This window comes from Streptomyces sp. NPDC043854 (genome assembly GCF_056436005.1).
In genome coordinates this window covers 1-45,583 of sequence record NZ_JBWKDK010000047.1, presented here as the reverse complement: position 1 = coordinate 45,583, position 45,583 = coordinate 1, and the positions used below count along the sequence as shown (strand labels likewise).

The following is a 45,583-nucleotide window of genomic DNA, read 5'->3' as shown; positions in this document are numbered from 1 at the left end:
CTCCAGCGGCATGAAGTACGGCCAGCTGGCGCGGTGCGTTCAGCCGTAGGGCATGGCACCAGCCCTCCCATAGCAGTTACGGGACAGCCCTTAGGTCAGGGGGCAGCTGAGCGGGAGGACACGCTCGCTCACCTGCCCGGTGAGGTGGGTGCCGGTGAGGGCGGCGTCGGTGAGCCAGTCCACTGCGGCCAGCTGGTCGACCAGGTGCTGTAGTTCGCCGGAAGCGACCGGGACCCAGGCGGCGAGGGCGTTCAGGCCGATGCCCTGGCCGCCGGGGCCGAGAGATCCCGAGGTGTCGGTCTGGGTAGCCAACGTCAGGGCGAGCAACCGGGTGCCGGCGGTGGCCTTGGCCTTGCGGATCTTCTTGTCCGAGATGACCTTCTGGGCCCACCCGGAAAGCTTGGGCCGCATCTTCTTGCCGAAACTGAACGGGCCCGTCCCGCCCTCGCCTGGTGCCAGGGAGGGAACGGTGACCGGGGTGGCGTTCTCCGGCCGCGAGGCGAGCAACTCGCCGGCGGTGCCGGGAAGCTCCAGCCAGCCGCAGCCGGTCAGCTTCTCGACCAGGTCCTCCGGATCGGTCAGACCCAGCGCGGTGAGGTCCTGGCCGACGAGGTTACCGGTGCCCGTATGCGCGGTGCGCAAGGTCAGCATTAGCACCAGCAGCCGTGCCTCCGGCCCGGGCAGCGGGCTGTGGTCGGCCACGTGCGCGAGGACCGTGCGCGCGTGCTCCCACTGCGCCGGGACGGTCAGCAGCCGGGCCCAGGCCCGTCGCCGCCGGTGATGCCGCTGGTGCGCTGCTGGTGCTGGAGGCGGGTGGCGGCAGCGGCCTGTTCGGCGCGCCGGGCCTCCCACCGCACAGCCGCTTCGCAGGTGACATCAGCTCAGGTGGTGAAGGCGCGGGCCTTGCGTTCCTGGAGGTCGGCGAGCAGCGCCAGGTCGGGCTGGTCGCGCTGCTGGTAGACGCGGAAGAGGTCCCCGAGTTCGGTGAGTTCGTCCCGCAGGGCGACGGGCCGCAGGTCATGCGGGATAACTCGCTGGGCGATCTTCACCTGCGGCGGGCGGCGTCGCGCAGGCGTGGAGCGTGGAGCCGGGACCGGGTCGACGGCGGCCTGGTGGTCGGAGAACTGCGGAGCGCCTGCGCTGTGGCTGCGGGGGTCGGGTGGTCCGCGGCCGCAGGAGGCTCGGAGGTGGCTGCGGTCTTCGCTCCGGGGGTGGCGGCCGCGCACCGGGAGCAGCACTCCATCGCTTGCCACCAGCGGCCTTCCCGGTTGGTGATCACGGCCAGGACCACCGGGCCGCCGCACCGCCAGGGTTCGGCACGCACACGTCCGCTGGCGGGCAGATGGGTGTGGCAGCCCTCAACCCGGCACGCGCAGTACACCCCGGCTCTCGGGGCGGGCGCTGCGCGCAGGTGGGCTTTGAGGTGGGTGACCGCGGCCGCACGCCCGGCGGCCGCCGTGGGCAGGCGCTGCTCGGCACAGGCAGGGCGGCTACACGAGATGCGTACTGCCGCACTGCCGCGGCCGGCGGAGTCCAACCGCACCGTCCAACGACGCCCCGGCACCCGTTCGTCCAGCTCGCTCACCACAGCCTGCGTCATCCCGGCCTTCCTCCATTCCATGTCTTTTGCTGTGCGCCGCCGATTCCGCCGTGCCGGGCGGCGTGCGGGCGGCGAGGCCACCGTATGCGGCGCACGGGTGAAGGCAGGTGAACTCGCCCACACAGCAGGGGACGGGAGCTATCAGTCCGCGGGACTGGTGATGAGGTACTGCTGCTCGGCGTTACGTACGCGCTGCTGTTCCTGGGTGCGGCGCCGGTGCTGGACGAGGCCGTGTAGCAAGCCGCCGACGACGAAGGCGGCGATGGTCAGGACCGAGAGCCAGGCGATCGTGCCCGCCTCGGCCCAGGTGCCGTCGGCAGCAGGTTCGGAGTGCGCCTCGATGTACCTGGTGGTGACGACCACTTCGGCAACAGTGAAGGGGATCCCTGCTGCGCTCCACAAGCCCACCAGGGCCCACGGGCTCCACAGCTTTCGTTCGACGGGCAGCCCGAGCCCGCTCCGTACCGCCCGCGTCTGGGCAGCACTCCGGCGTGCCGCCTCCCATCCGGCCACCATGGAGCCGGCGGAGCCCAGAACCAGCAGCCCGGCGAGAGCCTCGAGGAAGAACTGCCCCTCGGACGGCACCAGCCGAGCCGTTGCCATCACCGGGAAGGCCGTCACAATCAAGGCCCCCGCCAGCGCCTTCCACTTCGACGACCACACCTGATCGGGGCCACTGCGCCACTTCTTGACGCACCGCATCACCGCCAGGGCCGCGCCCGCCCAGAACACCGTGCACAACACCACTGCCCCCATGGGGGTAGCTCCCTTCACTCGGATCTTGACGTCGGCCTCAGCGGGCGAACGCTTCGGTCAGGCTGATGCGGTAGCCGTCCTCCTCCATCAGCACGACGGTGAGGCCGAACGGATCGGGGTGGTCCAGCTCGATGGGGGTGAAGGAGAAGTTGACCGCGGCCTGGATCGGCGGCACCAGCTCGCCGCCGGGCTGCGGCGCGGAGGCCGGCGCCAGTCGGGGGCGACCGACGCCCAGCCCTCGGGGCTGCGGGACAGGAGCTGCTCGCTGTAGGGGAACTGATGCAGGACATGCCCGTCCCGGGTGGCGAGCACCATGTTCAGGCAGGGGGCCGGGCCGGCGATCGGCAGCTCGCAGGCGGTGGCGACGTCGTGGGTCTCCAGGCGAGGACCACCTCGTCCGCGCCAGCCGCCGCGGCGATGTTCGCGAGTTCCGCGATCCCGGTGAGCGCGTCCTCGCCGAGCTTGAGCGGGCGCACCCAGATCAGCCCGATCAGCTCGCCGCGCACCAGCGGCATCATGACCGGGCGCGGCACAGTCCCCTCGCCCAGCGATGCGGTGTACGCCTCCTTCACCACGCCGACCAAGCCGTTCCACATCCGCGCGCCCACGCAAAGCCCCCTCGCTGATGCCGTTGTCGATCACCACCGACCCTGCCACGCAGGTCGGAGCCGTGTCAGCGAGATGACCAGCCAGCCGCGGTGCGCCGCGCGTGCTATTCGGCCAGGTCCGATGGCTTTGTGCCATTCGCCAGCAACCTGCCTCCAACATCACCAAGCCGCCGCTACACAAGAGGATTGGCGGTGACATCCAGCCGTCCGTGGGGGAAGGGCAGTCGGTGGGGAGGCCGGGGGGTGGTGACCATCAACGTGGCGGTGCTGCTCGTAGTCGTCGTCATCTGGCGGCTGCGACGGCGTACGCAGGCCCGCAGCCGCTTCGACGAGAAGCTGACCGTCGTCATCGTCCTGGCTCTGGGCGTCCTGATCGCCCCCACCCCGGTAGGCGAGGGGATCTCGAACATCCTGGGGCAGCTCGCGAGCGGCGTCACCCAGGCCAGCCGATGAGCACACGCACGGGCCGGACGGCGCCCGCCGGCTCACGCAGCGGACCACCGATCCGGGAGGCGGGGGAGTGATGGCGGCACGTCGACGGCGCCTGAGGAAGAAGACCCGCAAGAAACTACAGGTCTGGGGTGCGGTGGTGGCGGCCGCCGCAGTGGCGTGGGTCGCCGCGAACTGGTCGACGGTGTGGCCCGTCCTGGTGGCCGTACTCGTCGCGGCCGTACTCGGTGGAGTCGGCTGGGTGCTCCTGCGGGCGCATCGCCGCGCGGTCGGCCAGGACCGCGCGTGGCGGGCCCAGGACGAGGCTCGGGCGCGTGAGTTGTCCATGGCCCAGGTCGACGGCTTGTCGTGGCAGGAGTTCGAGAAGTACATCGCGGAGCTGTGCCGGCGTGACGGCTGCACAAAGGTCGTCGTCAGCGGCAAGAGCGGCGACCTGGGCGCGGACGTCGTCGGCTACCTTGCCGACGGCCGCAAGCTGGTCATCCAGTGCAAGAAGTACGCGCCGCACCGGAGCGTGCCCTCGCAGGACATGCAGAAGTTCGTCGGCACCGCCCGTCTCGAGCACGGCGCGGACGTCGCCTTGTTCGTTACCACCTGCCACGCGTTCACGAGGGACGCGATGGGCCTGGCACTGCGCCAGGACATCGTGGCCCTGCACCGCGACCTGCTGGGCTCCTGGGTCAAAGGCGCTCACCTGGAGACGCTGATCCCGCTGAACGGCAGCGGCGGCGGCACCAAGCGGCGCCCCTCCGCCTGACCGCCCCAAGCGCACGCATGCCTGGTCTGCGGGGTCAGCCCACACCCTTGGGCGGGGTGCCGGTGTGCGGCGGGAAAGGCGCTGCAGGGCCGGGATTGTCGACGAGCACATACCCGTGCGCGGCCATGATCTCCTTCTGGAAGGCCAGGAGCAGTTCGGCTCCCTCGCGGGCCCGGGAGGTGTCGTTGCCCGCTCCGGAAGTGAAGAAGTTCTGGGTGACAGACGCGGACCGCGACCGTCTTGCCGAACTTCAGGAGGGCGTCCTCACGCTGCCTCCGGCCCAGGGAGACGACACCCCCTCGAAGTCGAGCCCGAACCGGCCCACGTGCCGCCCCACAACAACCCTGGCTGATCCCGTCCCGGCCGGGGGCCTCGAAGCGACTGCGCCGATCCCGCAGCAGCGGGCTTTCCCGCAGGCGCCGTCTGTGAAGCCCTTCGCACAAGAGGCGCCGCTGCTCCACCGCACCGCGGCGCCGGTCACGCCCGTGGTGTCCTCAGCCTCTACCGAAGCCAGCACCGGGGAGCCGGAGCCCGAAAAGGTGACAGCCCAGAGCGTCGACTTCCCTCCTGAAATCGAACAGGCTTACGATCGCGGCGTGACCACGACCCCCGCATTCCCCGACGACCTCCTCCAACTCCAGGAGCGCCTCCACCGCGCCCACGCCGAGCACCGCGCACCTGGCAGGGCTGCCCTGGAGCGTGGAGCCCATAGCGGGCTGGACGCGCGGCGAGCGCTACTCCCATCGCGGTGACGTGCCCGACAGCCCTGACTGGAGCGACGAGCAGAAGCAGAAGGTCGACGAGATGCGGGCGGAGATCCTGGAGCTGTCGATCGCCGTTGTGGGCCACTCGCACTGGGCGACGGTTCCCCGTGAGGAAGTAGTGGCCGCCCGCATGCAGCTGAAGAGGCAGGCCGCCCCGTCAGACGGTGCAGGAGCGGAGGCGGCATAGCACCGCGTACTCCTTCCCAACGCACGCTGGGGCGGACATGTGGACGGCAGACGCCCGCTATGCACGGGCTCAGCCGTGGGGCGTGCCCCGAGCTGACGTCCCGATCGAGTAGATGGACCCGACCGGACACGGCCTGAGTGCGGCCTCGGGCGTCGGCAGCGAGTCTGGAGCCATGGCCGAGTCCAGAGTGACCATCCACCCTCCCGACGACCGGGGGCGCCGCCTGGTGACCTACCGGCGCGAGGAACTCGGCCGCGCGACCAGCGAGCTGGACGTCCGGGAGTTCCTCTACCGGGCGGGCATGGCCGATGCCGAGGACGTCGATCTCACCGACGAGGCCCTCTTCGACTGGCAGGGCACCGGACCCGAGTCCTGGGCCTGAGCCGTGAAGGCCCTGTGGAACGGAGCGATCTCGTTCGAGCTGGTCAGCGTCCCGGTGTCCGTCGTGCCCGCGACCGAGCGCCACGCCGTGCACTTCCGGCAGATCCACCAGCACGAGGGCGGACTCATCGGCCGCGTCCGCAACCTCAAGGTCTGCGAACTCGACGGCGAACCCGTCGGCCTCGACGAGATCGGCCGCGGCTACGAGACCGCCACCGGAACGATCCCCGTCAGCGACGCAGAACTCGACGCCCTGCCTCTGCCCACGGCCAAGGCGATCGAGATCGTGAGCTTCGTCCCCGCGGCCTCCATCAACCCCGCCGCCTTCGGGGCCGGCGCCTACTACTTGGCGGCCCCGGACCCCGTCGCCGCCCGGCCGTACGTCCTCCTGCGCGAGGCCCTCGGCCGCACCAGCCGCGTGGCCGTAGCCAAATTCGCCTTCCACCAGCGCTGGAGTGGCAGCTCGGCCAGACCCGCGAGGCCTTGGCCCGCCTGGAACAACAGGAGGCCGCCGCCACGGCCCGCAGGCCGCAGCCATGGGTGCCCGACTGGAAGCTCGAGGTGCACCGCACCGGCTACGGCCCCCGCCCGTTCCGGGTCCACGCCGGCCACTGCCCCGACGGCCACGGCAAGGAGATCACCCGGCCCGAGGCCCTCCGCCTCTTGTCCGACGGCATCGAGGCGTGTCCCTTCTGCGGGCCGGACCGCGAGCTCCGGATCGACGGCGCCGCGTAGCCAGCTCAGCGAGCGTCGTCGGTGGTCGACGGGGTCCGACTCAGCGGCAGCGCGGCCCACCGATGTCGGCGGGCGCGTCATTCCACTCCTCAAGAGCCGTACGCAGCCTGGGGCGACGTCGGGATCGGTGCCCCTATGGCCAGCTCCCTCGCCGAAAGCAGCCCCGAGCGAGGGGGCCGATGACCAGGGCTTGACCGGGTCTTCCACTTACCCGCGCGGCCCTGCGCGGGTCATAGGCGACCCCCAGGCTGGGCGGTGACCTTCGACTGTTCCGCGCTGGGCATCCTGCCGATCTGCAGGAACGTGGCAGCACGAACCCATCGATTCCTACGTACTGCGTTCTTGCACAGCAGGGTGCCACGCAAGGCGTCGGATTTGGTCGTTGCAGGGCTACTTCAAGGCGATTGGATCCGACATTCGGTGTGTGGTCGAAGACGTCCGCATGCTGGAGTCGGCAGGTTCTGCCCCAGTCGTTGAGTCAAACGGACGTGCAGTGTGACCCGAATGAGGGGCCGTAGTGATTGAGAGCGTGTTCAGTACTGATGACTTACCCAGGGCGGACCGCTGGGCAAGCTGGTATGAGACAGGCACGAAATCTCATCTTCCGACATTGATCCGCACCGATCACCAGGACAACTTCCGAGGCACCATCCGCCTGCTCGACCTCGGATTTCTTCAGATATCAACACTTACCTACAGCCCTTTACAGGTGGCTCGGACACCCAAACTGATACGGCAGTCCGATCCCGAAGTGTTGTATTGCGTGTTTCACCGGCGGGGACAGATAGGAGTCAGTCAAGGTGGCCGAGAAGCGGTACTGGCTACGCAAGGCTTGGTCCTCTACGACACCTCACGTCCCTTCACCGCTTGGGCGGCTACCGAAGACGGCACCGTGGCCGGCTGCACAATTTTGCAAGTCCAAAGAAAACTGTTCCCGCTCCAGTCTGAGACTCTCAAACCTCTCATCGCAAAGCGGCTGTCGGTCAGCGAGGGAATCGGCTCCCTGCTAGCCCACAACGTCACGCACCTGACTAGCAACGCTGGCCGCTACACGACAGCCGATACTGTCCGACTGTCAGCCATCACTGTGGATCTGCTCGCTGCTCTATGCGGCCACGAACTCGAATCCACTCACACATTGCCGCCGGAGACATACCGGCGGACGCTGCAGGCACAGATACAAGATTTCATTCAACAGCGGCTCGGTGACCCCATGCTCTCACCCGAAACCATCGCCGCGGCCCACCAAATTTCCATCCGCTACCTCTATAAGCTCTTCCAAGAACAGGGTCTGGCTGTGGCCAGTTGGATCCGCCAGTGCCGACTTGAACGATGCCGACGCGACCTCTCTGCCCCCCACCTTGCTAGCCAGCCGATACACGCTATCGCGGCCCGGTGGGGATTCGTCAACGCGGCCAACTTTAGCCGCGCCTTTTCCTCCGCCTACGGCGTATCACCCAAGGAGTACCGAAACCTGACTCAGACCCGTGTAGTGCAAGAACGGACAAGAACTGTGCAGAGAACGACAAGGACGCCTTGACGGTTTATGGGCACACTTGCAGGACAGCAGTGGACCCGGTGACACACCGATACGACGTACGGCGCGGGGCACGTCGCCCGCAGCTTGATCGTGTACTCGAAGGTGTCGGGTCCGCCGAACTCTGGGTGGGGCGTGTATACGGCCCGGCCCCTTTCTGCCCGCAGCTCGAGTGTTCCGTACTGAGGCTCCTGGAGGATTGTGACTCGATGTCAGCTGAGGTCAGGCCCTTGTCGTCGTCGAGGTCGTCCCTATAGGGACATTCCGCTACCGCCGCAGGGCATTGGCCACATGGCCCCAGCCAAAGATCCTGAGTCGAGATAGTTTCGAGACGTCATCCGTTTCCCACGAAAGGCATGATCATGCACTTACGTCGCGCCTTGGCCGCTGCCGCCCTCATTGCCGGCGCAGCCTTCACCGGCCTGACCAGTACGGCCTCCGCAGCACCTGCTTTCACCTCTCAGGGGTCAGCAGTTCAATGCGAGTGGAGGCTCGATGGCCAAGGAACCGGCGGCGGCTTCATGCACTACAAGGCGGGCACCACCTTCCGCAGCGGTCCCTACCAACAGTGCGATGGATACCGGGACCCAAACCAGGGTTGGGGCCGCGCATCCTGCCGCTACTACAACAGCTACGGGAACCTCTGGTACTACGTCTCCGACTGGAGGGCCTGGGTATACAGCGGGAACGTGAGCTTCCCCTATGGGGACGCTCCCACCGACTGGTGCTGAGTCCGTCGCTGCGTGATCCATCAATGGCCGGTACGTGCCCCCATCAAGACCAGGAGACGAATCGAGCTCAAGCGCCTATTGGGCGCATCACGTCCGTCGTCGCAGCGCCGGCGACTCCGATATGACCGTGTCTGACCTGCGATATCCAGACAGGCCTCGCACAACGTCGGATGCGGCGCGCGCTGGGGAAATCCGTGGCACCACCGCCTCTGGCGGCCCATCAAGCCTTCATCGTGCTGGGTCGAAGGTTCGTCAGAACACGTTTTCAACGTAGGGGGAGAGTCAATGAAGATGAGGTACAGGCTCGGAACGCTGGCGGCCACGGCAGGAATTGCTATGGCCCTGTCCGCAGCGCCGGCACACGCCTATCCGACGACCACGCACTACCACGGCAAGGACGCGGGCACGCTTGCGCGTCCGACTTTCAGCAACCCCGACCTTGTGCAGCTCCACATCACCGACAACGAGGCTGACGGCAACGGAGCCTACATCGAGTACTGGGTGTACTACCCCGATCGGGGGACGTACGAGGACTTCAAGCTCTGGGACCCGGACGGGTCGGGGTATCGGAGCGGGTCGCTCCACTATCAGGAGTACCTCACCAATGGTGTTTACGAGCCCCGGTACATCTCGCACTACTTCGTGTGCGAGAACCGGGTCGGTTGCAACGGTCCGTACTACGCGGAAGAGTGGAGCTGAGCCCGTCTGACCGCGCTCCGGGGTCAGTGACGGGCCTGGTAGGGCCAGCAGCGGGCGCGGCGCGACGGCGATGCGGCGGATCTAGGATCGTAAGGACCGGCACGAGAACGCTGAAGCAATACGGCCAAAGAATCCAACTCCTCCGCAGGGACTCCTGACGGACGAGCCACCCCCGCCATGAGGGACTCTCGCGCAGCGCTCGCATAGCTCAAGAACGCTGAGCGCCTGTTCGATTCGTGATCTGGGCATTTGCGCAGCTCAGGGGTCGAACAGGGGCGGTTGCGGTCGTGAGGATGGACGGCTTGATCTACTCGGCCAGGTCGCAACGCGGGTGCAACACCCCACTGCAAACAGTCCGGCGTTGTAGCCTCACCTGCGAAAAGAGGTTTACACACGGCTGCGCGCAGGCGTGTTGCCACGCTTGAAGCCGCTGGTGCGCCAGGTCACCGGTGCTCGCTGGTGCGGGTCTGCCGTCCCTCTACGAGCTGCCGCCACCGGGTCCGAACGGTGTCCGGGCCGTCCAGCCAGGTCGTGGGGGGAGGGGGCGATGTCGGCGTAGTAGGTGTAGTCGCCGCGTTCGGCGAACTCGTGCATCCGGCCGATGACGGTGCGGACCTTGTCGTGATCGCCGAGGACGGCGTGGTGCAGGGCGAGGGTGAGCTCGAGGATGGCCTCGGTCGAGGTGATACCCGCTGCGCGGATCTCGGCGCGCAGCGCGCGGGCACCGTCGAGATCGGCGAGGGTGCCGGCGTCGCGGGCCAGGGCGGCGACCTTGAGGGTGAGGGTGGTGGCGCGCTGGTCGAGTCCGGCCAGGAGCTGCTCGGCGAGGGCGATCTCGTCGTCCGCCCGGTCGGGGTCGGTGAAGGCGTACGCCAGGGAAAGGTGGGCCTGGGCGATGGCCTGTTCCCCGGAGTTGCCGTGCTGCTCGGCCTCCGTGCGGGCGGCGGCGAATGCGGTGGCGGCCTGGTTCATGTCGCCGTGGGCGAAGTGGATGTCGCCGAGTACCCGGCTTCCGCGGCCGGGCCAGCCGAGGGCGCGGGCGGTGGACAGTGCGGTGGGGAAGTCGCCGGTGGCGCGGGCGAGGTGGGCGAGTCCGCGGGTGGCGGCGGGGGCGAGTCGGCCGCCGCCGTCGGCGACCTGGCGCATGCCGTCGCGGGAGACGTCGCTCTGGCCGAGGTCGCGGCGGGCTTTGGCCCGGTAGTAGAGGGCCATCTCGGTGAGCTCGGCGGGCAGCAGGCCGGCGTCGATGACGCGGGTGAGTCGGGAGGCGGTGACGGACCTGTGCTCGTGCTGGCGGCGGGCCAGGGCGGATAGGAGCTCGGCCAGGGCGTCGGCGGCGGTGGCGAGTTCGTCCTCGCGGCTGTCCCGGACGGGCAGGGGGAGGGGTTCCCACACCATGTCGTCGGTGTAGGCCCAGGCGGCGTCGGTGAGCCAGCTCAGTTCGAGCTGGTGGTCGCGGGCCAGGGCGAGGCCCTGGCGCAGGCAGCCGACGAGCAGGCGCCGGTCGGGCCCGCTGCTGGTCTGCCACTGCGCGCCGAGCGCGGCCAGCGCGCGGGCGGCGGCCTGCTGCCAGTCGGTGTCGGTCCAGCGGTCGTCGGTGGCGTCGTCGGCGGTGCGCAGGGTGGAGCGGATGAGGGCGTGCAGGTGGTAGGGCCACAGAGCGAAGGGGTCGTGCCGGACGAAGGGCCGCTCGATCAGGCGGGCGGCTGCGGAGAGGTGGGACAGGCCGGCCGTGGCGGTGGCCAGAGGCAGGTCGAAGGCGTCCAGCAGGCTGACGGCGCGCAGGAGGTGGCGCTCGTCCGGGGTGAGGTCGGCCAGGGTGCGGGTGAGCAGGGCCGGGAAGTCGGTGCCGAAGTCTGCGGGCGCGGGGGTGCGGCCGGCTCGGCGGAGTTCGAGGAAGCGCAGGACGGCGAGGTCGAGGTAGAGGGGCAGGCCGTGGGAGCGTTCGGCGATCACCGTGCGCAGGCCGGCGTCGATCAGAGGCTGGCCGTCGCGGGTCAGGCGCCGGGCCAGGTAGTCGGAGCAGTCCTCGGGGGAGAAGTCGCCGATGAGGACCTGGCGGCCGGTCCCGTCGGGGTGCCGGCGGTGCGGGGGCCGGGGACGGCCTGTCCGACGAGCCCGGGCCAGGCGGTGGGGCCGGTCCAGTCGAGCTGGCCCTCCAGGGCTGCATCGGCCCACTGCAGGCGGCCGCGGCCGGTGACGATGAAGAACACGTTCGGCATCAGCCACACCAGGCGCTGCAGGAGCCGTTCGAGGTCGCGGTGGGTGCGGGTGCCGGTGTCCTCGAAGGTGTCCAGCAGGATGACCGGCAGCACGGCCTGCTCGGCGGGCAGCTGGGCGAGCTCCCAGGCCAGCAGGTGCGGGTAGTAGGAGAGCGCGTCGATGTCGGGCTCGACCTCAAGGAGGTCGGCGAGACGGGCGCAGCCGGCCAGGGCCCGGACCGTCTGGCGGCGTTCGCGCAGCGCGGTGGTCAGGGCGCCGGTGAGGGCGCCGATCGCGCTCCCGACGGTGCCGGGGCAGGAGCAGGGCTTGGGCGACGTCGCTGAGTGCGGACTGCATTTGCTGGGGGAGGCCCTTGCCGAACTTGGCGGCGAGCCCGCCGCGGCGCAGGTACTCCTCCAGCGATTCCCCGGGGTGCTGGTGCTCCCAGTAGCGGCGCAGAGCGAGATCAAAGGCGGGCAGGGGCCGGTTCAGGTGGGCTGCGAGGGCGAGGCGGATGGTGAGGACGACGCGTTCGAAGTCCACGCCGGCGGAGCGGGCGAGGTCGATCCGGATCGGCAGGAGCGTCGGCCGGGCGGGCCAGACGGGCTCACCCCAGCGGGCCGGACGGCCCTCGGCGCCGGTGAGCGCGGCCTCCAGGGTCCGCGATAGTGTCGTCTTTCCGATCCCACCGACCCCGTGCATGACCAGGATGTTGTTCCGAGGGGTTTCCAGATCCTCCACGCTGAAGCCGGGGGCGGTGATGCGGGCCAGGTGCTCGCCGAGGGCGGCCTGGACGATCTGCCACTGCCCCTGCCGGTTCGTGAACGCCTCGCCGGCCTCCACTTGCCGGTCGTTGGTGCTGAACAGCGCCCGCAGATCCCGCCCCGCCATGGCTCCCCCTGATGATCGTCTCCTGTCCTCCCAACCTATTCCCGTTCCCGGGGCGGTGAAGGTGCGTCAGGGAGAATTGGCTGGTCAGATACGTCAGCACGACCAAGGTGGTACCGCCGTGACCGGCCCCCTCACCCCCGAAGACCCCATGCCCCAGCCGCTCCACCAGCCTGGTGGAGACGCAGAGCAGGCCGAGCGCACGGTGAAGGAGGTGATCCGCTGGTACAACGCCCGCCTCACCAAGGCCCGCGACAGCGGCCTGGACGCCGAGACGGTCCAGGGACTGCGGGACGCGCGGGACCAGGCCGCGGACGACCTGGACCGGCTCGAGGACGCCGACGACGACGAGACGGTGCAGATCGGCCTCGCCTACGCCGCCCGGCTCAAGGAGCTCACCGGCAGCTGAGCCAGTCGGCTGCGGGCAACGGCAGGCGGTCCGGGCTGCTCTGGTGCTCCACCGGCCGGGCCTGCCACCCGGCGGGTATCAGCGGCTGCGCCTGGGCCGTGACGCCGGCGATCTCCTCCCGCAGGCGGGGCAGCACTTGGTGCAGCGCCCGCTGGACGGAGTGGAAGCGGGCGGCCTCCTGCGGGGTGTAGGGGCGGCGCCGGGCCGCAGCCAAGGCCCAGGCGGACCACCGGTCCCGGCCCAGTGCCCGGTGGTCGCCGTCGATCACCCGGACCGCCCTGACGGCGGGGTCGGCGGCCGCGGCCGCCACGATGTCGGCCGTCACCTGGCAGGCCCTGGCGTGCGCGACCGGGTCGGGGAAGGCGGTGACCACATCGAGCTCCAGGGCGCGGGCGTGGTTGACGAGGGTGCGCTGTCGGCTGTCTGCGGCACGTCCGGCCAGGGCCACGACCTCGATCCGGTAGTCGGCGCGGGCGAACCGGCCCGCGCTGAGCGTGAAGTCGGCGGCACTGGTGAAGTCGGCTTCGATGAGCAGGTCGCCGCGCCGTTCGCGTACGTACGCCTCGGCCTCAGCCTGCCAGTCCTCAGCATCCGGCCGCACCAGCTCGTCGGCGAGGCGGGGGGTGTCGTTGACCAGCTGGAAGTGGTCCGGGTGGTGGCCGCGCAGCAGATCGGGATCCAGCAGCACGGTGCACGGCCGCATCGCCCGGCGCAGTATCCGCCGCGCCTCCAGCTGGCGTGCGCCCGGCTCGCCGACCAGGTAGACGACCAGCGGGTCCGGGCGGAAGGTGGCCTTGCGTAGGAAGGTCGGGGCGATCAGCTCGTCGAAGGTCCAGCGGTGTTGGTCCGGGCTGAGCCGGTGGTAACCGGTGCCCGGCGGGCCGGGGAGCGGGTGCGCGATGCGGCGGACCGGCTCGGCCGCCGCCGCGGCCCGCTCGGCATTGCGGGAGACGGCCAGGCGGCGGTCCGCGGGCAGGCGCTCGTCGTGGACCAGGACCTCGGCGCGCACCAGGCTGCGGCGGAAGACGCGGGTACGTGGCCCGCTCCAGGGCTGCAACCGTTCCGCGCGCACCGTCGCGGCTGCGGCCGTCGCCCTGCCCCAGATCCCGTCGTCGGTGAGTTCATTGTCGTACAGCGGATCCAGCCCGCGGCGGACCACGGTGACCCGGTCCATCAGGTGCTCTGCCTCGATCACCTCGAGCGAGTCCAGGAGCCCGTCGGCGCAGCGGTCTTGGTTTTCCCAGGCGACGTACCGGCCTTCCGGGCCGAAGAACCGCTCCAGGACGCCGAGCTGGCTGTCGGCCTCGGTCACCGCCAGGACGACCAGCTCGATCCGGTAGCCCGCAGCCCGGTACAGGGCCGACACTGCCCGGGCCTCGGCGGGATCCGCCAGCGCGAGCTCCACCACCACGTCCAGCCCGGCGGCGCGCGCGTACGCCTCGATCTCCGACTGCCACCAGCGGGTCACCGGCCGCACCTCGGCCCCGGCCGTCCGTACGTCCCGCTCCAGCAGCGTCTCGTACTCCCGGTGGGCCCGTTTGTAGAGGTCGCTACCGATCCGGACCGCCCCTCCCCGGCGGCTGAGCACGTTGTGGATGACGTCGGCGGTCCTGGACTTGCCGCTGCCGGGCTGGCCGGCGACGACCACGACGACCGGCCGGTCCTGCGGGACGGCCCCGTCGGTCCACGTCGGCAGCAGGACGTCGGTCAGGACTCGGTGGATCTCCGTCTCGGACAGTCCCGTCGGCACCACGTGCTGCTCCGCCACCTCGCCCCTCCCCAGTCACCAGGTTCAAACTGAGGTTAAATCCATGAGTAAGCAAATCCAAAATCTATAGGTAAAGATTGGTAAGATGGGTGGCGGAGGTGACGTATGCCCACCGAAGAAGAACTGTTCAAGGCCGTCGACGCACTGCTCGCAGGCGAGCCTGAGATGCCGCCGCCGGCGGAACGGGCCCGCCTGCGCGAGGCTGCCGGGATCACCCAGGCCCGGCTCGCGCAGGCCCTGCAGACCACGACCCAGTCCATCAAGAACTGGGAGGCGGGCCGCAGCGAGCCACGGCCGCCCCGCCGCCAGGCGTACCAGCGCCTGCTGGACGGCTGGGCCGCCCAATACCCCGCCGCCCCGGCAGGGACAGTCCCGGCGACGTTCAGCGCTACGCCCGCGCTGCCCCCCGAGCAGGCCGACGAGGTGCCCGTTCGGCCGGAGGCCCTGGGCGTCCCGCCGTTCCCATGATCGTCCATATGCAGGAGGGCGACCCGCAGTGTCAGTTGCGCTCAAGCCGCCCCAGCCCTTCGCCCAACCGTCTACCCCTCGCCCCGCCCGTCCTGCGGGCGGAGGAGCAGTTCGAGGAGCACGGCGGCGTGTTCAGACGTCTCCAACCTGATCAAGAACGAGCCGACGGCCGGAGAAGGGGAGTAGCAGGCCATGGACTTGCTCGGGGACAGTCTGGACCGCGCTCTGGAGAAGGCGTTCACCCGCCCCGCGAGGTTTCCTGCGGTTCGCGCGACAGGGCATGGCGCCATAGGGGTGTTGCCGGGCAGTCCGGCACCAGCACCTGAAAGGAACCTGCACGTGAACAACCAGCCCACGCCCACCGGAGGCGGTAGCCAGCCCGTGCCCGTGCTGCTCCTGGTGGCGGCCGTCGCCATTGCGGCTGCGCAGAACGAGGTATGGGCAAGTGCCCTGGGAACTGCGGTCACCCTGTACTCCGTCCTCGCCACCAGCAGCCAGGACCGGAGGAACTGAACATGGCCCGCACGAAGCCGTCCCCCCGTCCACCTTGCCCTGGTCCAAATCATCGAAGGGGTCGGGGGGCACGGCCACCACGACGCAGTTGGAACGCTGGCAACAGCACGGTTGGCTCCCCAGGACGTCCGCCTGGTACGAGCCCGGCTCCATCGCGCTCCGGCGCGACATCGTCCACCGGGCCCTGTGGCTGGCTAGCACTGCGCGGGCTGGCCGCAGTATCGGGTGGCTCGGATGGGTCTTCTGGGCCATCGACGACACCCCGGACACCGCCAAGAGGCTACGGACGGCCCTGATCGAGACCCTCAAACGACCGTTGGTCCGGGCAGGAATCGACCAGATCCCCACCGGGAACTCCAACAAGGCGTTCCAGGCCCGACAGGACGCCGCCGCCAAGATGCTGGCAAACCGCCGCTCCCCCGGCGTGACCTTGACGAAACCCTGCGTGCCCACGCCGCCGAGGTCGGGCTGGAACCGGCCCGGTCGTCGGCACCTTCCCTCCCGCACATCTTCCACCGGGCCCTGCTGGACCCCGGTGCCCGGCTGCTGCTCGGCGGCGCCGCCGACGTTGGTGCCGAAGATCTGCTGGAAGCGCTGGAGCGGGCTATGCCAGACCACCCCGAGGCGATCGAGCACCTTCGCGAAGCACTCCGCCAGGCCGAACTCGCGGGAACCGACCTGTTGGCGCAGTCTCCCCTGGCCCAGGGCGTTACCGGCATGGTGCGCACCATCGAGACAGCCGACGACCGGGCCCTGTGCCACGCCGTGCGCACCTGCACGAAGGCGAGCGGCGTCCTTGCGGTGCTCATGCGACGCGCGCCGGATCAGCCGGAGATCCTTGCCCAGCTGACGGGAGACGTGATGTGGGAGCAGTGGGCCCGCGTCGGCGGCATCCTTCCGGACAGTCCCGCGGCCGCCGCGGCGGCCGCGGTCGCCATCAACACCTTCCAGTACCTGGCAATGCCTGACTGGGCCGCGGACTTGGACCGCTACCTGTCCTTCATGAACGCCCTACTCGAAGCCTCGCAGTCCATGGAGGAAGCGGTGGAGTGAAACACCGGGCCCCCGGCACCTGTCCTCGGCGTCGTGATCAAGCCGCTGACCAGCGTCTATCGCCCCTCGTATCGCGGGTGGACCAAGGTCCGCCGCCGGGACACCACCGAAGCCGTCATCGGCGCCATCACCGGCACCCTGACCCGCACACAGCTCCTCGTCCTCGGCCGCCACGACCACGACGGCCAGCTGCGCGCGGTCGGCCGGACGGTTCCGCTGCGCCCGGACGCGTCACGACAGGTAGGTGAGCACCTCGCCGCCGCCGGCTCCCGGCACCCCTGGACGGGGGTGCGGTTCGCCGCGGCGTGGGGAGCCGCGACGTCCTGGACGCGGTGCTCGTCCGCCCCGAGCTGGTGGCGGAGGTCAGCGCGGACCGAGCCGTGGGACCGCGGCGGGGTATTCCGGCACCCGCTCAGATTCCAGCGGCTGCGCCTGGACGAGACCGTCGCGGACGTGCCACGGTTCGGTCAGGGGCCGGCCGCGGTTACCGGCTGAGCGCGGGGCCGCCCCAGCGGGGTGTGAGCAGAGCCACATTTGAAGGGCTTGCGGGGCTAAGGGGCCGGTGGTGTAGCGCGAGGCCCGGATTTGGGTCGCATGCCGATTGACTTGCGGTTTTGTGCGGGGTTGCGGGGCTAACCTCCGGCTGTCGCAGAGTTCGGTCACCGCCCGGGGCGTGCCCCGCTTTCTGGCGGTTCGTCCGCGACTCCTCTTAGGGGCTTTGCTATGTCCGAACCCGTTGCGAACCCGTCCGGCCCGGGGGCCTGTCCGTGGCGTTTGGCCAGCGCGGTTACTCGCTGCTGCCGCTCTGGTCAGCCCGGTGCCCGTGACGCTGCTCGCGTACGTCTCGCCGGAGTGGGGCGACGCGGTGCAGACCGGGTTCACCCCGGGCCGCTCTCGGCCCGGCGCACTTCGAGGGGCCGTCACGACCGCGGCGGCCCCTCTCCATGTCCCCCGCAGGGGTGAATCCGCCCTCAGTACGCGCACGCGGCTTGTGCGGTGCGCCTCCAACTTGCCTCGAAATCAGGGCTATTGACCACAAATGGGACCTTTCGGCATGTTTCCGGCGCGGCCTGACGGTCGGGCCGTCGATGTGCGATCGGAGTGTGTTTCATGGTGCGTTCGATGCGTGAGGTCTACGACGAGGGGCAGGCCGCGGGTCGGCTGCGGGTGCCGTTGGCGGCCTGGCGGTGGGCGGTCGGCTCGGGCGTGGCTCCGCCGGCCGACGCCGGTCCGAGGCAGTGGTCGCGGGCGGTGGTGGAGGCCGTCGACCCGGAGCAGGTGCGCGCGGCTCTGCGGGGGCCGGTGGGTGCGGGGTGGGCGGCGGACCGGTTGACGGAGGCCCTGGGGATGCCGTTGCGGTGCCGGCCGCGGGTGACCACGGCGGCGGTCGGCCACCTCGCCCGCGCCGGGCTGCTGGTCCGCCTCGGCGGGGACGCGGAGTGCCCCGACGTCCACCCGGACCAGGTGGCCGCTCTCGCGCGCCGCCGGGACCTGCCAGCCCTGCTCGACCGGCACGTCCCCCTCGGCCCGGACCAGGCCGCCCGCCGGCTCGGTGTCCGCCGTGTCGACTTTACCGACCGTGCTGTAGGCGTTCGCTTCGCTCGTTGGGGTCGCTGTTGGCGTCGTCCCGTGTCCCTTTACTGATCGGTTCGATTGCCTGCTCGTCGTACGGGACGAGGAGGCGGCAGCCTGCGAAGCGGGATGGTCCTGGGGGACCTGCGGGTACAGCAGATGAGGCGGGCCGGTGGGGGTTGGTCGTACACGATCGTGCGGCCCGACGGCTCCGTGGACGAGGAGGCGGACAGCTTCCTGCGGTCGTTCGGCAGCGCCGGCCGCGTCCCCGCTCCGGCCTGGCCACGAGGCGACACTCGCACGCCTGTCGAGGACATGGAGGTGATCGGGGCCCAGGACACGGACCATGGTGCCCAGGATGTCAGCCAATTCCTGGGCGGCGCCAACCGTGTCCCCAGCCCTGACACGCGTGTAAGCGAGCTTGAAGCGGGCGGCGAAGGTCAGCTCGTGGTCGGGGCCCAGAATCCGACTGCTGTCCGCCAGGAGCTCAGCGTACGCGGTGGCGGCGGCCTCATCACCCGCTCGACTGAGTCAGTCGGCGACCTCCTTGCGAGCGCCGATGATGGAGCGGTGGTCGGGGCCGTGAATCCGTAGACGGTCGGCCAGGAGCTGGGCGCACGGTAACATCGAGCCGAGTCACGCCCAGTTCACGCCCAGCTTCGCGAGGGCGGCGAGCTGGTCGGCGGTGAGTTTGTCACGGCGGGTCTTGGTGTTGGAGACCCACACGCCCAGTTTCACGCCCACCGGCTCCGCCTCGCCGACCCTGAGCACCTTCCAGGCTGGCTCAGGAAGCGCCATCAGCAGCCTCAGCAGCGTCGTCCGACTGACCACACTGTGCAGGACAACGGCCAGCCGGGCTCCCGCCCGACCGGCGAGCGCGACGGCCACGGCCTCCAGGGGCCGGCGCGTTGCGGAGGGCGGGGTGCGGTACGTGCGCCCGGCCGGGTCCGGTTCGGTTCGTGGGTTCCGTCGCCGTACAGGCGGGCCCAGTGGAGGTGTTCGCGGTCCAGCAGGTAGACCGTGAGCCCGGCCGTCTCGGCGGGCGGCCGGGAGCCGGTGGCGTGGGCGTCGACGGCGACCAGCGCGGCCATGTGCACGGCGAGGACGAGCCCGAAGTCGGGGTGGTCCAGCGGGCTGGGCGGGGCGATGCGCGCCGCCATCGCCGGGCGGAGCCGTAGCGGGCGGCGAAGCCGTCCTGGGCGGTGTCGAACATCGCCGTACGGGGCGTATGGGGGTCCGCTGGCGGCGGTGCCGCCCGGCCGGACTCGGGCTCCGCGGGCGGAAGCGGTTCGAGGAGGGCGGCCGAGGTGCCCGCCTGATGGTTGGCCAGGGCGACGCGGACTGCCGGCCATGGGTCCGCGGTACGGGCGAGGAAGAGGATCCGGGTGGGTAAGTCGCCGTGGTGGAATAGCGCGTTGCTGAGAAGCCAGGTCAGGTGGGTCAGGGGCCAGCGGTCGGCGTAGTCGACGAGGAGCAGGATCCCGTGGGCGCCGTCGGGGCGCAGGTCCTGGCTGCCGGGCGGGGGCAGCACGGTTCCGGGGCCGTGGGTGGCGGCATCGACCTTCCACCCGGCGGCGGTCGACAGACCCGCGAAGTGGTCGGCCGGCCGGGTCTTGCCCTGGCCGCCTGGCCCGTGGAGCCAGGGGGCGGCCAGGCGGGGCCCCCGTTGCGCCACCGGGCGGCGAGTTCGTCCGCGCGGCCGGTGAAGTCGACGACGGCATGGCGGGCGTTGAGCATGCGGCTGGGCAGTTCGCGCAGCCAGTCCGGGTCCGGCGGGGACGACGGCCGCCAGTTTCCGGCAACGGGATCAGGCCGGGCTTGCGGCGCCTGGCGTTCCGGCTCCCTACCTGTCCGGCAGGCACAGCCGGCGGCGCAGCACGCCAGCGAAGGGTGCCAGGCCTGCGGACCCCAGCGCGAGGCCGCCGCCGACGAAGACGACAGGATTGACCCAACCCGGCACCTGCTCGGTGGCGTCCGGGTCCCCCGAGTACTCCTCGCACACCACCGACACCGGGAGCACCGACCGGGTGACGAGCTGGCTCTCGGGTACCGATGGGTTCCGGAACATCCGGCTCACCCGGCCATTGCAGAGCGACCAGGGGTCTGTGGGGTCGAAGCCGATCATGTGCCCGTACAGAAACGCGAGCCCCGCGCATAACAGCGTGCTGATGGCGACCTGGACGAACACCCAGGGCTGCAGAAGGGGTGCGGCCGAGCGCAGCCGCACGGCGGCCGCGGTGAGCACAGCGAGCGTCACCAGGCAGCCGACCCCCACCGGTCGGCGGCCGCCGCCACCGCAACTGCCGGGTCGCAGCGCCTGACTCCGGTTCCTACGATGAGAGGGACCGCTCGGGGACGTGCGTCAGAGGTGATCCCCGATGGCCCCGTACCGGACGACAACGGCCCTCGCCGCCGCTTCCCTGCTGCTGACCGCCCTGTGCGCGGGCCAGGCCCCCGCGGCCGCCCCTCCGGCCCGGATCGACATCGACACCGCGACCACCGAGAAGCTCGACGCCGCGATCACCGCGGCCATGCGCGAGGCGGGCATCCCCGGTGCGGGGGTCGGGCTGTGGATCGACGGCGGCGGATCCTACGAGCGAGCCTTCGGCACCTCCGACAAGGCCGCCGGCACGCCCATGAAGACCGACCTCTTCACGCGGATCGGCAGCGTCACCAAGACCTTCACCATCACCGGCGTCCTCCGGCTGGCCGACGAGGGCAAGATACGGCTCGACGCGCCCGTCTCTCGGTACCTCGACGGCGTGCCCGGCGGCGACAGGATCACGGTCCGCCAGCTGGCCGGGATGCGCAGCGGCCTGTACGACTACACCCAGGACAAGGACTGGCTGGCCGCCTACCAGGCCGACCCGGACCGCTCCTGGACCCCGCGGCAGCTGCTCGAAGTCGCCTTCAAGCACCCCGCCCAGTTCCCGCCGGGCTCCCGCTGGGCGTACTGCAACACCAACACCGTGTTGCTCGGCATGCTCGTCGAGAAGGTCTCCGGACAGCCCCTGCACACCTACCTGGCCGAACACGTCCTCGCACCGGCAGGCCTGGACGAGACCTCCCTGCCCACGGACTCCGCGATGCCGAGCCCGTACGCACACGGCTACACGAACTTCACGCCGGACGGCACGACCGCCGACGCCTCCACCTGGAACCCGTCCTGGGCCTGGGCGGCCGGCGCGATGATCTCCAACATGGACGACCTGCGCGCCTGGGTCCCGGCCCTGACCAGCGGCCGACTGCCCGACGGCGGCCGGCTGCTGGAGCCCGGCACCCAGGCCCAGCGGCTGCGCATGCTCCCCACCGGCTATCCCGACGTGAGCTACGGGCTGGGCATCGCCGACATCGACGGCTGGATCGGCCACAACGGCGAACTGCCCGGCTACGAGACCATCGCCGTCCGGCTGCCGCAGGCCCGGGCCACCCTGGTGATCGTGGTCAATTCCGACATCGACGGGAAGGCCGGCAACCTGAGTTCCCTCCTCGGCAACACCGTCACGAAGATCGTGACCCCGGAGCACGTGTGGTCGATCCCGCCGGAGGCCCAGCCCAACGCCGTCCCGGAACCTACGCCCACCGCAGGTGGTTAGCTAGACGGGACACCGTGCGGCGACGAGAGCTAACCGTCCGAGACCACACCCAGCGGATTACCGCCACCGCTGGTTCGTGCGCCCGCACCCTGACCAACCGGCACTACCCCTCCACCAGGGGAACAGGAGGATCACGTGCTGCGCCGGTAAGCCTCAGTCCGGGGGTGGTCGGACGGTTCAGGCGCTGTGGCGCGGGGTGCGCTTCGCAGCCGCCTTTTTGGCGGCGGGCTTCTTCCCGACCTGCGCGGTGCCGGCCGTCTTCTTGGGCGCGGTCTTCTTCTTGCTGGGGAGGTCGTGCACGGTGGCGGGCTCGCCGCGGGTGGCTTTCGCGTTCTGGACGGACTTCTCCAGCATGGTGGCCATGAGGTCGACGACCTCGGCCGCGGCTGGCGGTGCCTCCTTTGCCGGTGCCAAACCGGTCCCGGCGGCCTTCGCGGCGATGACTTCCTCCAGTGCGTCCCGGTACTCGTCGCGGCTCTGTGAGGTCGCTGCCGGAGAGGGGCTCGCGAGCCTGACGGCCGCGTCGACCTCATCGTCGGTGACCGCTGTGTCGGGGACGGGGACTGCATCGGCCGGGCGGATCTCGTCGGGTCACCGGAGCGCGTAGAGCATGATCACGTCGTCTTTGACGCGCAGGAGGCCGAGGCGGTCGCGGTCGCGCATCGCGAACTTGGCGACGGCCACCTTCGAGGACCTCTCCAGGACCTGACGCAGCAGCTCGTACGGTTTCGCGGCCATGGTCTCGGTCGCGGCCAGGTAGTAGGAGGTGCCGATCTGGAGCGGGTCGATGCTCGCGGTCGGCATGAAGGAGACGATCTCGATGGCCTTGGCCTTGGCCTTGGCCTTGGCCTTGGCCTTGGCCTTGGCCTTGGCCTTGGCCTTGGCCTTGGCCTTGGCCGTGGGGAGGGGGAGGTTGTCGAGGTCTGCGTCGGTGACGGGGATGAGGGTGCCTGTGGCGGTCTCGTAGCCGCGGACGATCTGGTCCTGGCGCAGCTGCTGCTCGTCGCGCTCGCACACCTTCCGCACGCGCACGCGGCCGCCGTCGGCGGTGTGGATCTGCCGGAAGCTGATGTCGTGCGCCTCCGTCGCCGGGACCACCTTGATCGGGATGGTGACCAGGCCGAACGAGATGGCGCCGGACCAGACGGGCCGCATCGGACCTCCCTTCACGCCCTCCCTTCATTCCAGCCTCGCACCCCCCCGCCCGCTGCCTACACCTGGCCGGGATACCCGCCTCGGGCGGTGCCTGGGGGTCAGGCTTCGAGGATTCCCAGGCCGGAGTCGGCCCGGCAGACCGTGCAGGCCTCGACTCCCTGCGTGAGGGCCCGGGCGGCCTCCTCGCGCGATGCGGGGCGGGAGCGGGACAGGCCCATGGAGCAGTCCCCGGTGTGCACCATCACCGGCCGGCGGACCGCGCCGATCCCGTGCTGGATCCCCCACTGGGCCTGCGGCACCGGCCGGTGCTCGGTCTGGGCGAGGCGCTGGTCGCGGCGGGCCTCGGCGATCAGCGCCCGGACCTCGACGAGTAGCGCATGGAGCTGCTGCTCCACCACCTCCAGCCGGGCCAGATCCGGCGGGAAGAGCGCACGCGGATCACGCCCGGCCACTGCTACCCCGCAACAGGCTCGTGGGCCCGCTTGAGCGCCATCCGCGCGGCCACGACCTTCTCCCGCTCCACGCCCTGCCAGAACTCGTCCGTCATCACGACGCCCGCCAGCCGCCGCATCCGGCGCTCTAGCCGCGCCCGCTGCACCTGCTGCTCTTCGGTGTAACCAGGGCTCGGCGGCACGTCGCCGCGCGAGGAGTAGCGCCCCTCCTGGACCGTCCATCCGGGCAGGGGCTCCGCCGACCAGGGCAGCGTGGCGCACAGGGCGCTGTACTCGGCGCGCACGCGGTGGAGCTGTGCCTGCCCAAGCTATGGCGCAAAGCTGCTTCCCGGAGGACCTGAGCGCCGACAGGTGGTGGGCGACGACGTCATGGAGATCGCGGGCGATCCGCAGCCTCTCCCGCGCGATCGCGTGCTGGGCACGCATGTCCTGCTCCCACCGCAACTGCGCCGTCAGATGCGCGAGTTGAACATTGCGCTGCGCCAGGAGGCGGCTGCCCGTGGCCCACGCCCAGACCACCCCGACCCCGATCACGGCCTGCGCCACGGACAGCTCCACCGACAGACGGGCCCCCAGGCCGGCCGCCACCCACGCCACCGCGGTCGCGGCCGCCGCCCACACCGCGCGGCGCGCCGGATGGCGCACGATCACCGTGTAGCAGGCCAGCAGCGGCGCCCACAGATTCGTCGATGGCTGGAAACCGGCCGCCGTGTAGAGGGCCAGAGCACCGGCGCTCGTCCCCGCAGCGCCCGAGGAAGGTTCACCGCCAGACTGAGGGCGATGGCGAACAGACCGAAGGACGGCCGGCCCTCGCCCTGGTACTGCACGGTGTACCCTTGCCGTCCGTACACGACGGTCACGACGGCCATGACACACCCCAGCAGGCCGCCGATCACCAGCGGGTCGACATGTATCCGCCCTATGCCTGCCTGCATCCCCGCAGCGTAGAGGCACCCGCCCGAGGCGTCGTCCAACCGGGGGTTGAACTCACCGGCGCCACCGCCCGCGGTCGGCGCCGGCCTGCGACGTCGCAGCACCGCCCCCACCCCGACCGCAGGACCGAACGCGGCCGCGTACACCGTGGGTTTGACGACGAGGCGGCGACGCCGAACTGACATACGGTGGGCTGCGTCATGATCGCGCCGGCGATGGGGGTGGGATGGGAGTCGCGACGGCGACGGTCCGCGCGGTGAACGCATTGACCGCGCGATGGGCCGGTGCCCCGGAGGGCGGAACGGTGTTCTCGGCAGCGGGGGTGTGGCCCTTGCTGGCCCACCTGGCTGACGGCGCCGAGGGCACGGCGCGGGCCGAGCTGGCGGAGGCCCTCGGGCTCCCCGCCGGGCAAGCGGCAACCGCCGCCCGCGAGTTGCTCGCAGTGATGGGCGCCGTGCGGGGACTGGACACGGCCTTGGGACTGTGGACGAAGCGCACGCTGGAGCTGAGGCAGGAATGGGCGGCGGGCCTGCCGGCCGACGCCCACGGGGTGCTCACCGGCGACGCGGCGGCCGACCAGAGGGCGCTGGATGCCTGGACGGCGAAACGGACCGGTGGGCTGATCGACCGTATGCCGGTCACGCTGACCGAGGACACGCAGATGGTGCTGGCGAGCGCGCTGACCCTGCGCACGCAGTGGCTCAGCCCCTTCCACGAGACGGAGCTGGAGACGGCGTACGAGCCCTGGGCCACCACGCCGCGTCTGGGCCTGTCGCGCCGAAGCGCCGTGCTGGACCGGGTGGGGGTGGCGGAGACACCCGGCGGACACGTCACCGAGCTCAAGGTGCTGGGAACCCATGCCCTGGACGTGCACCTGCTGCTCGGCGAGGAGGGCATGCAGCCAGCACACGTGCTGAGGGCAGGGGTGGACATCCTCGCCGGCCGATGTGCGGTCGTCCCGGGACCGCGGCTGCCCTACGGGAACCCGGGCCCCGGCCTGCAGGTGCGCAAGGTGCGCTGCACACGGCCCGAGCCGCCGTCGCTGTACGTCAAGACCGCGGCGTACGACATGCACGCGAGCCACGATCTGCTGAAGCTGCACGAAGTGTTCGGGCTCACCACGGCACAGGACACCTCGCGCGGGCACTTCCCCGGCATCAGCGCCTTCCCGCTCGCCATCGGGTCGGCCCGGCAGAACACCATGGCGAAGTTCGGCGCGCAGGGTTTCGAGGCCGCCGCCGTCACGGCGTTCGGAGTGGTCGGCGCGGGCATCCCCGACCTCCGCTACGTCACCACCATGATCAGCGCCGCCTTCGACCGTCCCTTCGCCTTCCTCGCCCTGCACCGCCACACCCGGCTCGTACTGACCGCGGGCTGGGTCACGGACCCCTCGCCGGCACCCGAGTACGACGGGGAGGACGACTGGTGAGCTGCAGGAGTGGATCGGGCGGATCGGGGAACCCGGACGCCGTGGCGGGCGTTGGCGCTACTACGGGAAGGCGATGTGCGGAGCCGCCTTCCGCCGACCTTGATGGGAAGCATTCATGAGCACGGCCAAGGATCTGTTCATCATCGTCATGGACCAGGAGCCGGACCGCCCCGTCGGACAGGGCGACCTGTCGCTGGCGCTCGCGGGCGCCGAGCTGATCGACCTTCTCGGCGCACAGGCCGCGTCCCTGGACGGCGACCGCATCGTGCCGGGCGCCGAGAGCGAACCGCACGACCCCCTCCTGGCCGCGGCGGCCGCGATGCTCACCCGGCAGGTGCCGTACGAGCGGGTCGAGGACTGGCTGTGGCGCCGCGGCCGGGACCTCTCGGCGACGTACCAGGCCGCCCTGGAGGAGGCCGGCCAGCTGACGCGGGGGCGCCGCGCCCTGCTGCCCTTATCGGGCGAGCTCATGCCCGAGCGGATGTCTTCTCCGGCGAGCCACGACCCGGCTGGTCTTCTCGAGGAATGGTGGGCGACGTACACCGCCATCGATGAAGACGACGACATGCTCTGCGCCAAAAGGCGCCTCGCCGTAACGGCCCCCTTCGGGCAGGACTGGCCCGGCATCGCTCCCGCCCGGTCGGCCGCGACCGACCCCGACGAACTGGCAGCCGAGTACGCTCAGGCGTTTCTCACCGACCGTCCGCAGTCCCGGCTGGGACTGGTCGCGGCCGCATCTGGCTCCGAGGCCCTCACGGTTGCAGGCTGGTGCGGCCCCCTCAACTACGACAACGACACCGCCAAGTTCTCTGCGGTCATCCGCGACTGGGAGCACCGATTCGGCGCCCGTGTCATCGCGGCCGGCTTCTCCACCCTGCACCTCAGCGTCGCCGCGCCACCGATGAACGAGGAAGACGCCCTCCTGGTCGCGGCCGAGCACTTCGCCTTCTGCCCGGACAACGTCTGGCAGGGCAGCCGACCGAACACGCTGACCGCGTACGCCGAGCGGATCACCGGAGCCCACAGCTGGGACTTCTGGTGGGACTGATCCGTCCCCGCCTGGGAAACGATCACTCGCACCGTGGGAAGCGATCTTCAAGCGCTTCGTGAGCCCCTGGTCAGCGGCACTCGTGAACAGCCGCGTCCCAGGCTGCTCTACGGCAACAGCAACCCCAGCGAGGTCCGCTGTACCGACCTCCCCAAGGCCGTGCTGGTGCCGCTCGATGTGCGCACCAAGTACGCCTGCCAGACCGTCCACGACGGCAAGCCGATTTCGGTCGAGCAGATGCGGGCCACCGAGAACGGACCACGCGCCTTCTGACCGGCCTGCAAAGACCTGTACGAGTCCCGGACTCGTCCCTGCCGCTCCTCGGCGAGGCTGCTGATGCTGATGGCGAAGTCCCGGCACAAGAGCCGGAGAACGTCCGCCGCGTCTTCAAGCCGTTCCCGGTCGCCGGCCACGGCCATCGTTTGAAGCGCTGGTGTGGGGCGGTTGCCCCGTGTCCTCTGGCTACTCCACCGCCCGGCGCCTGAGGATCCAGCAGGTGATGGTGTGCGGGCTGTGAGCGGCCGTGGCGCGTACCCCGTGTAGTCCCTTGACCAGTACATGTCCCAGGGGGATCGCATTGTCTTCTCGTTCCGTTGCCGCCCGAATCGGCGTGAGCTTCGCCGCTGTGGCTTTGTTGGTCAGTCGCGGGAACGTCTGTTGCTCGGCGGCGAGAACGCTTCTCGCGACGTGAAAATGATGTCGCTGAGATTTAGGAACGCTTCGGTGCTTGCGTCGGGCCCCTGCTTGTGTACTGCAGGAAGAGGTCCCAGGTCCTGGCCAACGCCAGGGGGGATCTGCCGGCGGCGACCCGTGATGCTGTCAGAAGCGGCATGTCTGCCCAGATGGCATCAGGCTTCTCGAAGCTGGAGCGTATCCCGTCGCCCCAAGGGCGGGATGCAGGACCGCGGGAGGCGTGGACAGAACCGCTGTCGGATGCGGGGGCTAAGGTCGGAGGCGTACGAGCATCAGCAGCAGGAGACCTCATGCCGTCAGGGCACATACAGCAGGACACCCCTCAGGCCCGGTCGGCCGGGCCGCGCCTGTTGGCGCCGATCCCCTTCGATGTCGAGTCGGTCTTTCCGGAGCTTGCCGGTACGGCGCGCACGGTCACCCTCCTCTACCCGCGGGCCGGGCGGCCGGGCCCCGGCGACAGCTCCATCGGCGGGCCCCTGCTGTGGCCGGCCGGTGAGCCCTGGCCGATGTGCGCCGAACCGGACCACTACAAGCCGCTCGACGCGCCCGTCGGGCCCGAGCCGGTCGCGATGGTTCCGGTGGTCCAGCTGTATGCACGGGATGTGCCCGACCTCGTCTTCCCTGTCGGCACCGACCTGTTGCAGATCCTGTGGTGCCCGCTCGTGCACGAGGACGACGAGTACGCGGCCAACCCGCGTCTCCACTGGCGCAGCACGGCACTGACGGCCGCCGACGCCGCTGACGGGCAACCGCCCCTCCCGCATACCGCGGAGGAGGACTACCTGCCCCGGCCGTGCACGGTGTCTCCCACACCAGCCGTGGAATACCCGAACTGGGACCTGCCTGACGGACTCAGCGAGCGGCTCGGCGAGCGTTTCGAGGCCCTGCAGGAGGAACGCGGCTTCGGCTACTTCGAGGTGGCCACCACCCAGCAGAGCAAGGTCGGCGGCTATCCGAGCTGGACCCAGCCGCCGAACTGGCCTGACTGCGCGGGCTGCGGCACGCGCATGGAGCACCTGCTCAGCATCACCGCGACCGAGGCGGGCATGGGCCGTTGGCTCCCCCTGGACGAGCGGAGCCCCAGCCAGGACCAGGCCGCGACCCCGTCCTGGCGAGCCGAGGCGGACCCCGCCGCCCTCGACACATTCGGACACCACATGGACCTGGGCGACCTCGGCGGTATGTACTTCTTCGTCTGCCGCAACTGCCCGGACACCCCCTACACCCATCGCTACGACTGCTGAACCCCGTGCCGTTAGGCCTGTGGCATCCCGTCGTTTCTGTTTCTGACCGACATTCCGTGCCCTGTCGGGCTGGAAACGTTGCCGAGGCTCACCGGCATTCGTTCCCACGTCTCACCTACGCAGCCAACCTGTAGTTCTTCGACTGGGCGGCGATGGTGTGGTTGCGGGTGGGGACCAGGGTGCCGTCCACGATGAGGACGGTGTCCTTGGCGAACCGCTTGCGGGAGCGGAGAGCGGGCATCGGCCCGAGGTGGTCGATGATGCGATCCGCAGCCGACTTCGAAACCCCGAACAGCGAAGCAAGCTCCCGCATCGTCAGGTTCGTGCACCAGTAAGCCGCGACCAGAAGTGCCCGCTCCTCCAGCGGAAGGCTCCCATGGCCAGCCCTTGCGGACCGCCTCCGCACCCTCGTGCCGCAGAACCGTCACCAGCTGGCCGAACTGCCGCGGGCTCAGCCCGGTGAAGGGGGCTATCCAGGAGGGCTCCGCCGCCGTGATCACACCAGCCACACCAAGATCATCCCAGTTGCCGAGGCTGACCTGTGTCCTCGATCCTGTGAGCTCGGCAAGCAGGAGGGCACATGGGGCTGGTTCTTTTCCCGGGCGATGGAGACAACAGCAGTCCGGATGTCTCCTGGTCCTACAGCGGCTTTGCCGCGTTCCGGCGGTGCCTGGCCGAGGCCGAGGGGTTCGTCCTCTCCGAGATGTGGGGCTTCGGCGGCGAGCGCCCGTGGAGCGAGGTGTCCACCGCTCTTGAGCCACTCCTCGATCATCCAGATGCCGGCGGTGACGACCTCTCGCCCGCCGAGTGCGCGTCGATTCTGGTCCGGCTGGAGGCGATCACCGACCAGTGGGCACGGGAGGAAGGTGACCAGCTCCTCCAGCAGCACATCGAGGACGCCCGCCAGCTGGCGGGCGTCCTGCGGCTCTGCATCGAGAAGGACGTCCCGCTGGCCTTCCTCTGAAGCCCACCAACCACGGAACCCACTTACGGGACAGCCCTTTGGCAGGTTCTCGTGCGGATGCTGCATGACATGCTGGATCCGGTGTTCTCCATTGTGGCCCGGTCCGTGGCCCAGGCCTTCACGGCTCCGGTGGGTATCTACGGACATTCAACCGATCAAGGAGAACGACGGAGGGCTGCTCCGTGCGTAACCGCAGGCGTCCACACCGGCCCGGCCATCGCCTGCACCACCCTTCACCTGCGGTGCCACGCCAACGTCGACGCTGTGGGCGAGCAGGTGGTGCGGGCGGCGGCGATGGCGACGGCCCGCAGCGTGCCTGACCGCGAAACGCCTCCCGACAGGCGCATGGTGGGGGGTTATGGACGTGGACGCGGTGATCGCGGAGCTGTACGGGCTGCCGCCGGCGGAGTTCATCGCGGCCCGCGACGCGTACGCCGCCCAGGCCCGCCGGGACAAGGACGCCGCCACCGCGCACCGGATCACCGCACTCCGGAAACCGACCCTCGCCGTATGGGCGGCGAACCTCCTCGCCCGCACCCACCCCCAAGAGGCCGAATCCCTCATCAAACTGGGCGGCGAGCTGCAGCGCGCGCACCGCAACCTCGACGGCGCCCAACTGCGCACGCTCTCCCACCAGCAGCACCAGGTCATCACCGCACTCGCCCGCGAAGCCGCCGGCCTCGCCACCGCCGCGGGCGAACGCATCACCGACCCCGTCCTGCGACAGCTCGAACAGCTCCTCCACGACCTGCTCACCGACCCCGACGCCGCCACCGATTGGATGGCCGGACACCTGGCCACGGCACCCGCTCCCACCGACGGATTCACCGGACTCGAACCCGCTCCCGGCGCCCGCCCGCCGAAGGAGCCCCAACATCCCCCGGCCTGCCCTCAGGCAGAAGAACCGCCCGCGCCGGCAAAGCAGGCAAAGCAGAAGCCGTATGACGACCAGGCTCGTGCCCGGCACGCCCGCCGGGAAGCCGCCGAGCGCGAGGCCGAGGCTGCCCGGATCGCCGAAGCCCAGACCCAGACCGCGCTGGCCGAGGCCACAGCCAGTCTCAGCACGGCACAGGCGAACGCAGCGGACCTTCGCGAACAGCTTGCCGACCTCCGCGCACGCTCGGCGGCCGCCGACAAGGAGGAGCGGGCCGCCGCCAGGCGGCACCGGGAGGCAGCGCAGGCAGCACGGCAGGCCCGCAAGCGTGCCGAGGCAGCAATTCGGCGACTGAACGCCTCACCACCGCCATGACCGGCACGGAAGGCCAGCGTCACGTCCCTGCTGCGCCGCTGTACGGTCATCGCCGTGGTCGATCCACGCTGCCGCGGGCGCCGGTTCCTGGTGTGGTCCCTTCATGAAGGGACCGGCCGATGCTCCGCTCCGCGCGACGAAAAGGGCCCATCACTTGGGCATCTGAACGCCCTGGATGTGACCGCAGTGTCGGCCATGTGGGCGGACGGTGCGCGGGTGCGGTGCCGGCGGCCGTCTCCCGGCCCCGCAAACGCGAGCGCAAGGGGCGGATGGAGCAGCCGCAGCTGCGGACGGGATCGGCCTGTGGTGGCATCGGTCGGATGGAGGACCCCTTCGTCGGCTGCGAGTCGGCACTGCTGGCCGTGGCGGGCTCGGTGGACCGGGACGCCGCGCGCCGCGCTGTGGCTTCCCGTGCCACCGGGGCCGCGGACCTGAGAGCGCTGTTGGACATGCTCGGTCTGCGGCCCGAGCACGATCCACCGGAAGAGCACTGCGCGCGCTGACCGGCACACCTGCAGGTTTCGGATGGCTCGGCGTCGCAGCCGTCCGATTCCGGGCCGCCCGCCCGAAGCTGCCGCGCCCAGGGCGGCCTGTGTCCGGTGTGCATGGGGATTCGTAGCCAGCCCGCCCCGGGGAGCGCCCGATGGCATGGCCAAGAGCTAAACCTAATGCTCACCTGTGCGCCGGCCCCGCGGACGGGACAGCAGCGCGTCCCGCCCACCCGCTTTCCACCTTGCCCACCACGGTCCTGCGGATGCCGAGGCGGACCGCGGCCTGGTCGGGGCCAAAGGGGACGTGCCGGTCGAGGAGGGCTGGCAGGTCGCGGCGGCGCGCGAGGGCAGCCATCTTGTCCCGGGTGGACGTCGGATCGGGCCTGAGTACACGTACCCAGGCGCAGGATGAGTGCGTGCGCGGATGGGCGCTGGCCTGCACGGACGCCAGAGTGGGGGCTTGCCGATGGAAAGGGATTTGTATGAGCAGCATTTCCATGCCGCGGGTCAGGTACAGGGCCGTGGCGGTCGCCGCTGCCGCGCTGGCGCTGGGAAGCGTTGTCACAACCACAACGGCGGCGCAAGCCGACAGCGCCCAGGGCTACATCACCGGGTCCGGGGCCGTCACCGACGACTGGGCCGATGAGGGCCTTCTCTCCACGACCCAGCACGCCAACAGCGGAGCGACGGGTGTCTGGCAGGCCATTCTCTACAACGACGGGTTCCTGAACGCGTCGGACATCGACTGCAAATTCGGCCCGCGCACGGCCGAGGCCACCCGGAAGTGGCAGGCGAAGTACCTCGGCGCGTCACAGGCTGATGGCGTCGTCGGCCCGAAGACGTTCGGCAAGGCGTCCAGCTGGCTGAGCGAATACGCTTGGGCCGGCACGTGGACTGGCGTCGAGTACGACGCCGAGATCAGCCTGGCGTACCGGATGAGCTTCGAGCGCGACAACGCGACGGGCCGCTACAGCTTCTACAAAGCGCCGGGTGTGCGCGTCGTAGCCGACTACAACTCGATGGGTGGCTGCTGAGGGCAGTTCCGACCCAGGCTGATCACCACCCGCAACCCCGCGAGTCCGCACCTCATGGGCTGCGGCTCGCCGTGGTGTTCCGGCGCAGCAGATACATGGACCGTCCGGGGCGGACGGTCCCGCAGAGCTCGGCGCGCTCTCGCGATTGCGGGGGAATTGCCGCCTCGACGTCCCCGGGTCAAGCAGTGTCGGCGGGGCAGCAGGGTTGTTAGCATGAAGATCATCTTGATGCTGACGTGAACGGACCAGTCGCTTTCACGCAAGCGGAAACATCACATCTGGGGGAACATTTTGAAGATCAGCACGAAGCTGGCCGCCGTGGCTGCCTCAGGCGCTGCCATTGTCCTGATGACCCCGTCCGTAAGTCACGCGGACACCTGGTTCCTACTGGTGAACGGCCACAGCGGCCGTTGTCTTGAGATCGCGGACGGCAGCAGAGCCAATGGTGCGCCTGCCCAGCAGTGGAGCTGCAACGGCCAGAACGCGGCGAAGTGGCGCGTCTCATGGATCGACAGGGAGCATGTCTACTTCAAGCTCATCAACAAGGCCAGCGGAAAGTGTCTGGAAATCGAGAACTCCAGCAAAGCCGACTACGCACGGGCTCAGCAGTGGGACTGCAAGCCCAACGTCAAGGGCCAGATCTGGGGTTGGGGTACGAACGGCCGGGTAGTGAATGGCGGCAGCGCCAGGGACCTGACGATCAAGGGCAACAGCAAGGCGAACGGCGCCCGCGTTTGGCAGGACGGTACGTGGGGCAGCGTCGGCTACGCCTCTCGATGGAACCGCCTCCCCGCCGGTAACTGAACAATCCCCACCACCACTATGACGGGCCATTGATGCAGTGCCTGGGCTGGCCCTTTGACCTGGGTGTGTTCAGGTTAACCTCGATCTTTCGTGACGGTCCGTCGGCTTCATCGGCGGGCCGTTGGAGCCGGCGACGGCGAGGGTTGCGTTGGTTGAGCTGGGTCTGTGGTGTCGGTACTTGAGCGGCCGTCGGCCGGCGGCTGGCTCGGAGTCCGTGTCGCCGTCGCGCGTGCTGTGGTGTCAGTGGCTGTACCGGCCGCGGTTGTGCCGCGTTGCCAGGCCCTGTGGTGTCTGTTGGTGTTGGGTGTGTGGCGGCTCGGCCGGGTTTGGGCCCGGCCGAGCCGTGGTGTCGGGTCAGCCGATGGTGAGGAAGGTGTTCCAGCCGTCCTCGTCGCGGCCGCTCGCGCCCCCGATCGCTGTCCGCGAGCCCAGGAAGAGGAACTGGCTGGCGTCGGTGCCGGTGGCCCAGACATCGGGGATGCCGTCGCCGTTCGTGTCCGGTGTTCCGAGGATCATGGGGCGTTCGGCCCTGCTCCAGGACGTGGTGGCGTAGGTGTAGTCCTGGCCGCCTTCGGCGTTGGCGGCGGACTGCAGGGAGGTGATGTCGACGCCGCCGTTCGTTCCGGCCTTGCCCTTGCGCAGGACGAGTCCGCGGCTGGCGTTGGCGTCGTCCCGGTACAGCAGGTCGGGGATGTTGTCGCCGGAGATGTCGCGGACCCCGACGATGTCGCGGGGGGCCCAGACGGCTGCGAGTTTCTTGTAGGAGGTGAAGCTCGCGCCGGTCCAGCCGTTGAAGAACCAGAAGCCGCCTGCGGTGTCGAGGGCGAACATGTCGGCCAGGCCGTCTCCGGTGATGTCCTCGGTGGCCACGATCTGCCGGAAGGTTGCGGGGTCGGGTGCGTTCGCGGGGAGGAGGACCTGCAGGCGGCGGCCGACGTCGAACTGTCCGGTGCCGGTGCCGGGGTAGACGTAGAGCTTGCCGTCGTCGGGCATGCGGGCGATGAGGTCGGTGATGCCGTCGCCCGGGTACCAGTCGGTGGAGTGGGCGATCAGGGCCCGCCTGCCGCCTGCGTCCTTCCAGTAGCCGGGTGCGATGGTCATGCCGTCCTTGACGGCGCCGGGGATGTAGGCGTCGGTGTCGCCGCGGTCGTCGCCCGCGTAGGTGCGCAGGTTGCCCTGGCTGTCGACGGCCAGGAGGTCGGGGTGGCCGTCGCCGGTGACGTCGCCGGGCGTGTCCTGGACGGCGCCGGGGGTGACGTAGAAGAGGTACTCGGTCTGCGGGGAGATGTTGCCCGACTTGGTGACGGTGCGGGCGTAGAGGACGTTGGGGCCGGCCGTGTTGACCTGGAGCTTGAGCTCGGCGGTGCCGTCGGCTGCCGGTGCGGCCTTCTGGTCCCACGCGGGGCGGTTCAGGCTCCACTGGTACTCGCGGATGTCTGCGGCCGCGGCCCCGTTGCCCAGCAGCTTGATCACCTGGTCCTTGGTGCCGGCCGGGTTGATGCTCCACGTGGGCGCGGGATTGTTGTCGCGGTTGGCGCCGGGGAAGTCGGTCGAGCTCACGCCCGGGGCCGGCGGGACGACGTGGTCGACGGTGAAGGTGCACCAGCCGCCGCCACCGGAGTCCAGGGGGCCGCTGCCGGGCGAGCCGACGCCGTCATAGTCGACCGCGCGGGAGAGCCAGTAGTACTTCCTGCCGGAAGTGAACCTTCCCATGGGGATTTCGCTGGTGACCACGCCGTCGCTGTTGACGGGGATCCACTGGTTGTGGATCGGCTGTCCGCTCTCGGCGTCCCACACCTCGATCTGCAGTTGGTTGAGGTTGGGGAGGCCGTCGCGGTCGTTGCCCTTGACCTGGAAGGTGATGTTCGTCTTTCCGATGCTGGTGCCCGGGCCGGTGGTCACGCAGGGGCCGCCCGGGTAGGTGCTCATGTTCGCCGCGATCGGGACGTCCGGCGGCGTGGTGTATGTGATGTCGAGGTAGGGGGCGTACTCGCCGTTGGCGAGGAGCTTCTTCCAGTAGTACGAGTCCGACTCGTTCGGGGCGGCGAAGCCGAGGGAGAGCGCGCCCCACCGGCTGTTCGCCGCGTCGGCGACGAGGCCGGTGATGTCCGGGGCGACCCAGTTGTCGGGGCAGGAGCTGTTGTAGCCGTAGCCGGCGGTCTCGGTGGCCACCTTCCGGGTCCAGTAGGAGGCCGTGTTGTTCCAGGTGCTCGACGACGTGATGTAGGGCGTCGAGTAGATGTCCATCGCCTTGCGGTCACACGACCAGGAGTAGGTCTGCAGCGCGTACACGGCGGCGCGCTTGATCGCGGTGCCGTGGAGTTCGGTGCCGAAGTCGAAGTTGAAGATGGAACGGGACGTGCCGCCGGTGGTGGATTCGTACCCCACGCGCGCTTCGTTCGTGCCGCTGGCGTTGTAGTTCTGCCCGTTGTAGAAGCTGGAATTGCCCTCCGTCTTGTAGAGGAGGGTCCAGGCGTGCTTGTGCCCCTTGAAGGAGGGGTCGAGGAAGACCGGATACACCGTCTCGGGAGCGTTCAGCAGAGAGCTGTCCGGTGTGAGGGAGAGGGTGTTCTCGGCGAGAGCGGCCTTGGCGACCTTCATGCGGGCGCCCTCCGCACCCCCCAGGCCGGCCAGTCCCAGCGTGGGGTGCTGCCGGGCTGCCTCCGACGGCTTCCAGGCGGGGCCGTTGTCGGTGGTGGCGATCTTGCCGGACGAATCCCACATCAGCGGCGACGGCGACCCCGCGACCTCCTCGCCGGCCTCGTTGCGGGCGCTGACGGCCCCGGACTCGGCATCGAGGCGGAAGGCCAGGTCGGGAGAGGACAGCCGGTACTTGAGTTCACCCAGCAGGGGGTCGGCTGCGGCCTGCCTGTCCTTGATCACCAGAACGTGCGAGTAGCCGCCGTCCTGCGCTGTCAGCACCAGGTCGATGCCGGGCCGGACGTTCTCGTACAGCGCCCGCGACCCGTCGATGACGGGTTCGGGGAGTACTCCGGGCCAGCCGACGACCAGCTCGTGCCCGTCGGTGTACAACCGCACCAGCTCGGTCCAGGTCTCGGCGGGTGTGTCCTGGGTCAGGTTCAGAGATGCCCGGGACACCGCGCGGGAGGCCCGCTTCGTGCCGGCGCTGAACACGACGCGCTCGTTGACGGCCTTCGGTGCGAAACCGCCCTCCACCCGCTCCAGACGGGTGTCGATCGGCTTCCACTGACCGTCGACCTTCGCCCGGATCGCGGAGGCGTACACCTTCTTGCGGTACAGCCCATCGGGCTGCGCCCAGGTCGTGGTGTTCGCGGTGCGCGCGGCCGTGACCTCGACCTCCTTGCCCGTGCGTTCGGCCAGGCGACGTGCCTCCGGTGCGGCCACGGACGCATCCTCGTCCGGGCGCTTCTGAGGCGTTCCCTCGCCGACCACATGCACGCCGACAGGCAGTGCGACAGCCAGGGCCAGGAGAGCGGCAAGGCCTCCCCAGGCCCGTCGGCGCCTGAACCAGCGACGTGGCGGCGGCGCCTCAACTTCTTTACTTCCAGCCGCTGTTGGCAGGCTTTCGTCCACGGACGAATCACTGACGGACACGAGCGTCGTTCTCCCCCCTCGGGCCGCGCGCATACGGAGGCGGCCTTCGGTGCTCACTGATGCTTTTCGGCGTTCTGCCGGAATTGCGGGAGGCGCATCCGCCGTCCCTGCCTCTTGCGTGAAGAAGCGTCAGCAGAGCATGAACCATCCCGCGGACATCTTCACCTGCACTGCAGCTCGGCCGGCACACCATTGCGCCCGATTGGCGCTCTTTGTGTGAATGTATTCCGCGGCTAAAGTGACAAAGCCCACATGGAATGCGGGAACCGTAGATTTTCCGCCATCAGAGCCGCAGAATCAGCTGGCTCATTGTCAGTTTTTCTGCCGGCCGCGTGGCATCACCGCGGCGGCAGCTCGTGGGGGGTTCATATGTCGCCGTTCTCGGCGAACAATTTCTGCCTGCCCGGAAGCAGGAAGGCCCGCGCGAGACGCGCGCGCCTGGCCAGACGCACCGGCGTCACGTTGGCCGTCCTGTTGGTCACGACTCTGCTTCCGATAGAGGCTTGGGCGGCGCCACCAGGCAGCCGCACCGCCGTACAGCTACCCGACCTGCAACCGGACCTCAAAGCCGCGTTGGACAAGGTCGCAGCCGCCAAACTCCAAGGCTGGGACCCCCGACAGCCTCCGCCGTCGGCGGGCTTCGAGGCGGTCATGAAGACGCCGCCGAGCGCCGCCAGCGGTCAGGTCACACTGCAGCCGACCAGCGGCGACGTACAGGTCGGCACCCTGCCGGTCAAGATCGGCAAGGTGAAGGCCGAGGAGGGCACCACACCCCCTCCGGCACCCTCGGGTACCTGGACGGTGGGCGTCCTGTCCCGCACCGCGACCGAGGCCGCCGACATCGACGGCGCCCTGATCAAGGTCACGCCCCCGGCGGAAGGCTCCGCACCCGCCGACGTCCAGCTGGACTACACGAAGTTCAGGGACCTCTTCGGCAACGAGTGGGCGACCCGGCTGAAGATCAAGCAGTACCCCGAGTGCGTCCTCGACATACCGACCCCTCCCGAGTGCTCCATCGGCACGGACATCCCCAGCACCAACGACCCGGTGACCAAAACCGTCCGAGCGACGGTCGACCCGGCCTCCGTACCCGTACAGGGCATGCGCACGATGGCCCTGAGCAGCGGCAGCGGCGGTGGGGGAGCGACCGTCCTCGCCGCCACCGACGGTGGCGCCGGCGCAGGCGGCACCTACAAGGCAACGCCCCTGTCCCCATCGGGCACGTGGAGTGCGGGCGGCAGCGGCGGCGGGTTCTCCTGGACCTACCCGCTCACCGTTCCGGCGCCTCCTGCCGGCCCGTCCCCGAAGATCGCGTTCTCCTACTCCTCCCAGGCGGTGGACGGCAAGACGTCCGTCGCCAACGGCCAGGCCTCCTGGATCGGCGACGGCTGGGACTACAACCCCGGCTTCATCGAGCGGCGCTACCGCTCCTGCGCCGACGACCGCAGCACCACACAGGGCGCGCCCAACAACGACAACGCCACGGACAAGAAGAAGTCGGACCTCTGCTGGGCCGGCGACAACGTGGTGATGTCCTTCGGCGGATCGACCACCGAACTGGTGCACGACGGCAAGACGGGGCAGTGGATCCCCGCCTCCGACGACGGCTCCAAAATCGAAATGAAGGCCGATGCCAACAAGCCGAACGGCACGCAGAACGGCGACTACTGGGTCCTGACCACCCGTGACGGCACGCGCTACCACTTCGGCCTGCACAACGTCGGCACCCACGCCCTCGGCGACTCCGCCACGGCAACCGTCACCAACTCCGTGTTCACCGTGCCGGTCTTCGGCAACCACCCCGGAGAGCCCTGCCACAAGGCAGCCTTCGCCGACTCCTCCTGCAACCAGGCCTGGCGCTGGAACCTCGACTACGTCGAGGACCTCCACGGCAACGCCATGATCATCGACTGGGCCGGCGAAGAGAACCGCTACGCCAAAAACCAGAAGTTCAGCGACAAGTCCGGCATCTACATCCGCGGCGGGTACCCCGTCCAAATTTCGTACGGCCTGCCTGCGGACAACCTCGCGGCAGCTCCGGCCGCTCGGGTCGACTTCAAGGTCGACGAACGCTGCCTGGATGAGAGCAAGTGCGTCGACACGAACTTCCAGTCCAAGAACTACGCCGACAAGCAGGCGTGGTGGGACACCCCCGCCACGCTGTTCTGCAAGAAGGACGCGGAGAACTGCTACATCGGCTCCCCCACCTTCTGGTCCCGCAAGCGCCTCACCGCCGTCACCACGCTCGCGCAGCGCACCGAGGGCTCCACGGCACTGGCCAAGGTCGACCAGTGGTCACTGGCCCAGACCTTCCCCAAGCAGCGCACCGACTCGCATCCCCCGCTGTGGCTGGACTCCATCACCCGAACGGGATTCGGGAACAAGCCCGACCAGACGGCCGTGACCCTTCCGCCGGTGACGTTCATCGCCAACGCCGTCGACATGCCCAACCGTGTCGCCGCCAGCATTGACGAGAAGACACCGGAGTTCGACCGGCTGCGCGTGCAGACCATCCGCACCGAGACGGGCGGCGAGATATCCGTCGACTACTCCGCCCCGTGCAAGGTGGGCGACCCCCATCCGGCACCCGACAAGAACAACACCCTCTGCTTCCCCGTCCACTGGTCCCCCGACAGCGACCTGGAGAAGCCGCCGCTCGCCTGGTTCAACAAGTACCTGGTCACAAAGGTCACCGAGAAGGACCGCGTCGCCCGCCAGGCCGATGTGGTCACCGCCTACGACTACGAGGGCGACCCCGCCTGGGCCAAGGAAGACGACGAATTCACCAAGCCCGAGCTGCGCACCTACAGCCAGTGGCGCGGCTACGCCAGCGTGAAGACGACGAAGGGCGCAGCAACCGAGGCCACCGGCCCTGAGGCAGCCGAGCAGTCCCAGACCCGTAACCGCTACTTCCGCGGCATGTCCAAGGACGCCGGCCGCGAAGAGATCAAGGTCAAGGACTCCACCGGCACCCAAGACCTCGGCGAAGACCTGCCCCACTACCAGGGCCGCGCCTTCGAGACCATCACCTACCACAAGGCCGGCGGCAGCATCGCCGCCCGCTCCCTGACCTGGCCCTGGAGCCAGGAAACCGCATCCCGTGACCGCCCCGGCACGACCGCCCTCAAGGCCTACCGCTCCGGCAACGCACGCACCGACGCACTCCAGACCACCAGCAAGGGCACCCGGACGGTCCGCACGCTCTACTTCCACGAGCCGAATCAGGGCGAGACCGACTACGGCCTCATCAACAAGGTCCAGACCGACGCCATCGAACCCGCAACCGACGGCAGCGGCCCGAAGACCATCAGCCAGACCTGCGCGACCACGACCTACGTCCACAACCCCGCCAACAACCTGATCGGCCTGCCGCAGCAAATCCGCACCACTGCCGGCGACTGCGCCCAGGCGGGCACCGGCGCGCTGATCTCCGCCTCCCGTACCTCCTACGACGCCCTCGACGCGTTCGGTACCGCCCCCACCAAGGGCCTCGTCCGCCAGGTCGACACCAACGACGAGGCCGGCACCGGCTGGGTCACCACCGCACGCACCGAATACGACCAGCTCGGCCGCCCGGTCAAGGTCCTCGACGCCGTCGGCAACGCGGTGTCGACGGCCTACAGCCCGGCCACCGGCCCGGTCTACTCCGTGACCGGCACCAACGCGCTCGGGCACACGACCACCACCAAGTTCGACCCCGGCCGCGGCACACCGCTCGAGGACACCGACGCCAACGGGCGCAAGACCACAACCGCGTACGACGCACTGGGCCGCTCCACCGCCGTGTGGACCCCCTCCCAGAAGCTCACCGACAAGGCCGCCTTCACCTTCAGCTACCAGATCGACCCCGACAAGCTCCCGGTCGTCTCCAGCGGAACCCTGCAGGACGACGGCACGTACACCAAGACCATCGCGATCTACGACGGACTGCTCCGCCCCCGTCAGACCCAGGGCGAGGCTCCCGGCGGCGGCCGCCTGATCACCGACACCTTCCACAACTCGCAAGGCGCGGTCCGGCGGACCGACAACGGCTACCACGCCGACGGCGACCCGGAGATGAAGATCTTCGTGCCGGAGTCGATGACCGCCGTTCCCAACTCCACACAGGCGGCCTACGACGGCCTCGGCCGACCGGTCCGCACCACCACGCTCCACAACGGCGACGAGCAGTACTCCTCCACGGCCCAATACACCGGTGACACGACCCTCACCCGGTCGGCGATGGACGCCAAGGGTGAGAGCCCCCTCGCGGGCAGCCGCGCCACGAGGACCTCGACCGACGCCCTGGGCCGCACCTCCGCAGTCGAATACGCGACGTCGACCGATGTCGGCAGCACCACCTGGAACAGGACGGAGTACACCTACGACCACCGCAACAAGCTGACCGCGGTCAAGGACGCCGCCGGCAACCAGTGGACGTACACCTACGACGCCCGCGGCCGCATGACCTCCTCCACCGACCCGGACACCGGCCCGTCCTCCTTCGGCTTCGACAAGCTCGACCAGCAGATCTGGGCCAAGGACTCCAGCGGCCGCACCCAGCACACCGTCTACGACGCACTCGGCCGCGCCACCCAGCTTCGCGAAGACTCCCCGACCGGACCCCTCGTCGCCTCCTGGACCTTCGACACCCTTCCGGGCGGCAAGGGCAAGCCGGTCGCATCCATCCGCCACGAGGGCACCAACCAGTACAAGACCGAGGTCACCGGCTACGACAGCGAGTACCGGCCCACCGGCTCGCGGATCACGATCCCGAACACCACCGCCACGACAGGCCTCGCCGGCACCTACGCCTACACCACCACCTACACCCCGACCGGCAAGGTCCAATCCACGACCCTGCCCGCCACCCCCGGCGGCCTGGCCGCCGAAAAACTGATCACCCGCTACAACCGCGACGGCATGCCCCAGAGCATGTCCGGCCTGAACTGGTACACCGCCGAAACCGTCTACAGCTCCTTCGGGCAGGTCCTGCGCACCGCTTCCGGCAGCGCGCCGAACCGCGTGTGGACCACCAACAGGTTCGACCCGAGCACCGGCATGCTCACCCAGTCCACCAGCGACCGCGAGAAGACCGGCTCCAACCGGATCAGCGACGTCTCCTACACGTACGACATCGCGGGCAACATCACCGCCGTCTCCGACACCCGCGGCGACGGCACCACCGACCGCGAGTGCTACGCCTACAACCCGATGGGCCAGCTCGCCCACGCCTGGACCGGCAAGACGTGCGCGAGCCCCACGCTCGCCGACGTCGCCCCCGGACCGGACAACGACGGGTTCTGGCAGGAGTACGGCTTCGACTCCATCGGCAACCGCACCCGCCTCGTCGAACACGATTTCACCGACAAGGCCCTGGACGACGAGACCGCCTACCGCTACGAGGGCTCCCAGCCCCACGCACTGACCAAGGTGGAGAAGACCAGCCGCAAGCGGGGCGCGACGCCCGAGTCCATATCGACGGTCAACTCCATATCCACCTACACCTACGACGCATCAGGCAACACCACCAGCCGCACCATCGGCGGCGACAAGCAGGACCTGACCTGGGACCGCCGCAACAAGCTGAAATCGGCGTCCAGCCCCGGCATCGGCGCTGTCACCGTCACCGGCCTGTCCGGCAAGTGCCTCGACGCCGAGGACGGAAACCCCTCGGCCGACACCCCGGTCCAGCTGATGTCCTGCAAGCAGACCAAGGCCCAGCAGTGGCGCTTCACCGGCGACACCGTCCAGGCCCTGGGCAAGTGCCTGACCGCCAGGAACGGCAAGGCCGTCCTCGCTCCCTGCAACGGCTCCGACGACCAGAAGTTCAGCTACCGCGTCGGTGACAAGTCCCTGTACAGCACCGCTGCCACGGCCTGCCTCGACGTCACCGGAGGCAACGCCACCGACGGCACGGACCTGATCTTCCACACCTGCGCCAGCGGCGCCGCAAACCAGCAGTGGAAGCTCGCCGACAACACGACCAGCTACCTCTACGACGCCAACGGAAACCGCCTCATCGAGGAAACTGGCAGCTCCCGGACCCTCTACCTCGGCGAAACCGAGATCACCGTCAACCTGGCCGGCCAGGCCGTCGACGCCGCCCGCTACTACAGCAGCCCCGGCGCCCCGACCACCGTCCGCCGCACCAACGGCAAGACCACCGGCCACAACCTGTCGGTCCTGCTCGCCGACCACCACAACACCGCCACCACCACCGTCGACATGGCAGGCGACCAGCAGGTCACCCGCCGCAAGTCCGACCCCTACGGCAACCCCCGCGGCGCCCAGCCCGGCAACTGGCCCGGCAACCGCACCTTCCTCGGCACAGGAGTCGACGACACCAGCACGGGCCTGACCCACATCGGCGCCCGCGAATACGAATCCACCACCGGCCGCTTCATCAGCGTCGACCCGATCATCGACATCACCGACCCGATGCAGATGAACGGCTACACCTACGCCAGCGGCAACCCCGTCATGAGATCCGACCCAACGGGCCTCAAGGACGACAACTGCGCCTACCACCCGAACTGCTCCGCGAACGGCGGCACACTCGACGAGCGCAACTACGACGCAATCGGCGGGGGAGGCGGCGGCAGCGACGAACGCGACAGCCTGGACGCCCCGAACTACACCCCCTCAAACAGGGACGGGCGGGACCACAAGACCAAGAGCTGCGGCTTCTTCTCGAAGTGCAACTGGAACAAGACGGTCAACAGCACCAAGAAGTTCCTGTACGAGAACAGGGTGGTGATCGCCTCGATCACCACCGAGATCGTCGTCGGAACGGCTTGCCTCGCCGCCGCGGGCGCAGCAGGCGTGGCAACTGGCGGTATCGGCTTCGCCGCAGCAGCCGGCTGCGGGGCCATCGCAGGAGCCGCAGGCGCAGCCGTGGCCAACCTCATGGACCCCAACGCCGACCACAGCACCATGGGCGTCCTGAAGGACATGGGCAGCGGCGCTCTATGGGGCGCAGCAGGCGGCGCAGCAGGCGCAGCGGCCGCCCCAGCCGTCGCAGCAATAGGCAAGGCCATCGGCAAGGGAGTCGGCCAGCTCCTCTCCAAGGCCGCACCCAAGAGCGGACGCGGTGCCGCATGTCCGATCGGGAACAGCTTCACCTCAGGAACGCTGGTCCTGATGGCAGACGGCACCACCAGGCCGATCGAGAAGCTCGAACCCGGTGACAAGGTGCTCGCCACCGACCCCGAAACCGGAGAAACGGTCACCAGGGACGTCACAGCCACAATCCTCGGTGAAGGAGGGAAAAACCTCGTCGAGGTGACGGTCGCAAACGGCGAAACCGACACTGCCTCCGAAGTCATAACCGCCACCGACAAACACCCGTTCTGGGTAGTGGACCTCGCCAAGTGGGTCGACGCCACAGACCTCCAGCCTGGCCAGTGGCTCCGCACCAGCGCCGGAACCCACGTTCAGATAACAGCGGTCAAGCGCCACGCAGCGCAGCAGGCCACGGTTCACAACCTCACTGTCGCCGACCTCCACACGTACTACGTGCTCGCCGGTAAGAAGCCCGTCCTGGTCCACAACTGTGGAATTGGGCCAAGCGGCCTGATTGATCTTGATAAGGCGGCTCAATCCGGGTCTGCTACGGACAAGGGTGCATGGTCTTTCGCTGGCCGCGCTCTGCAGAAGCACGCCAATCGCGCTGGAACCGGCCCTAACTGGCCAAGGCCAACTGGTGCTCAGAATCCTGCTGCTTGGAATGAGGCAGGGCAGACGATGCTTCATGAGATTCTGACAAGCCCTGATTCGATCGCTCATCTTGGCCATGGCCGGGTCGGGGGAGTGTGGCAGGACACGCTCGATGTGCGCCTTCCGAACGGGCTCGGGGCCAGGTTCGACCTGAACGGCACCTTCTCGGGATTCTTGGACTAAGGTGTTCTCGTGCGATATGAGGAATTCGACGGACGTCGAGTGCAGATCATCGACATCGATGATGTCAGTGGTGAGCGGGTATTGGAGTTTGTTGACTCCAATGCCGAGGAAGTGGGTGCCGTTCTCGCTGTGTATAATACTTCCGATGAGTGGTCGAATGCCAGAGTAAGTATCAGTCCAAGAGTCGACGGAGTTTCTGTCGAATTTATGGATTGGGCTCTGCGGCATGCTCGGCAGATAATGCAGGCTCCAGGGTCGTGACGGCCGCCCGTGGCGCTGGATGGCCATGATTGTTGGCCCGCGTTGCCGTCATAGTCAGGAACGGCAATCAACTCATAACAGGCTACCCAAAGGACGTCCCGATCGAATCCTGGCTTGAATGTGCAGTGTGCAATAACGGGCTTCTCGCATTCGTGATCCGCGTGGACGTGCATCACCTATGCTTGGAATGTGACGAATGCTTGTCAGGATTTACAGTCATTTCCGAAAAGGGTGTTGCGGGCCATTTCTGGACCGATCAGGTGGACTGGGAAATCCGCCCGTCAAGCCTCTCTGAGGTCCTGACTGCGGGACTCGAATGGAGCGTCAGGAACGACGGCCGGTAGTTTCTGACGGCTATTGCAGGCGGTCCGGATCGGCGCTGCCGAGGCTGGCGCACAAGAATGTCGCCGGGGAGCGGTTCGAAACCACTCCCCGGCGACATCGGCGTCTGTGGCTTGACGCCGGTCATGTCGTCCTCGGTGACCGCTTCGCCGGTAACAGCCCGCAGCAGGTGTCGTTGAAAGGGTGGGCAGTTGCGGTACCGCGGGCTTGGCGAGCTGGGGTGTTGCAGGTCGTGTGAGTGGGCGTTAAGTTCGATCTTCCTCGGTTCGTGATCGCTCGATCGTGGTACTGATCGCGGTCCGGACCGCCTCGTGGGCATGTCCATGTTGAGATGCGGGGCGTGAAGAGAGAGC

Annotated in this window: 43 protein-coding genes and 5 pseudogenes; 28 read left to right on the top strand and 20 right to left on the bottom strand. The window is 69.2% G+C overall.

What is annotated here, in order from left to right; translation table 11 throughout:
* Positions 1-90: 90 nt before the first annotated feature.
* The 5 genes from AC068A_RS30230 to AC068A_RS30210 all read right to left on the bottom strand — a co-directional run bounded on the left by AC068A_RS30230 (position 91) and on the right by AC068A_RS30210 (position 2,964).
* Positions 91-702 (bottom strand): hypothetical protein, encoded by a 612-nt coding sequence (locus AC068A_RS30230; RefSeq protein WP_478589439.1) that lies wholly within the window; start codon positions 700-702, stop codon positions 91-93.
* 179 nt (positions 703-881) lie between these two features.
* Positions 882-1,253, bottom strand: a complete 372-nt coding sequence (locus tag AC068A_RS30225) for a hypothetical protein (RefSeq protein ID WP_478589438.1) — start codon at positions 1,251-1,253, stop codon at positions 882-884.
* Between the two features lie 488 nt (positions 1,254-1,741).
* Complete coding sequence (locus tag AC068A_RS30220; protein WP_478589437.1) at positions 1,742-2,356, bottom strand: hypothetical protein; 615 nt, start codon at positions 2,354-2,356, stop codon at positions 1,742-1,744.
* A gap of 37 nt (positions 2,357-2,393) precedes the next feature.
* Entirely contained in the window at positions 2,394-2,531 is a 138-nt protein-coding gene (locus AC068A_RS30215; protein WP_478589436.1) for a hypothetical protein, read from the bottom strand.
* A 142-nt stretch (positions 2,532-2,673) separates the two neighbouring features.
* Positions 2,674-2,964 carry a hypothetical protein gene (locus AC068A_RS30210; RefSeq protein WP_478589435.1) on the bottom strand — a complete coding sequence of 97 codons (291 nt, stop codon included), beginning with the start codon at positions 2,962-2,964 and terminating at the stop codon, positions 2,674-2,676.
* Positions 2,965-3,207: 243 nt separating this feature from the next.
* On the opposite strand from AC068A_RS30210, the gene AC068A_RS30205 reads away from it, so the two are divergent.
* From AC068A_RS30205 to AC068A_RS30170, 8 genes and pseudogenes are all read left to right on the top strand, one after another.
* Positions 3,208-3,417, top strand: a complete 210-nt coding sequence (locus AC068A_RS30205) for a hypothetical protein (RefSeq protein ID WP_478589434.1) — start codon at positions 3,208-3,210, stop codon at positions 3,415-3,417.
* Between the two features lie 70 nt (positions 3,418-3,487).
* Complete coding sequence (locus AC068A_RS30200; RefSeq protein ID WP_478589433.1) at positions 3,488-4,171, top strand: restriction endonuclease; 684 nt, start codon at positions 3,488-3,490, stop codon at positions 4,169-4,171.
* Between the two features lie 125 nt (positions 4,172-4,296).
* Positions 4,297-4,923 carry a hypothetical protein gene (locus tag AC068A_RS30195; protein WP_478589432.1) on the top strand — a complete coding sequence of 209 codons (627 nt, stop codon included), beginning with the start codon at positions 4,297-4,299 and terminating at the stop codon, positions 4,921-4,923.
* A gap of 1 nt (position 4,924) precedes the next feature.
* Entirely contained in the window at positions 4,925-5,122 is a 198-nt protein-coding gene (locus tag AC068A_RS30190; RefSeq protein ID WP_478589431.1) for a nucleic acid-binding protein, read from the top strand.
* Between the two features lie 172 nt (positions 5,123-5,294).
* Complete coding sequence (locus tag AC068A_RS30185; RefSeq protein ID WP_478589430.1) at positions 5,295-5,504, top strand: hypothetical protein; 210 nt, start codon at positions 5,295-5,297, stop codon at positions 5,502-5,504.
* A gap of 3 nt (positions 5,505-5,507) precedes the next feature.
* A pseudogene (locus AC068A_RS30180) lies at positions 5,508-5,942 on the top strand (Ku protein); the annotation flags it as partial.
* A 44-nt stretch (positions 5,943-5,986) separates the two neighbouring features.
* Positions 5,987-6,238, top strand: coding sequence for a DUF6233 domain-containing protein (locus AC068A_RS30175; RefSeq protein WP_478589429.1), 252 nt, complete (start codon positions 5,987-5,989; stop codon positions 6,236-6,238).
* 517 nt (positions 6,239-6,755) lie between these two features.
* Positions 6,756-7,778, top strand: coding sequence for a helix-turn-helix domain-containing protein (locus AC068A_RS30170; protein WP_478589428.1), 1,023 nt, complete (start codon positions 6,756-6,758; stop codon positions 7,776-7,778).
* Here AC068A_RS30170 and AC068A_RS30165 read toward each other — a convergent pair.
* Positions 7,718-7,975 (bottom strand): Ig-like domain-containing protein, encoded by a 258-nt coding sequence (locus tag AC068A_RS30165; protein ID WP_478589442.1) that lies wholly within the window; start codon positions 7,973-7,975, stop codon positions 7,718-7,720. The two genes, AC068A_RS30170 and AC068A_RS30165, sit on opposite strands and share 61 nt — an antisense overlap.
* A gap of 816 nt (positions 7,976-8,791) precedes the next feature.
* Here AC068A_RS30165 and AC068A_RS30160 point away from each other — a divergent pair.
* Positions 8,792-9,205 (top strand): hypothetical protein, encoded by a 414-nt coding sequence (locus AC068A_RS30160; RefSeq protein ID WP_478589427.1) that lies wholly within the window; start codon positions 8,792-8,794, stop codon positions 9,203-9,205.
* 387 nt (positions 9,206-9,592) lie between these two features.
* Here the strand turns inward: AC068A_RS30160 and AC068A_RS30155 are convergent, their stop codons facing one another.
* The 3 genes from AC068A_RS30155 to AC068A_RS30145 form a co-directional block, all read right to left on the bottom strand.
* Positions 9,593-11,161, bottom strand: coding sequence for a hypothetical protein (locus AC068A_RS30155; RefSeq protein ID WP_478589426.1), 1,569 nt, complete (start codon positions 11,159-11,161; stop codon positions 9,593-9,595).
* 41 nt (positions 11,162-11,202) lie between these two features.
* A complete protein-coding gene (locus tag AC068A_RS30150; RefSeq protein WP_478589425.1) occupies positions 11,203-11,520 on the bottom strand; it encodes a hypothetical protein in 318 nt (105 codons plus the stop codon).
* Positions 11,521-11,602: 82 nt separating this feature from the next.
* Entirely contained in the window at positions 11,603-12,298 is a 696-nt protein-coding gene (locus AC068A_RS30145) for a hypothetical protein (RefSeq protein ID WP_478589424.1), read from the bottom strand.
* Between the two features lie 118 nt (positions 12,299-12,416).
* Here AC068A_RS30145 and AC068A_RS30140 point away from each other — a divergent pair, with 118 nt between their 5' ends.
* Positions 12,417-12,704: a hypothetical protein gene (locus tag AC068A_RS30140; RefSeq protein WP_478589423.1), complete on the top strand. Its 288-nt coding sequence runs from the start codon at positions 12,417-12,419 to the stop codon at positions 12,702-12,704.
* Here the strand turns inward: AC068A_RS30140 and AC068A_RS30135 are convergent.
* Positions 12,691-14,472, bottom strand: coding sequence for a zeta toxin family protein (locus AC068A_RS30135; protein WP_478589422.1), 1,782 nt, complete (start codon positions 14,470-14,472; stop codon positions 12,691-12,693). The two genes, AC068A_RS30140 and AC068A_RS30135, sit on opposite strands and share 14 nt — an antisense overlap.
* 105 nt (positions 14,473-14,577) lie before the next feature.
* Here AC068A_RS30135 and AC068A_RS30130 point away from each other — a divergent pair, with 105 nt between their 5' ends.
* From AC068A_RS30130 to AC068A_RS30110, 5 genes are all read left to right on the top strand, one after another.
* On the top strand, positions 14,578-14,940 hold the full coding sequence (locus AC068A_RS30130; RefSeq protein ID WP_478589421.1) for a helix-turn-helix domain-containing protein: 363 nt from the start codon (positions 14,578-14,580) through the stop codon (positions 14,938-14,940).
* A gap of 339 nt (positions 14,941-15,279) precedes the next feature.
* Positions 15,280-15,453 (top strand): hypothetical protein, encoded by a 174-nt coding sequence (locus tag AC068A_RS30125; RefSeq protein WP_478589420.1) that lies wholly within the window; start codon positions 15,280-15,282, stop codon positions 15,451-15,453.
* Positions 15,454-16,059: 606 nt separating this feature from the next.
* Positions 16,060-16,506: a hypothetical protein gene (locus AC068A_RS30120; RefSeq protein ID WP_478589419.1), complete on the top strand. Its 447-nt coding sequence runs from the start codon at positions 16,060-16,062 to the stop codon at positions 16,504-16,506.
* A gap of 33 nt (positions 16,507-16,539) precedes the next feature.
* Positions 16,540-17,001, top strand: coding sequence for a hypothetical protein (locus AC068A_RS30115; protein ID WP_478589418.1), 462 nt, complete (start codon positions 16,540-16,542; stop codon positions 16,999-17,001).
* Positions 17,002-17,628: 627 nt separating this feature from the next.
* On the top strand, positions 17,629-18,150 hold the full coding sequence (locus AC068A_RS30110; protein ID WP_478589417.1) for a hypothetical protein: 522 nt from the start codon (positions 17,629-17,631) through the stop codon (positions 18,148-18,150).
* Between the two features lie 564 nt (positions 18,151-18,714).
* Here the strand turns inward: AC068A_RS30110 and AC068A_RS30105 are convergent.
* The 3 genes and pseudogenes from AC068A_RS30105 to AC068A_RS30095 form a co-directional block, all read right to left on the bottom strand.
* Positions 18,715-18,975, bottom strand: a pseudogene (locus AC068A_RS30105) (helicase associated domain-containing protein); the annotation flags it as partial.
* Complete coding sequence (locus AC068A_RS30100; protein ID WP_478589416.1) at positions 18,885-19,238, bottom strand: hypothetical protein; 354 nt, start codon at positions 19,236-19,238, stop codon at positions 18,885-18,887. The gene AC068A_RS30100 and the pseudogene AC068A_RS30105, both read right to left, overlap by 91 nt.
* 683 nt (positions 19,239-19,921) lie before the next feature.
* Positions 19,922-20,335: a hypothetical protein gene (locus AC068A_RS30095; RefSeq protein WP_478589415.1), complete on the bottom strand. Its 414-nt coding sequence runs from the start codon at positions 20,333-20,335 to the stop codon at positions 19,922-19,924.
* 121 nt (positions 20,336-20,456) lie between these two features.
* Between AC068A_RS30095 and AC068A_RS30090 the strand changes: the two genes are divergently transcribed.
* The gene (locus tag AC068A_RS30090; protein ID WP_478589414.1) at positions 20,457-21,674 is read left to right on the top strand and encodes a serine hydrolase domain-containing protein; all 1,218 of its coding nucleotides are present in this window, start codon (positions 20,457-20,459) and stop codon (positions 21,672-21,674) included.
* Positions 21,675-21,851: 177 nt separating this feature from the next.
* Here AC068A_RS30090 and AC068A_RS30085 read toward each other — a convergent pair whose 3' ends face one another.
* The 5 genes and pseudogenes from AC068A_RS30085 to AC068A_RS30065 all read right to left on the bottom strand — a co-directional run.
* Complete coding sequence (locus AC068A_RS30085) at positions 21,852-22,088, bottom strand: hypothetical protein (protein WP_478589413.1); 237 nt, start codon at positions 22,086-22,088, stop codon at positions 21,852-21,854.
* Positions 22,089-22,265: 177 nt separating this feature from the next.
* Positions 22,266-22,829: a Ku protein gene (locus tag AC068A_RS30080; protein ID WP_478589412.1), complete on the bottom strand. Its 564-nt coding sequence runs from the start codon at positions 22,827-22,829 to the stop codon at positions 22,266-22,268.
* A gap of 98 nt (positions 22,830-22,927) precedes the next feature.
* Positions 22,928-23,281 (bottom strand): DUF6233 domain-containing protein, encoded by a 354-nt coding sequence (locus AC068A_RS30075; protein WP_478589441.1) that lies wholly within the window; start codon positions 23,279-23,281, stop codon positions 22,928-22,930.
* A 2-nt stretch (positions 23,282-23,283) separates the two neighbouring features.
* Positions 23,284-23,565, bottom strand: coding sequence for a hypothetical protein (locus AC068A_RS30070; RefSeq protein WP_478589411.1), 282 nt, complete (start codon positions 23,563-23,565; stop codon positions 23,284-23,286).
* A 55-nt stretch (positions 23,566-23,620) separates the two neighbouring features.
* Positions 23,621-23,707: pseudogene (locus AC068A_RS30065) on the bottom strand (histidine kinase); the annotation flags it as partial.
* Between the two features lie 73 nt (positions 23,708-23,780).
* Here AC068A_RS30065 and AC068A_RS30060 point away from each other — a divergent pair.
* The 6 genes and pseudogenes from AC068A_RS30060 to AC068A_RS30035 all read left to right on the top strand — a co-directional run bounded on the left by AC068A_RS30060 (position 23,781) and on the right by AC068A_RS30035 (position 28,628).
* Entirely contained in the window at positions 23,781-23,939 is a 159-nt protein-coding gene (locus AC068A_RS30060) for a hypothetical protein (RefSeq protein WP_478589410.1), read from the top strand.
* Between the two features lie 501 nt (positions 23,940-24,440).
* A complete protein-coding gene (locus AC068A_RS30055) occupies positions 24,441-25,643 on the top strand; it encodes a serpin family protein (protein ID WP_478589409.1) in 1,203 nt (400 codons plus the stop codon).
* A gap of 115 nt (positions 25,644-25,758) precedes the next feature.
* A pseudogene (locus tag AC068A_RS30050) lies at positions 25,759-26,208 on the top strand (GOLPH3/VPS74 family protein); the annotation flags it as partial.
* Positions 26,209-26,691: a DUF4253 domain-containing protein gene (locus AC068A_RS30045; RefSeq protein ID WP_478589440.1), complete on the top strand. Its 483-nt coding sequence runs from the start codon at positions 26,209-26,211 to the stop codon at positions 26,689-26,691.
* A gap of 33 nt (positions 26,692-26,724) precedes the next feature.
* On the top strand, positions 26,725-26,964 hold the full coding sequence (locus AC068A_RS30040) for a hypothetical protein (RefSeq protein WP_478589408.1): 240 nt from the start codon (positions 26,725-26,727) through the stop codon (positions 26,962-26,964).
* Between the two features lie 710 nt (positions 26,965-27,674).
* Positions 27,675-28,628: a hypothetical protein gene (locus AC068A_RS30035; RefSeq protein WP_478589407.1), complete on the top strand. Its 954-nt coding sequence runs from the start codon at positions 27,675-27,677 to the stop codon at positions 28,626-28,628.
* A gap of 127 nt (positions 28,629-28,755) precedes the next feature.
* On the opposite strand, the pseudogene AC068A_RS30030 reads toward AC068A_RS30035, so the two are convergent.
* Positions 28,756-29,137 (bottom strand): annotated as a pseudogene (locus tag AC068A_RS30030) (transposase family protein); the annotation flags it as partial.
* A 71-nt stretch (positions 29,138-29,208) separates the two neighbouring features.
* Here AC068A_RS30030 and AC068A_RS30025 point away from each other — a divergent pair.
* The 5 genes from AC068A_RS30025 to AC068A_RS30005 all read left to right on the top strand — a co-directional run bounded on the left by AC068A_RS30025 (position 29,209) and on the right by AC068A_RS30005 (position 33,170).
* Complete coding sequence (locus tag AC068A_RS30025) at positions 29,209-29,592, top strand: hypothetical protein (RefSeq protein WP_478589406.1); 384 nt, start codon at positions 29,209-29,211, stop codon at positions 29,590-29,592.
* A 358-nt stretch (positions 29,593-29,950) separates the two neighbouring features.
* The gene (locus AC068A_RS30020; RefSeq protein WP_478589405.1) at positions 29,951-30,841 is read left to right on the top strand and encodes a hypothetical protein; all 891 of its coding nucleotides are present in this window, start codon (positions 29,951-29,953) and stop codon (positions 30,839-30,841) included.
* 197 nt (positions 30,842-31,038) lie between these two features.
* Positions 31,039-31,344 (top strand): hypothetical protein, encoded by a 306-nt coding sequence (locus AC068A_RS30015; RefSeq protein WP_478589404.1) that lies wholly within the window; start codon positions 31,039-31,041, stop codon positions 31,342-31,344.
* A 470-nt stretch (positions 31,345-31,814) separates the two neighbouring features.
* Positions 31,815-32,366, top strand: a complete 552-nt coding sequence (locus AC068A_RS30010) for a peptidoglycan-binding domain-containing protein (RefSeq protein WP_478589403.1) — start codon at positions 31,815-31,817, stop codon at positions 32,364-32,366.
* Between the two features lie 291 nt (positions 32,367-32,657).
* Complete coding sequence (locus AC068A_RS30005) at positions 32,658-33,170, top strand: RICIN domain-containing protein (protein ID WP_478589402.1); 513 nt, start codon at positions 32,658-32,660, stop codon at positions 33,168-33,170.
* A 354-nt stretch (positions 33,171-33,524) separates the two neighbouring features.
* Here AC068A_RS30005 and AC068A_RS30000 read toward each other — a convergent pair whose 3' ends face one another.
* Positions 33,525-36,536: a DNRLRE domain-containing protein gene (locus tag AC068A_RS30000; protein WP_478589401.1), complete on the bottom strand. Its 3,012-nt coding sequence runs from the start codon at positions 36,534-36,536 to the stop codon at positions 33,525-33,527.
* Between the two features lie 783 nt (positions 36,537-37,319).
* Between AC068A_RS30000 and AC068A_RS29995 the strand changes: the two genes are divergently transcribed.
* A complete protein-coding gene (locus tag AC068A_RS29995) occupies positions 37,320-44,627 on the top strand; it encodes a ricin-type beta-trefoil lectin domain protein (RefSeq protein WP_478589400.1) in 7,308 nt (2,435 codons plus the stop codon).
* The last annotated feature ends 956 nt before the right edge of the window (positions 44,628-45,583 follow it).

What these genes read in the sequence shown, in the direction of transcription:
- AC068A_RS30220 (WP_478589437.1), bottom strand. Translation starts at nt 2,356, where the DNA reads ATGGGGGCAGTGGTGTTGTGCACGGTGTTCTGGGCGGGCGCGGCCCTG.
- AC068A_RS30200 (WP_478589433.1), top strand. Translation starts at nt 3,488, where the DNA reads ATGGCGGCACGTCGACGGCGCCTGAGGAAGAAGACCCGCAAGAAACTA.
- AC068A_RS30195 (WP_478589432.1), top strand. Translation starts at nt 4,297, where the DNA reads ATGATCTCCTTCTGGAAGGCCAGGAGCAGTTCGGCTCCCTCGCGGGCC.
- AC068A_RS30185 (WP_478589430.1), top strand. Translation starts at nt 5,295, where the DNA reads ATGGCCGAGTCCAGAGTGACCATCCACCCTCCCGACGACCGGGGGCGC.
- AC068A_RS30160 (WP_478589427.1), top strand. Translation starts at nt 8,792, where the DNA reads ATGAAGATGAGGTACAGGCTCGGAACGCTGGCGGCCACGGCAGGAATT.
- AC068A_RS30145 (WP_478589424.1), bottom strand. Translation starts at nt 12,298, where the DNA reads ATGGCGGGGCGGGATCTGCGGGCGCTGTTCAGCACCAACGACCGGCAA.
- AC068A_RS30130 (WP_478589421.1), top strand. Translation starts at nt 14,578, where the DNA reads ATGCCCACCGAAGAAGAACTGTTCAAGGCCGTCGACGCACTGCTCGCA.
- AC068A_RS30120 (WP_478589419.1), top strand. Translation starts at nt 16,060, where the DNA reads ATGCCAGACCACCCCGAGGCGATCGAGCACCTTCGCGAAGCACTCCGC.
- AC068A_RS30110 (WP_478589417.1), top strand. Translation starts at nt 17,629, where the DNA reads ATGCGTGAGGTCTACGACGAGGGGCAGGCCGCGGGTCGGCTGCGGGTG.
- AC068A_RS30100 (WP_478589416.1), bottom strand. Translation starts at nt 19,238, where the DNA reads ATGGCGGCGCGCATCGCCCCGCCCAGCCCGCTGGACCACCCCGACTTC.
- AC068A_RS30090 (WP_478589414.1), top strand. Translation starts at nt 20,457, where the DNA reads ATGGCCCCGTACCGGACGACAACGGCCCTCGCCGCCGCTTCCCTGCTG.
- AC068A_RS30080 (WP_478589412.1), bottom strand. Translation starts at nt 22,829, where the DNA reads ATGCGGCCCGTCTGGTCCGGCGCCATCTCGTTCGGCCTGGTCACCATC.
- AC068A_RS30055 (WP_478589409.1), top strand. Translation starts at nt 24,441, where the DNA reads ATGGGAGTCGCGACGGCGACGGTCCGCGCGGTGAACGCATTGACCGCG.
- AC068A_RS30045 (WP_478589440.1), top strand. Translation starts at nt 26,209, where the DNA reads ATGCTCTGCGCCAAAAGGCGCCTCGCCGTAACGGCCCCCTTCGGGCAG.
- AC068A_RS30035 (WP_478589407.1), top strand. Translation starts at nt 27,675, where the DNA reads ATGCCGTCAGGGCACATACAGCAGGACACCCCTCAGGCCCGGTCGGCC.
- AC068A_RS30025 (WP_478589406.1), top strand. Translation starts at nt 29,209, where the DNA reads ATGGGGCTGGTTCTTTTCCCGGGCGATGGAGACAACAGCAGTCCGGAT.
- AC068A_RS30020 (WP_478589405.1), top strand. Translation starts at nt 29,951, where the DNA reads ATGGACGTGGACGCGGTGATCGCGGAGCTGTACGGGCTGCCGCCGGCG.
- AC068A_RS30010 (WP_478589403.1), top strand. Translation starts at nt 31,815, where the DNA reads ATGAGCAGCATTTCCATGCCGCGGGTCAGGTACAGGGCCGTGGCGGTC.